Below are 57671 nucleotides of genomic sequence, written 5' to 3' on the forward strand. Positions count from 1 at the left end.
ACCTGGCTGATTGAAACGCTCAACGAGCAGTTCCCCGAGCTGCGCTCGCGGGTCACTCGCCTGGAGAATGGCCCGCCCGTGGGCTATCCGGTGCAGTTTCGCGTGACCGGCGAACACATCGAAGAGGTCCGCGCCCTGGCCCGCAAAGTGGCGGCCAAGGTGCGCGAAAACACCCACGTGGTTAACGTGCATCTGGACTGGGAAGAGCCGAGCAAAATCGTGTATCTGAATATCGACCAGGACCGGGCGCGCGCCCTTGGCGTGAGTACTGCCAACCTGTCGAAATTCCTGCAGAGTTCCCTGACCGGTTCCAGCGTCAGCCAATACCGGGAGGACAACGAATTGATCGAGATCCTCCTGCGCGGTACCGTCCATGAACGCACCGAGTTGTCGCTGCTGCCGAGCCTTGCCGTACCCACTGACAATGGTAAAAGCGTGGCGCTGTCGCAGATCGCCACTCTCGAATACGGTTTCGAAGAAGGCATCATCTGGCACCGCAACCGCCTGCCGACCGTGACCGTGCGTGCCGATATCTACGGCAAGGAACAACCGGCGACCTTGGTGCAGCAGATCCTGCCGACGCTCACAGGTGTGCGTGCCGAACTGCCGGACGGTTACCTGTTGGAAGTGGGTGGCACCGTCGAAGACTCTGCTCGCGGGCAAAACTCGGTGAAGGCCGGCGTGCCGCTGTTCATCGTGGTGGTGCTGACTTTGCTGATGCTGCAATTGCGCAGTTTCTCACGCACGGCGATGGTTTTTCTGACTGCCCCCCTCGGCCTGATCGGTGTGACCTTGTTCCTGCTGGTATTCCGCCAACCCTTTGGCTTCGTCGCCATGCTTGGCACGATCGCGTTGTCGGGAATGATCATGCGTAACTCGGTCATTCTGGTGGACCAGATCGAGCAGGACATCAAGGCCGGACTGGCGCCGTGGCAGGCGATTATCGAAGCGACCGTGCGACGCTTTCGTCCGATTGTGCTGACGGCCCTGGCGGCGGTGCTGGCGATGATCCCACTGTCGCGCAGCGTGTTTTTCGGGCCCATGGCTGTGGCGATCATGGGCGGGTTGATTGTGGCGACGGCGTTGACGCTGTTGTTTTTGCCGGCGTTGTACGCGGCGTGGTTCAGAGTCAGGAAGGAGGTAGCGTAGCGAGGTGTTTGCTGTTTCCCGTACATGTGTTTTTTGCGGGTTTCTCTGCCAGGCCGGTGCCTGGCCATCCCCTGATTCCCACCGGGCAGTATTTACATACCGATGCAAACACGCAGTCGCTCAGATGGAACGCTTGCCCTTGTAACTCCACTCAGGCGATGCCTGACGGACAGGCAGAGGACTTGGCACTGCCATGTGGCGGCCAGGCCTTTTCATTGAGTTCATGGAGTTTTACATGTCGTTCTTTAATGCGATTGCGGCTTTCAAAGGGGCTTTTCTCGGGGCCTTGCTGGGTAATCATGCGCCGCGAAATGATTTCGCGGTTACCCAACCGTATAGACCTCATCATGACAGTTCAGGTCATTACCACCGCCCGCATTTTAGCTATGCCCAACCCACCAGGTATCACAACCCGTCATACCTGCATCAACAACCGGTCAACGGGTATCAATCACCCAGCAGACCTTTGTATCCGCTGTTTCGTTAAACCCGTGACAGGCTTGACCTGAAACAACTGCGCCAAGGCCCGTTACCAGCGGCCTTGGCGCAGTAGGGTCGTAGTGCGGGGTTACAGCGCTCCAAACACCTTCTTTGCCAAACTGGTGGCAGCCGCCGCCGGATTCTTGCGAATCGTCTCTTCCTGCTGCGCAATCATCTTGAACAAACCATCCAGCGCTTGCTCGGTCACGTAGTTTTCGACGTTGGCGCTCTTGGCATCCACGGCGCCGAAGGCCGCGGCCTTGCCGGCCAGGGCGTTGTACTGCTGAGCCACGCCGACCTTGTCGGTAGCGGCCTTGACGATGGGCAGGAACTTGGCGCGGATTTCCTCTCGGCTGCTTTTGTTCAGGTATTGGGTGGCAGAGTCCTGACCACCGCTGAGAATGCCCTTGGCGTCGGTCACGCTCATGTTTTTCACCGCATTGACCAGAATCGGCTGGGCCTGGGTCACGGCGGTTTCAGCCGCTGCGTTCATGCTGGTTTCCAGCTGTGTGACCTGGTCACCCATGCCGAACATTTTCAGCTTGTCGGCGACTTTGCCGAGCTTGCCTGGCAGGCCGATTTTTACTTCCGGGTTGTTGCTGAAACCACCGGGCTTGCCCAGTTGTTTGACGGCAATCTGCGCACCTTGGGTCAAGGCATCCTTCAGGCCGCCGCTGGCGTCGCCCTGGGACAGGCTGCCAAGGTCGAGGGCCATGGCGTTGGCACCGAACAGCAAGCCGGCACACAGGGCAGTGAGGCGAAGAGATTTGCGGAGCATGGGCGCTTCCTTATGACGTGAATTGATCAGTGTGCGACCGCATCAACCCGCAGACGCAGCGGCTGTGGATCCTGGCCATTGAGTTGCACGGCGTGCCGCTCTGTAGTGATAAACAGTAGCTTGCCATCCAATTCGATGCGAGCGCTGACCGAGTAAGTATGGCCTGGCTTGACCTGGGCCGGGTCGTAGCTCAGGTGAAACGGCAACGGCACCTGGCCTTTGGCCGGGCCTTTCTGTTCGGCGAGGGTCACGGCCGGGGCGTCCATGAGGGACACATCTTGCAGGCTGACGCTCAAGGTGGCAGCAGGCGGCAGGGCAATACGTTGCAGATAGAACACTTCGCCGTCGAGGCTGGCTTTTGGGGTTGGGGTCATTGATTGGCAGGCTCCGAGCAGGGCGGTCAGGCCCAGGAGAATGATCTTTTTCATGGTGCAGCTCCTTTTCAACGGCGCCGGAATCCGCCCGGCGCCTCAGTCAATCTAACGGCTTTGTTCAGGTGTGACCGCTTCTGCTTGCGCCAGCGCTTCGGCTGCGCCATCTACGCGGTGCAAGGCCACCTGGCGGATCGACAGGCGAATATCGGCCGGCAGTACGCGTTTGGCGGCGCCTTCAGCCAGTTCGCCGAGCAGGTCGTGATAGCCCAGCTTGCCGGCTTCATCGCGACGCAGCACATCTTGCTCCAGCAACGTCTGAATAAAATGTCGGAAAAGACTCTTGTCGAAGAATTCCGGTGCGTTGAGACCGTGCAGGATTGATAGGCGCTGGGCCATGATCGTGCACAGGTCTTCCAGTTCTTCGGCGCTGATGCTGTTCTGGCCGCTGTTGAGCAGCAGCGATATCGCCATGTAGAACCGTTGCAGGGTCTGGGCGATGCTCTTGGACAACAGCGTCAACAGCACAAATTGTCGCGAACTCGGCGCCGGGCGCAGGTACACAGCGTTTTCGAAGCGCAGCAGGCCTTGTTCGACAAACGCGTCCAGCCACTGGTCGACCACGGTGTCCAACTCTTCCAGCGACCAGCGGATAAACAGCTCCGATTGCAGGTACGGGTAGAGCGCACGGGTGTAGCGCAGGATCTGTTCGCGGCTCATCCGCGAGCTGCTCTGGAAGAAGCTCGCCAGCAACGCCGGCAGGGCGAAGATATGCAGCACGTTGTTGCGGTAGTAGGTCATCAGGACGGCGTTCTGTTCGTCCAGGTAGACAATCTTGCCCAAGGCGTCGCTTTGTTCCGACAGCAGCTTCATGTCCTTGACGTGCTTGATCAGCGCCAGGCCATCGCCCTCCGGCAAGGTCGTGTGGGGCGAGTAGGGAACGCGACGCAGCAGCGCCAGGTACAGGTCGAGCTGGCGCGCCATGGCTTGTTCATCCAGGGCCAGGCGTGTGGTCGACAGCAGGGCCAGGGCCACCAGGTTCACCGGGTTGATCGCCGCGGCTTCGTTCAAGTGCCGCGCCACCTGCTCGCCAAGGCGGTTGGTGGTTTCGTTGAGCCACGCCGGCTTGTAGTTCGGGCCCAGTTCCTGGGCGCGCCAGTCCGGTTGCTCGGCGTCGAGAAATTCGGCCAGCTTGATCGGCTCACCGAAGTTGACCGCGACCTGGCCGAAGCGCTGCTTGAGGGCGCCGACCACTTTGAAAATATCGAAGATCGACTCTTTCTTCTTGCTCGCGCCACGCAATTCGCCGAGGTAGGTGCGGCCTTCGAGCACGCGTTCATAGCCGATATACACCGGCACGAACACGATCGGCATACGCGAGGAGCGCAGGAAGCTGCGCAGGGTAATCGCCAGCATCCCGGTTTTCGGTTGCAGCATACGCCCCGTGCGCGAGCGGCCGCCTTCGACGAAGTACTCCACCGGGAACCCCTTGGTGAACAGGGTGTGCAGGTATTCATTGAACACCGAGGTGTACAGCGGGTTGCCCTTGAAGGTGCGGCGCATGAAGAACGCACCGCCACGGCGCAGCAGGCTGCCGATCACTGGCATGTTGAGGTTGATACCGGCCGCGATGTGCGGCGGGGTCAGGCCGTTCTTGAACAGCAGGTACGACAGCAGCAGGTAGTCGATGTGGCTGCGGTGGCAAGGCACATAGATCACCTCGTAGCCTTGGGCCACCTTCTGCACGCCTTCGATGTTATTGACCTTGATACCGTCGTAGATCTTGTTCCAGAACCAGCTCAGCACCACTTCCAGAAAACGGATCGCGGTGTAGGTGTAGTCCGAGGCAATCTCGTTGCCGTAGCGCAGCGCCAGGGCCTTGGCTTTTTCCGCAGAGATTTTTTCTCGTTCGGCTTCATCAAAAATGGCCTGGCGCACCAGCGGCATATTCACCAGCCCCTTCACCAGGTTACGGCGGTGAGACAGGTCGGGACCGATCACTGCCGTCTTCAGGTTACGAAAGTGCACGCGCAGGATGCGCTGGGCCATGCGCACGGTGCGTTCGTGACCTTTATTGTGCTCGATCAATTCACGCAGGTTGATTGGCGCGGAGAATTGCACGCGGGTCTTGCGCCCCAGGATCAGGATGCTCAGCAACCGGCGCAGACGCCCGGTCACTGCCCAACTGTCGGCAAACAGCAGTTTCCACGGGCTGGACTCGCTTGCAGGAGACTGACCCCAGAACACGCTGACGGGAATGATTTGTGCATTCTCTTCGGCGTGCTCGGTGAGGGTATTGACCAGGCGTGTCAGGGTGGGCGGTGCACCGCGCTTGTCCTGGCGGCCGAGCCAATCCGGATCCGGCGTGAGATAGAAGAACGCCGCGGGCTCCATCAATGGGCCTACCGACACTGGCAGCACCGGGCGCGGCAAGCCGGCCTTGGTGCACTCGGCATCGACCACCGCCAACTCGGTGAGGGAGGGTGATTGCAGGACGTAGAAAACCGGCCGGCTGCGGTCCAGGTTAAGGGTGAGGGACGACTGGTTGATCGTCTCCGAGCGAACCCAGAGGTACAACAGTCGGCGCAAGGTGCCAAACACCAGACGGCGGAACGGGGAGCGGGTCATAGGCGAACTGCTTCAAGTGGAAAAAACCGAGCAGATGCTCGGGCAGGTAGTGTGCCGTATTCACCGAAAATCGGCAAAAAAGCAGCGATGTAAACTTGAGTTGATGGTTTTTGAGCCTGTCTTATACTCGGCAGTTCAATACGTGCGACTCAACAATAAAAAACCAGTGGGAGTGAACAGATGGCAACGCGCGAAACCGGCAATGTGAAGTGGTTCAACGATGCAAAGGGCTACGGCTTTATCCAGCGTGAAGACGGCAAGGACGTGTTTGTGCACTACCGCGCCATTCGCGGTGAAGGCCACCGCTCGTTGGCCGAAGGCCAGCAGGTGGAATACGCCGTGGTCACGGGGGAGAAGGGCTTGCAGGCAGAGGATGTGGTCGGTTTGTAAGTTCAGCACTGAACCAATGTGGGAGGGGGCTTGCTCCCGATGGCAGAGTATCAGTCAATGTATTCAGTGACTGATACTCTGCCATCGGGAGCAAGCCCCCTCCCACACTTTTGATTGGGTTTACAGATCAGGATCAGGTGGTCTTCCAGGTGATCTGCTCTTCACCGTCTACGCTGATGCGAATCCAGGTATCGGCACTTTCCTCGCCTTCTTCCTCAACCCACGTCCCCGGTGCGCAGCGCACTTCAACATTCAATGCGGCAAACGCGGCGCGGGCGCAGGCGATGTCGTCGTCCCACGGGGTCTGGTCGCTTTCCAGGTACAGGCTGTTCCATTTGCCTACAGCCTTGGGTAGCCAGGTAACTGGCACGCTGCCGGCCTTGCACTTGTAGGTCTGGCCTCTCTGGACCCAGTCGGAGCAAGGGCCCAGGGCGGCGCCCAGCCAGGCGGCGATGGCCTTGTGATCGACGTCGGCGTCTTTCAGGTAAATCTCGATATCGGGTTGGCGCATGGATGTTCCTCGTTGCGGGATTCGAAAATCCATTCGCGGATATTTGTAAAGTCAGCTATTGAAGCACGAAATAATCGTAGCGCATCGACACCGTGACCTGCAGCGGCTCGGCCGCCTCGATCACTTCGGCGCGGCGCTCGGCACTGGCCCGCCAGCCATGAGGCGTCATGGCCAGCAGGTTGGCGCGGTCTGCAGGCTCGGCCAGGCTCAGGGTGAACTCAAGGGTTTCACTGTGCGCCAGGCTCATGCCCTCCGGCACCAGGGCCAGGTGTTTATCATCGGTGTACTCGCGCACTTCGTCGTACAGGCGCTCGCGCAGTTCCATCAAGTGGCCGCTGGTCGGGCCGACCTTCATCAAGCCGCCGCCGGGGCTGAGCAGGCGCTTGGCTTCTTGCCAGTCCAACGGGCTGAACACGCTCGCGAGGAACTGGCAGCTGGCATCGGCCAAGGGTACTCGGGCCATGCTGGCGATCAACCAGGTCAGCGCCGGGTTGCGTTTGCACGCGCGCTTGACCGCTTCCTTGGATATATCCAGGGCATAGCCATCGGCGTCGGGCAGCGCCTCGGCGATTTGCGCGGTGTAGTAACCCTCGCCACAGCCGATGTCGACCCAGCGCTGCGGTGCGCGCTCGGCGGCCAGCTCGGCCAGGCGCTTGGCCACCGGGGCGTAGTGCCCGGCGTTGAGGAAGTCACGGCGTGCCTCGACCATGGCCAGGTTGTCGCCCGGGTCGCGGCTGTTCTTGTGCTGCACCGGCAACAGGTTCAGGTAGCCCTGGCGCGCACGGTCGAAACGGTGCCCGACCGGGCACGCCACGCCATTGTCCACCGCGTTGAGCGGTGCGCTGCAAATGGGGCAGGCAAGCATCAGGCGAGCAACTTGATCAGGGTCTGGTAATAGATTTCGGTCAGCACATCGAGGTCGCTGGCCAGGATGCGCTCGTTGACCTGGTGGATGGTCGCGTTGACCGGGCCCAGCTCGACCACCTGGGTGCCCAGCGTGGCGATAAAGCGCCCATCGGAAGTACCGCCGCTGGTGGACGCCTTGGTCTCACGCCCGGTGATCGCCTTGATACTGGCAGATACTGCATCCAGCAGCGCACCCGGCTCGGTGAGGAACGGCAGGCCCGACAGCGCCCAATCCACATGCCAGTCCAGGCCATGTTTATCCAGGATGGCCGCGACCCGCTGTTGCAGGCCCTCGACGGTGGATTCGGTCGAGAAGCGGAAGTTGAACACCGCCGTCAGGTCGCCGGGGATCACGTTGGTGGCGCCGGTGCCGGAGTTGAGGTTGGAAATCTGGAAGCTGGTCGGCGGGAAGAAGGCGTTGCCGTCATCCCAATGCTCGGCAGCCAACTCGGCCAGAGCCGCTGCAGCCAGGTGGATCGGGTTCTTCGCCAGGTGCGGGTAAGCCACGTGGCCCTGTACGCCGCGTACGGTCAAGGTGGCACCGAGGGAGCCACGACGGCCGTTCTTGACCACATCGCCCACCAGAGTGGTGCTCGACGGTTCGCCGACGATGCACCAGTCCAGGCGTTCCTTGCGTGCAGCCAGGCGTTCGATTACGGCCTTGGTGCCGTGATGCGCCGGGCCTTCTTCGTCGCTGGTGATCAGGAAGGCGACCGAGCCCTTGTGGTCCGGGTAGTCGGTGACAAAGCGTTCCGCCGCCACCAGCATCGCCGCCAGGCTGCCTTTCATGTCTGCCGCGCCACGGCCGCAAAGCATGCCGTTTTCATCGATCAAGGCGTCGAATGGGTCGTTCTGCCAGGCCTGCACCGGGCCGGTCGGCACCACGTCGGTATGGCCGGCGAAGCACAGCACCGGGCCTTCGTGCTTGCCGTGGGTGGCCCAGAAATTGTCTACGTCTTCGATACGCATCGGTTCAAGCGCAAAACCGGCGTCGCCCAGGCGCTGCATCATCAGCTTCTGGCAATCGGCATCGATCGGCGTGACCGAGGGGCGACGGATCAGGTCGATGGCCAGTTGAAGGGTCGGCGAAAGGTCGGCATGGGCCGTCATGGGGAAACTCCGGAAAGCGTGTGATGGGCGCAGGACGAATGTGGAAATATCGAGCCTGGAGCGACGCAATTCCAATGTGGGAGCTGGCTTGCCTGCGATAGCATCACTGCGGTGTGCCTGTCAGACCGCGGCGTCTGCATCGCAGGCAAGCCAGCCCCCACATAGAATTGGGCCAGGCCAAGTCTCACAAAAGGGCCGTTATCTTATAGCAAAACGGCGGCCAGAGGCCGCCGTTTAGTGCATTGCGCAAGTTTTTACACAGCCGTGGCGGGCTCAGCCTTCGGCGCCGGTTTCGGCAGCGACGACAAGAACGCCATGATCAGCGCAGCCACGTAGGGCAGCGACTGCACCAGCAACATCACGACCCAGAAGCGAATGTCATTGCTTGGCAGGCCCTGCACCAGGTAGATCCCCAGCGCGGCGCCCCACAGCAGCAGCATGATGAACATTTCTTCGCGGGCTTCAGAGATCGCTACCCAGAAGCCATGGTTGTCCGCGTTTTTCGGCGTGCGAAAGAACGGAATGCTGGTGGTGAAGAAGCCATACAACACCGCCTTGGCGATGGTATGGGACAACGCCAACCCGGCCAGGGCCGCGCAGAACGCATCTTTCAAGTTCACCCCTACGGCACGACGGTAGAGGAAGATGATCTTGCCGACCTTGAACACGAACAACGCCAACGGCGGGATTGCGAAAATCAGCAACGGCGGGTCGACCCGTGTCGGCACGATGATCATCGCCGCCGACCACAACAGCGCGCCGACGGTAAAGAAGATGTTCATGCCATCCGCTACCCACGGCAACCAGCCCGCGAGGAAGTGGTAGCGCTGGCCGCGAGTCAATTCGGTGTCTTTGCCACGTATCAGGCTGGCGGTGTGACGCTTGATAATCTGGATCGCGCCGTAGGCCCAGCGGAAACGCTGTTTCTTGAAGTCGATAAAGGTATCCGGCATCAGGCCCTTGCCGTAGCTGTCGTGGTAGTACGCTGCCGACAAGCCTTTCTCGAACACGCGCAGGCCCAGTTCGGCGTCTTCACAGATGCACCAGTCGGCCCAGCCCAGTTCCTCAAGCACCGAGCGACGGGTCATGGTCATGGTGCCGTGCTGGATGATCGCGTCACGGTCGTTGCGGGTAACCATGCCGATATGGAAGAAGCCTTTGTATTCGGCGTAGCAGAGCTTCTTGAAGGTGCTTTCGTTCTGGTCGCGGTAATCCTGGGGCGACTGCACCACGGCGATTTTCGGATCGGCGAAGTGCGGCACCATGTGCTTGAGCCAGTTGGGTGACACGCAGTAGTCCGAGTCGATCACCGCGATCACTTCGGCATCCTTGGCGGTGTGCGGGATCAGATAATTCAACGCGCCCCCCTTGAAACCAGCCAGGGGTGCGACGTGGAAAAACTTGAAGCGCGGGCCCAGGGTTTCGCAGTAGTCGCGCACCGGTTCCCATACCGCCGGGTCCTTGGTGTTGTTGTCGATGATCAGGACTTCGTAGTCCGGATAGTCGAGGGCAGCCAGGGCGTCGAGGGTCTGTTTGACCATCTCTGGTGGCTCGTTGTAGCACGGCACGTGGATCGACACTTTCGGACGGTAGTCCGAATCGCCTTCTACCGGCAGGAATTCACGCCGGCGCTTGTGGGTCCATACCGCTTCCGCCAGTTCGTGGGCTTCGGTCAGCAACACGATAAATACGCCGAGAGCACCGAGGGCCAGCAACACGCCGACTATCAGGCTGAACCAGGTGCTGTATTGCTGGCTGTAGTCGTAGCCGATCCATACCAGTACCGACCCGCACAGAAACGCAATAAAGGTCAGGAAGGTCCGGCCCCGCTGGCGCAGCGCCGAGCCGTCGATCATCAACAGGGTCAGGGACAGCAGTGCAAGCACCACCGAGCCGATGGCCAGCACCCGCCATTGCGGGATAGCAACGACCGGGCCTTCAAAATTGAATTTCTGCTGGCGCGCGGCGTTGAACACGCCCCAGTAAGCACCTGCCGAGCCTTCGTCACTGACTTTCCACGGCTGATCGAAGGCCTCGATCACGAAGTAGTTGTAACCCTGGCGGTTAAGCTTGTTTACCAGGGTGCGCAGGTAAATGGCCTGGTCAGCCGGCGACGATTCATTACCACCGCGCATACGGCCGTTACTCGGCCAGCCAACTTCCGACAGCAGCAGCGGCTTTTTCGGGAAGGCTTTCTTCAGATCCTTGGCACGGTCGAGTACGTACTGGCCGGCCTTGTCCATCGGGATGTACTCCCAGAACGGCAGGATGTGCGCGGCGATCAGGTCGACGTGCTTGGCCAGTTGCGGGTTCTTTTCCCAGATGTGCCATTGTTCGGAAGTGGTCACCGGCACTTTCACGGCAGCGCGCACGCGGTCCAGCAACACAATCAGCGCTTCAGGGGTGATTTCGTCACGGAACAAGGCTTCGTTGCCGACCACCACGCGCACGACACTGCGCGAGTTATTGGCGATCTCGATGGCACGCTGGATTTCACGCTCGTTGCGTTCAAGGTCCGGGCTGATCCAGATCCCCAGGGTCACGCGCAGTCCGAACTCTTCGGCCAGCTTGGGGATTTCGCCCAGGGAGCCATCGACCGAGTAGGTACGGATGTTGTCTGTCAGCTTGCTCATGATCGCAAGGTCCTGACGCATCTGCTCTTCAGTCGGAAACTGATTCTTCTGCGGGTACTGGCCTTGCTGGAACGGCGAGTAGGAAAACCCGGAGATCTGTTCAGGCCAGTTGGGAGCGGTGACTGGGCGGTTGATCAGCGCCCAGAAACCGGTGAACAGCGCGGCGATGGCCAGCACGATCACCAGGTTGAGTCCAAATTTACGCGATGCCATGGTTATGTCGGGTTCCAAAAGGTGCGGAACGAAAAGAGGTGTCGGCCTACGCCGAACGGCGCGCATCCTACACCGGCCTTTCCCTGAGCGTATAGCAGACAGAGAAAAGCCGGACGTTAGTCTGCGAAAGTCCACCTAAGTTCTTTACTTGTAGCTGGAAGCTTCGAACTTGTCGCGCTGTAGTCCATAATGCGCGCCGGTTTTTGGGGTAATGATCATGAGTACAGAAGATCCGCGGTTTGCAGGCGTCGCCCGCTTGTACGGCATCGAAGGGCTGGAACGCTTGAAAGCGGCCCATGTGGCGATTGTCGGCGTCGGCGGCGTGGGCTCCTGGGCGGCGGAAGCGATCGCCCGTTGCGGGGTGGGCGAGATTTCGCTGTTTGACCTGGACGATGTCTGCGTGAGTAACAGCAACCGCCAGTTGCACGCCCTGGACAGCACCGTGGGCAAGCCCAAGGTCGAAGTGATGGCCGAGCGCCTGCGAGGCATCAACCCGGATTGCACCGTGCATGCCGTGGCGGATTTCGTCACCCGCGACACCATGGCGGAGTACATCACCCCGAATATCGACTGCGTGATCGACTGCATCGACGCCGTCAACGCCAAGGCGGCGCTGATTGCCTGGTGCAAGCGCCGCAAGATCCAGATCATCACCACCGGCGGCGCTGGCGGGCAGATTGACCCGACGCTGATCCAGGTGTGCGACCTGAACCGCACCTTCAATGACCCGCTGGCCTCGAAGGTGCGCTCCACCCTGCGCCGCGACTACGGTTTCTCGCGCACCGTCACCCGTCATTACAGCGTGCCGTGCGTGTTTTCCACCGAGCAACTGCGCTATCCGAAGCCGGACGGCAGCATCTGTTTGCAGAAGAGTTTTGTTGGCGACGGCGTAAAGTTGGACTGCGCGGGCGGGTTTGGCGCGGTGATGATGGTCACGGCTACCTTCGGGATGGTGGCGGCGACCAAGGCGGTGGACAAGATTGTGGCTGGGGTGCGCAGACCTTCGGAGCGGGTCAAGCCCCTCTGAGTCTCAGAGTTTCACACCGTTCAAAATGTGGGAGGGGGCTTGCTCCCGATGGCGGCCTCAGGGCCGACCAGGATGTTGGATTAGACCGAGTACATATCCGTTATTTAGGTAACGGCCGCTATTGGTTCCGCTTTTACAGCGGGTCACTTTTGGAAAAGAGCCCGGAATGCCGGCCCAGCCAAAAGTAACCAAAAGGGCTCTTGCCCCACCACTCGGCACCTCGCTTAGGCTCGGTGTGCCCGCAATCCGCCATGGATTTGGGCCAGCGTGGTTTAACGGGGCGCCTAAGATCGAGATCAAGAGCGGCTCGCTTCGCATCGTGGTTACCGTCGGTTGCTATCAAGTTGGAGTGTCAGATTGATAGATCTGGTGGCTGATACGCCGCCATCGGGAGCAAGCCCCCTCCCACATTCAGTTGTGTGTATGGCTTAGTTCGCGCATACGTTGCAGGACTGCATTCAAGCCGTTGGTGCGCGATGGTGACAGCTGCCGGGACAGGCCCAGTTGTGCAAACCAACCCGGCAAATCCACCGCTTGCAGTTCATCAGCCGACAACCCATTGACCCGCGCCAGCAACAGCGCCACCAACCCGCGAATCATTCGCGCCTCGCTGCTGGCAGCAAACTGCCAATGGCCGTCCTGCAAATGCCCCACCAACCACACCAGGCTTTCACAGCCTTGCACCAGGTTGGCGTCGACCTTTTCATCATCCGCCAACGCGGGCAGTCGCTCGCCCCATTGCATCAGCATCCGCGCGCGCTGCTCCCAACCGCCGACAGCCTGGAATGCCTGCAGCGCAGCCATCGCGTCCACTGGCAAGCTCATCGCAACATATCCAGCGCCTGGTCCAACGCTTCAAAGAAGCGCTCCAGGTCATCGGAGTCGTTGTACAGCGCCAGGGACACTCGAATGGCGCCGGATAAGTGCAAGGCCTTGAGCAGTGGCATTGCACAGTGATGCCCGGCGCGCACGGCGATGCCTTGCTCGGTCAACAGGTGAGCCAGGTCGGCGTTATGCACACCGTCCACCACAAAGCTCACCAGCGCTGCTTGCGGTGATCCCAGTACGCGCACGCCATTGCGTGCTTTCAGCCCGCGCAGCAAATAGTCGTGCAGTGCCGCTTCATGGGCGGTCACGGCGTGCTGATCCAGTGAGCTCAGGTAATCCAGGGTGGCACCCAGGCCGATCACGCCGGCAATGGGCGGCGTGCCGGCTTCGAACCCCAGTGGGGCAGGGCGGAAGCTGGCGCCTTGATAATCTGCCTGCTGCACCATCTCGCCGCCAAACTGCCAGTGGCGCAGGTGATGCAGGGCAGCGTTGCGACCGAACAGCACGCCGACGCCGTCCGGGCCGTAGAGCTTGTGGCTGGAAAATACGTAGAAATCGCAGCCCAGGGCCTGTACGTCGTGGCGACCATGCACGATGCCTTGGGCGCCATCCACAACAGTCAGGGCACCGTTTGCCTGGGCCAGTGTCAGTAGCGCTTCCAGCGGCTGCCAGGTGCCCAGCACGTTGGACAACTGGCTCACCGCCAGCAGGCGCGTGCGCGGGCCGATCAATGATGCGGCGGCTTGCAGATCGATCACGCCGTCATCGTCCAGGGGCAATACCACCAGCGTCAGCGCACGCCGTTTGGCCAATTGCTGCCAGGGCAACAGGTTGGCGTGGTGTTCCAGGGCACTGATGGCTATCTCATCGCCCGCATTGAATAGGTGCTCAAGGCCATAGGCCAAGAGGTTCAGCGCAGAGGTTGCGCCGTGGGTGAATACGACCTGCCCGCTGTCGCCTGCATTCAACCACTGCGCGACCTTGCTGCGACTGTCCTCAAAGGCTTGGGTCGCATGGGCCCCCGGCAAATGCTGGGCGCGGTGCACATTGGCTGCGCCATTGGCGTAGTAATGGCTGATGGCATCCAGCAGGGCCTGGGGTTTTTGGGCGGTGGCGGCGCTGTCCAGATAGGTCTGGTCTTGCCTTTGCAGGGTGGCGATCGCCGGGAAATCGGCGCGCCAGGGGGAGGGCACAAGCATGGTGATCAAGACTCGTATAAGCGGGCCGCACCCGAAGGTGCGGCCCGCTAGTGGCATCGAGTGGCTGCTTAGTTGTGAGCGTGCAGCGCTTCGTTCAGTTCGATGGCCGATTTGTGGGTTTTGCACTCCACGGCACCGGTCTCGGAATTGCGGCGGAACAGCAGGTCCGGTTGACCGGCCAACTCGCGCGCCTTGACCACCTTGACCAACTGGTTCTGCTCGTCAAGCAGCGCAACCTTGGTGCCGGCGGTGATGTACAGGCCCGACTCCACGGTGTTGCGGTCGCCCAACGGGATACCGGTGCCGGCGTTGGCGCCAATCAGGCAGCCTTCGCCCACCTTGATCACGATATTGCCGCCGCCCGACAGGGTGCCCATGGTAGAGCAGCCGCCGCCCAGGTCCGAACCCTTGCCGACGAACACGCCTGCCGATACACGGCCTTCGATCATGCCTGGGCCTTCGGTGCCGGCGTTGAAGTTGACGAAGCCTTCGTGCATCACGGTAGTGCCTTCGCCCACGTAGGCGCCCAGGCGGATACGCGCAGCGTCAGCGATGCGCACGCCGGCCGGTACCACGTAGTCGGTCATTTTCGGGAACTTGTCCACCGAGAACACTTCCAGCAGCTCGCCACGCAGACGCGCTTCGAGCTGGCGCTCGGCAAGTTCGGCGATGTCGATGGCGCCCTGGCTGGTCCAGGCCACGTTCGGCAACTGCGGGAACACGCCTGCCAGGTTCAGGCCGTGAGGCTTGACCAGGCGATGGGACAGCAAGTGCAGCTTGAGGTAGGCCTCTGGCGTGGAGGTCAGCGCGGCGTCTTCGGCCAGCAGTGTGGCAACCAGTGGGGTGTGGCTTTCAGCCAGGCGATTCAGCAGCGCGGCTTGAGTGGCGTCGACGTTCTTGAGTGCATCTGCCAGTTGCAGCGCTTGGCTGATGGTGAACGTGATCGCCTGGTTGCCCTCGGTGTAACCCAGGATCGGCGCAATGGCGGCAACGATCTCGGCCGACGGGTTGAGCAACGGTTGTGCGTAAAACACTTCCAGCCAAGCGCCTTGGCGGTTCTGAGTGCCGACGCCGAAGCCCAGGCTGAACAGGGAATTGGACATGCTGTTACCTCTACAAAAATGGAAGGCTGGCCTACTTGAGGGCCGCCGAATAACTATCTGGCTTGAAGCCAATCAGGGTTCTGTCACCGAGATCGAGCACTGGGCGCTTGATCATCGAGGGTTGTGCGAGCATCAATTCAATGGCTTTCGACTGATCGAGATCGGCTTTGCGTTCGTCTTCGAGTTTGCGAAAGGTGGTGCCCGCACGGTTCAAAACCACCTGCCAACCGTGCTCGTTGCACCATTGGGTCAAGTGTTCACGGTCGATACCGGCCGTTTTGTAGTCATGGAACTCGTAGCTCAGCGCGTGCTCATCGAGCCAGGTGCGCGCCTTTTTCATGGTGTCGCAGGCTTTGATGCCGAAAAGGTGCAGGGTTTTGCTTGAAGCGGTCAAGGAATTGCCCCCCTTTGGACCAATGAAAAATGAAAGATCACGGATTATGCCACGACCAGCCGGTTTCGGCGCCGCTCGTCAGCATCCTGCGACTTTTGTGCAAAAGCCGGTGCGCGGCTTAGGCGAGTAACATAGCGGGGTAATATGGCACTTCAACGGCCAGTTGTTGCCTGATGTGTCGTTGCAAGTCGATTGTCCGGGAAACCCGCGTTATGCAAACCGCCTACACCGTTCTTATCCTGCTGATGCTGGTCAGCTTTTCGCGTCTGGTCGGACGCATCATCCCGCTACCGTTGCCCTTGCTACAGATTGCCGCCGGCGCCTTGCTGGCCTGGCCCACATTGGGGCTGCATGTGGCGTTGGACCCGGAGCTGTTCCTGTTTCTGTTCCTGCCGCCGCTGTTGTTTTCCGATGGCTGGCGCATGCCCAAGCGCGAATTGTGGCGCCTGCGTGGCCCGATTCTGACATTGGCGGTGGGCCTGGTGCTGTTTACCGTGGTCGGCGCCGGCTACTTCATTCATTGGTTGCTGCCCTCGATCCCCTTGCCGGTGGCCTTTGCCCTTGCGGCGGTTTTATCCCCGACGGATGCCGTGGCGGTGTCGGCCATTTCTCAGAATCGCTTGCCTAAACCGCTGATGCACATGCTTCAAGGCGAGGCGCTGATGAATGACGCGTCAGGCCTGGTGACCTTCAAGTTTGCCCTGGCGGCGGCGTTGACCGGGGTGTTTTCCCTGGCGGATGCCAGCCTGACCTTTGTATTGGTCGCCGTGGGCGGCTTGGCGGTCGGGGTGGCGTTGAGCTGGCTGGTCGGCCGTCTGCGCGCGTGGATGATTGCACGGGGCTGGGATGACCCCGCGACCCATGTGGTGTTCATGCTGTTGTTGCCCTTTGCTGCCTACGTGTTGGCTGAGCGTCTGGGCGCTTCGGGCATTTTGTCGGCGGTGGCGGCGGGCATGATGCAGAGCTGGCTCGACCTGCTGCCGCGCCAGACCAGTACGCGGTTGCTCAACCGCAGCGTCTGGTCGCTGCTGGAGTTTGCCTTCAATGGCCTGATTTTCCTGCTGCTCGGCCTGCAACTGCCGGACATCATCAAGGCTGTGGTCAGCCACGAAACCACCCTGTGGCCCACCCTGTTGTACCGCTGCCTGGACGTGGTGGCGATCTTTCTGGTGCTGGTGGTGCTGCGGTTTATCTGGGTGCAGAGCATCTGGCGGCTGTCGGGGTTGCTGCGCAGGCTGCGTGGCAAAAGCGCGCTGACCCTGGTGCCGACGGCGCGCTCCTGCTGGTTGCTGACCGTCGGCGGTGTCCGCGGTGCGGTGACGTTGGCGGGTGTCATGTCGGTGCCCTTGCTGCTGGCGCCGGGCCAGGATTTCCCTGAGCGTGACCTGCTGATCTTTATCGCCGCCGGGGTCATCCTGCTATCGCTGGTCGCCGCTTGCATTGCCCTGCCGTTGCTGTTGCGTGGCGTGGAGAAAAGTCCGGATGAGAAGCGCCACAACGAAGTGCGCGAGGCCTGGAAAAAGACCGCCGTGGCGGCGATCCATGCGTTGGAGGTCGAAGAACCCGTCGAAGCCGAAACGCCGGATGCCGCTCAGGCTGCATTGGCCACCGAGCTCAAGGCGCGGCTGATGGCGGAGTATCGTCATCAGTTGGACGTATTCAATGACTCGGCCGAGGCTCAGGCACTGGCGCTGCAAATGGATCAACTGGAGCGCAGGCTGAGGCTCAAGGCGCTACGTGCGCAGCGCCTGGAGCTCTACCGTTTGAGTCGCCAGCATCAGATTGGCGACGATGTACTGCGCGAGGTATTGGCGGATCTGGATATGAGTGAAGCGAACTTGGGAAGTGTTAAGTAGGGCTGGAACTGATCATTGCCCGGATGCTTGAATTGAGCAGTTTGCCCAAGAGAGTTTTATCTTCTGGATAGAGCGACTGCATGAACTTTTTATCGTCTTCAGACAGTTTGAAGTTGCGCGGGATGGGGGGACCACTGTTGAGTCTTGAAGCAGGAAAGCCATAGTGCATGATGGATTTGTCATCATAGTTTGCAGAGGCTGTTACCTGGGGGCGTGAAAAAGTCCTGATGATATTGTTATCGGCCTCATAGCTGAATTGCCTACGCGACTCGTACTCGTCATAGATATTCTGTCTATTCAGGTCCAGTGTGCGATCCGGATGCTGGTGCTCATGCTTCAAACCCAGGGCGTGGCCGAATTCGTGTTGAACCGTCGCGGCAATGCTGTCCGGTGAATCTTTGAAGCCAATACTCATGGTCGGTTTGGAGAGGGGGACGTTTTTTGCATCGGTTCCCACGCTTGACCATCCGGCGTGACTGTTATTGTCTGCAGTAATGCGTATGTCACCGTTAGGGCTGTCAATAAATTTCAAGTAGAGGTTAGTGTGCGGCGCCCATTTATTGATGTTGTGCTGTACCAGATCCTTTTGTTCCTGTGTCATGTTCAGTCGCGAGATGGTCAGCACTGAATGTTGAGGCCATAGTTTGTCCGGCATGGCGACGCCGCGTTTGGCTCTACTGTGAGGTGCGCTCACGGAGTGAGGAGAAACGGGACGGGTTGGGATGGTGGGGGGCATGTCGTTCACCTGAGCGTGTGTACCAGATGAACGTGGGTGGAGCATTTAACAGGCTTTGTTCCCATTGATGGGTTGCAAGATACATCGGTAATGGCCGCTCCCACGGTGTGGGAGCGGCTTGAAACTCAAACGCGGCGCTGTATGAAATCGCGAATCCGCTCAGCCGCTTCGACACATTCGGCCAATGGCGCAACCAATGCCAGGCGCACACGCCCTGCGCCTGGGTTGAAACCGTCGACTTCGCGGGACAGGTAAGAGCCCGGTACTACCGTCACATGTTCTTCCACAAACAGATCGCGGCAGAAGTCCGCGTCGTCACCGTTCACCTTCGGCCACAGATAGAAGCCGCCGTCCGGGCTTTGTACATCCAGCACCGGTTTGAGGATCGCCAGCACCGCATCGAACTTTTCGCGGTACAGGTCACGGTTGGCCAGTACATGGGCCTCGTCCTGCCAGGCAGCGATGCTGGCTAGCTGGGTTTGCACCGGCATCGCGCAACCATGGTAGGTGCGGTACAGCAAAAAGGCCTTGAGGATGTCGGCGTCGCCGGCCACGAAGCCCGAACGCAGGCCCGGCAGATTGGAACGCTTGGACAGGCTGTGGAATACCACGCAACGCTTGAAGTCCTGGCGCCCCAGCTCGACGCAGGCACTGAGCAGGCCCGGCGGCGGGGTTTGTTCGTCGAAGTACAGCTCGCTGTAGCATTCGTCGGCGGCGATCACGAAGTCGTATTCGTCGGCCAGGGCGATGAGTTTTTTCAGTGTGTCGACGGGAATCAGCGCGCCGGTCGGGTTGCCTGGGGAGCACAGGAACAGGATTTGGCAACGTTTCCAGATGTCGGGGGAGACGGCGTCGAAGTCCGGGTTGAAGCCATTGCTATCCAGGCACGGCAGGTAATGCGGCTTGGCCCCGGCCAGGAACGCGGCGCCTTCGTAGATTTGGTAAAACGGGTTGGGGCTAACCACCAGCGCATCGTCGCCACGGTTAACCACGGTCTGGGTGAAGGCGAACAGGGCTTCACGGGTGCCGTTGACCGGCAGGATGTTACGCGCCGGGTCCAACCAGCCCTTGGGCACATTGAAGCGGCGTTCGCACCAGGCGCCGATGGCTTCACGCAGGGCAGGGGTGCCCAGCGTGGTGGGGTACACCGCCATCTGGTCGAGGTTGTTGCTCAGCGCCTCGGCGACAAAGGTCGGGGACTTGTGCTTGGGTTCGCCGATGGACAGTGCAATCGGGCGTTTGTCTGGGTTCGGCGTCACGCTGCCGAGCAGGGCGCGCAGTTTCTCGAAAGGGTAGGGCTGCAACTGGTTAAGGGCGTTGTTCATATAAGCCTCTATCACGGTGAGCGCGGCCCCTGTGGGAGCTGGCTTGCCTGCGATGGCATCACTGCGGTCGACCTGACGGACCGAGGTGTCTGCATCGCAGGCAAGCCAGCTCCCACATGACTCGTGTTCACAAAGTTAAGAATTCAAATAGTCAGTCGGGTCAGCTCAACGCCGGGTTCCTGGGTCACGCTCAATTGTTCCACGATCGCATCCTGCAGGCGGCGACACAGCTCAGGGTCGGACAGCGGCTGGTTATCAGCGTCGGTGATGAAGAACACGTCTTCCACCCGTTCGCCGAGGGTCGCAATCTTGGCGTTCTGCAACGACAGGTCGAACTCCAGGAAAATCCCGCCGATGCGCGCCAGCAGGCCCGGGCGATCCGGCGCGCTGAGTTCCAGCACCGTCACCGGTCGCTGCGCGTCGTTGGAGATGGTCACCTGGGGCGCAAAGGCAAAATGCTTGAGCTGGCGTGGTACCCGGCGTTGGATGATGGTTGGGTAATCGTCCGGGTTGCGCAGGGCTTCGGTGAGGCCTTCGCGGATCTTTTTCACCCGCGCCGGGTTATCGCCAATAGAGTCGCCGTCGGTGTCGAGCACGATGTAGGTGTCGAGGGTGAACTGGCTGCTGGAGGTGATGACCCGAGCGTCATGGATGTTCAGGTTGAGCTGGTCCATGGCGGCCACGGTCACGGCGAAAAAGTCGTGCTGGTCCGGCGCGTAGATGAAGATCTGCGTGCCGCCTTCGAATTCGCGCTGGGTGGTTTCCTTGATCAATACCAGCGGGCCACCGTCGGCCGGCTGCTGCAGGATCGCATCGCTGTGCCAGGCCACGTCGCCGGCGGTGTGGCGCAGGAAATAGTCGTCGCCCAGTTGCGACCAGAGCTGTTCGACGTCGTCCGGGTCGTTACCACCGCGTACCAGAATATCCAGGGCCGCACTTTGGGTGCGGCGGATCTGCTCTTCGCGGTCCACCGGGTTCTCCAGGCCGCGGCGCAGGGCGCGCTTGGTCTCGGTGTACAGCTGGCGCAACAGGCTGGCGCGCCAGGAGTTCCACAACGTGGGGTTGGTGGCGTTGATGTCGGAGACGGTCAGCACATAAAGATAGTCGAGACGGGTTTCATCGCCGACGATTCCTGCGAAATCGTGGATTACCTGTGGATCGGACAAATCCTTGCGCTGGGCAGTGGTCGACATCACCAGATGGTTTTGCACCAGCCAGACGATCAGACGGCTGTCCCACAGGGGTAACTGGTGACGCTGGCAGAAGGCTTCGGCGTCCACTGCACCGATTTCCGAGTGATCGCCATGGCGACCCTTGCCGATGTCGTGATACAGGCCCGCCAGGTAGATCAGCTCAGGCTTGGGCAGCTTGGCCATCAGTTTACTGGCCAGTGGGAATTTCTCTGACACCTGGGTGTACTGCAACTTACGCAGGTGCTTGATCAGGTTCAGGGTGTGGGCATCGACGGTGTAGATGTGGAACAGGTCGTGCTGCATTTGCCCGACGATAAAGCCGAACTCCGGCAGGTAGCGCCCGAGAATGCCGTAGCGGTTCATGCGCCGCAGGTTGCGGTGGATGCCGATGCGGCACTTGAACAGTTCGATAAACAGGCTGGTATTGCGGATGTCGTTGCGAAATTCGTCGTCGATCAGGTGACGGTTTTCCCGCAGCAAACGGATAGTATCGGCGCGCACGCCTTTGATGTCCGGCTGCTGGGCCATCAGCACGAAGATTTCCAGCATGGCGAACGGGGTGCGGCGGAACACGTTGTCGTTACGTGCTTCGATATAACCGTCATGCAGTTGGAAGCGCGCATTGATCGGCTGCGGCGGCGCTTCGTCTTCGGGGGCCAGGATCACCTCCTCGAAGTGCTGGATGATCAGGTCGCTGAGCTGGGCAATGCTCATGACCACCCGGTAGTACTGTTGCATGAAGCTTTCGATGCTGGTCTTCGCGTCTTCGCCCTCAAAGCCCAGCAGGGTGGCGATGGAGCGTTGGTGATCGAACAGCAGGCGGTCCTCGGAGCGCCCGGCGAGCATGTGCAGGGCGTAGCGCACCTTCCACAGGAACTCCTGGGACGAGGCCAGCAGGGTGTTTTCGCTCTCCACCAGGAAGCCTTCGCCAGCCAGGGCGCGCAGGTTCAGCGTGCCGTATTGGCGGCGCGCCACCCACAAAATCGTCTGGATATCCCGCAGCCCGCCCGGGGACCCTTTGACGTTGGGTTCCAGGTTGTATTCGGTGTCGTTGTACTTGTGGTGCCGCGCCTTCTGTTCGGCGCGCTTGGCCAGGAAGAAATCCTTGCTCGGCCACATGTGTGCGGTGCTGGTGACTTCGAGCATGCGCTGGCGCAGGCGCTCGGGGCCGCAGATGGTGCGGCTTTCCATCAGGTTGGTGACCACCGTCAAGTCAGCACGGGCCTCTTCGGCGCATTCATCCACCGAGCGCACGCTCTGGCCGACTTCCAGGCCGATGTCCCACAGCAATGTCAGAAAACGCTCGATGGAATCACGAAAGGTTTCGTGGTCGGCGCTGTCCAGCAGGATCAACAGGTCGATGTCGGAGTAGGGGTGCAGTTCGCCGCGACCGTAGCCGCCGACCGCCACCAGGGCGATATCGGCGTCTGCACTCCAGCTGAACTGTTCCCAGGCTTTCTGCAGGATGTTATCGACGAACCAGGCGCGGTCCTCGATCAGTCGTCTGATGTCCCGACCACTGCGAAAACGCGCGTCGAGCACCTCGCGCGCCTGGCGGATGGCTTTCTTGAAGGCGGCGATGGGGCTCGCCTTCAATGCCAGCTCGGCCTGGAACTGGCCACGGTCGAAGAGTTCGGGATCCACCTGGGGCATCGGTCGGCTTTCCTATCTATCTATTGAGTCAGTCACACGGTTGAAGCTGGAAAACCGAAGCAACCCTCACGCCGAAACGCGAGGAATGGTGTCGTCTGCGCGCAACGTGAAGATCTCGTAGCCGGTTTCGGTGACCAGCAGCGTGTGTTCCCACTGGGCCGAGAGCTTGCGGTCCTTGGTGATAGCGGTCCAGCCGTCGCCCAGCACCTTGGTATCGGCCTTGCCTTGGTTGATCATCGGCTCGATGGTAAAGGTCATGCCTGCCTTGAGTTCCATGCCGGTGCCGGCGCGGCCGTAGTGCAGGATCTGTGGTTCTTCGTGGAACACGGTGCCGATGCCGTGGCCGCAGAATTCGCGCACCACCGAGAAGCCGTTCTTTTCGGCGTGCTTCTGGATCACTTCACCGATGTCACCCAGGCGGCAGCCTGGCTTGACGATTTCGATGGCCTTGTACATGCATTCCTGGGTCACCTGGGACAGGCGCTCGGCCCAGACCGGCACGTTGCCGACGTGGAACATGCGACTGGTGTCGCCGAAGTAGCGGTCCTTGATCACGGTGACGTCGATGTTCAGGGTGTCGCCGTCCTTCAACGGCTTGTCACCGGGAATGCCGTGGCACACCACGTGGTTGACCGAGGTGCAGATCGACTTGGGGAAGCCTTTGTAGTTCAGCGGCGCAGGGATGGCCTTTTGCACATTGACGATATAGTCGTGGCAGATCTGGTTCAGGGTTTCGGTGGTGACGCCCGGCTTTACATGCTCTGCAATCATTTCCAGCACGTCGGCGGCCAGTTTGCCGGCGATGCGCATGCCGGCGATGTCTTCGGCGGTTTTCAAACTAACGGTCATACAGGCTCTCTCTAGCGCGACGCGCTGAAATCAATACGGTTTACGGGCGTGCGACAAAAGGTTGCTGAATTCGCACAAGCCACAAAAAACGCGATTCTAACAGACGCGGGCGGTAAACCATGAGCCCCTGACGATCGCTTCTATCTATAGGGTGGGGGTAAATCCGCTCTATTCAACGGCTTGCGCACAGATCGCTGCGGTCAGGTGTGATTGCGGGTTTCGTTTTCGCCCTTGCTGTGGTATAAAATGCGCCGCTTTCCGGGGATACCCCGAAAAGCTTAAATCCACACACGTGTCGACACGATGACCTGGGTGCCGGAGGCCTTGATGCCGCTGGTTGGTCATTGGGATACGTGGAGGCCAAACCCGACTTATTAAGGAACTATCATGTCCCAAGTCAACATGCGCGATATGCTGAAGGCCGGTGTGCACTTCGGTCACCAGACCCGTTACTGGAACCCGAAAATGGGTAAATACATTTTCGGCGCGCGTAACAAGATTCACATTATCAACCTTGAAAAAACCCTGCCAATGTTCAACGAAGCTCTGACTTTCGTAGAGCGTCTGGCCCAGGGCAAAAACAAGATCCTGTTCGTCGGCACCAAGCGTTCCGCTGGCAAGATCGTTGCTGAAGAAGCAGCACGTTGCGGTTCGCCGTACGTCGATCACCGCTGGTTGGGCGGCATGCTGACCAACTTCAAAACCATCCGTGCTTCCATCAAGCGTCTGCGTGACCTTGAAGTGCAAGCCGAAGACGGTACTTTCGCCAAGCTGACCAAGAAAGAAGCGCTGATGCGCTCCCGTGACCTGGAAAAGCTCGATCGTTCCCTGGGTGGTATCAAGGACATGGGCGGTCTGCCTGACGCACTGTTCGTTATCGACGTTGATCACGAGCGCATCGCGATCACCGAAGCCAACAAGCTGGGCATCCCGGTTATCGGCGTAGTCGATACCAACAGCAGCCCGGAAGGCGTTGACTACATCATCCCAGGCAACGATGACGCAATCCGCGCTATCCAGCTGTACATGGGTTCGATGGCTGACGCTGTAATCCGTGGTCGCAACCACGTTGCTGGCGGTACCGAGCAGTTCGTTGAAGAAGCTCCGGTAGCTGCCGCTGAGTAACTGACGCCCTGGCGTTGACTCAGTAAGCAAAAAGGGGGCTTGGCCCCCTTTTTGCCACCTCGAAAACCATTTGTCGGCAGCGCAGCTACATCATTTGTAACGTGCAGCGGCCTACAACGGAAATTCGGGAAGAATTGATCGCCCGTTTGATCGGGTGGAATGGTTGAAAACCTATCCAAGAGGATTTTGAAATGGCAGAGATTACTGCAGCGTTGGTTAAAGAACTGCGTGAGCGTACCGGCGAAGGCATGATGGATTGCAAAAAGGCCTTGACCAAGGCCGGCGGCGACATCGAAAAAGCCATTGATGACATGCGTGCTTCCGGCGCCATCAAGGCTGCCAAGAAAGCAGGCAACGTCGCTGCTGAAGGCGCTATCGCCCTGAAAGAAGACGGCAAATCCGCCGTTCTGCTGGAAGTCAACTCGCAGACCGACTTCCTGGCTCTGCAGGATGACTTCAAGGCATTCGTTGCTGCCAGCGTCGAAAAAGCCTTCGCTGACAAGCTGACCACTGTTGAGCCTCTGATCGAAGCTCAAGAAGCAGCTCGTCTGGTACTGGTCGGCAAGGTTGGCGAAAACGTCAACATCCGTCGCCTGGTTCGCGTTGAAGGTGATGTTGTTGGTGGTTACCTGCACGGCAACAAAATCGGTGTAGCAGTTGTTCTGAAAGGCGGCGACGTTGAGCTGGCCAAAGACATCGCTATGCACGTTGCTGCGAGCAACCCTGAGTTCCTGCTGCCTTCGGAAGTGTCTGCCGAAGCGATCGAGCGCGAAAAAGCTGTGTTCCTGCAGCTGAACGAAGAAAAAATCAAAGGCAAGCCAGAAAACATTGTTGAGAACATGGTCAAAGGCCGTATCAGCAAGTTCCTGGCCGAAGCAAGCCTGGTTGAGCAGGCGTTCGTCAAGAACCCTGAAATCAAGGTTGGCGAACTGGCCAAGAAAGCCGGTGCTGAAATCGTTTCCTTCACTTACTTCAAAGTAGGCGAAGGCATCGAGAAGCCGGTCGACAACTTCGCTGAAGAAGTTGCTGCCCAGCTGGCTGCCGCCAAGCAATAAGACAGTCCCAAACTGTCGCCGAAAGAGGCTGCCCGCTCACGCGCGCAGCCTCTTTTCAAATGGGAAGGCCAATTTTATTTGGTTTCCTCTCGGAACTGGCTTACAAAGCCGTGTTCCGATGGCGCTGTGACAGCGTCCAGCTAGAGTGAACGCAAGCCGTAAACGGCTCGCCAAGAATTTTTAAAAAATACGCCGCAGGAGAGATTCGCAATGGCTCAGCAGGGCAGTGGTTATCAGGCTCGCTATAAACGCATTCTACTCAAGCTCAGCGGCGAGGCCCTGATGGGCTCGGAAGAGTTCGGGATCGACCCCAAGGTGCTTGACCGCATGGCGCTGGAAGTCGGCCAATTGGTCGGTATCGGTGTGCAGGTCGGCCTGGTGATCGGCGGCGGCAATCTGTTCCGCGGCGCGGCACTGAGTGCGGCCGGTATGGATCGGGTCACTGGCGACCACATGGGCATGCTGGCCACTGTGATGAACGCCCTGGCCATGCGCGACGCCCTGGAGCGTGCCAATATCTCGGCCATCGTGATGTCGGCTATCTCCATGGTTGGCGTGACCGATCACTACGATCGCCGCAAAGCCATGCGCCACCTGAACTCCAAGGAAGTGGTGATCTTTGCCGCTGGCACAGGCAACCCGTTCTTCACCACGGATTCGGCGGCGTGCCTGCGCGCTATCGAAATCGATGCCGACGTGGTGCTCAAAGCCACCAAGGTAGATGGCGTATACACTGCAGACCCATTCAAAGACCCGCATGCCGAGAAGTTCGATCATCTGACCTACGATGAAGTGCTGGATCGCAAGCTGGGTGTGATGGACCTGACTGCTATCTGCCTGTGCCGCGACCACAAGATGCCGCTGCGCGTATTTAACATGAACAAGCCTGGCGCCCTGCTGAATATCGTACACGGCGGCGCGGAAGGAACTCTGATCGAGGAAGGCCAACAATGATCAATGAAATCAAGAAAGACGCCCAGGCGCGTATGCAGAAATCCCTGGAATCCCTGAGCCATGCATTTGGTCAGATCCGTACCGGCAAGGCGCACCCGAGCATCCTGGGCAGCGTGATGGTGCCTTACTACGGTTCCGACACCCCGCTCAGCGGCGTGGCCAACGTGACCGTGAAGGACTCGCGCACCCTGCAAGTCGTGGCCTTCGAGCGCAACATGCTCGCGGCAGTCGACAAGGCGATCCAGAGCGCCGGTCTGAACCTCAACCCGACCAACCTCGGCGAGTTGTTGTTGATCTCCATGCCAGCCCTGACCGAAGAAACCCGCAAGGGCTTCACCAAGCAGGCGCGCAGTGCCGCTGAAGATGCGCGCGTTGCCGTGCGTAACATCCGTCGCGATGCGTTGGGTGACCTGAAGAAGCTGGTCAAGGACAAGGAAATCAGCGAAGACGAAGAGCGTCGTGCCGTTGCTGATATCGACAAGTTGACCAAGGACGCCGAAGCCAAGATCACCCAGGCTACCGAAGAAAAAGAAAAGGACCTGATGGCCGTATAAGGGGTCAGGACGCCTTTATGGAAAAGACCAAGCAGACTGTGCCCTCCGTGGTGCCGCGCCATGTCGCGATCATCATGGATGGGAATAATCGCTGGGCGAAAAAACGCTTTATGCCGGGTGTTGCCGGGCATAAAGCGGGTGTTGACGCGGTAAGGGCGGTGATTGAGGTGTGCGCCGAGGCCAAGGTCGAAGTGTTGACCTTGTTCGCCTTTTCCAGTGAGAACTGGCAGCGGCCCGCCGACGAAGTCAGTGCCTTGATGGACCTGTTTTTCAAGGCGCTGCGTCGTGAGGCCAAGCGCCTCAATGACAACAACATCAGTCTGCGCATCATTGGTGATCGCTCGCGGTTCCACCCGGAACTGCAAGTGGCCATGCGCGAAGCCGAGGCTATCACCGCAGGCAGTAATCGTTTTGTGCTGCAGATCGCAGCCAATTACGGCGGCCAGTGGGATATCGCCCAGGCTGCGCAACGGCTTGCCCGCGAAGTGCAGGCCGGCCATCTGCGCCCCGACGACATCACGCCCGAACTGTTGCAAACCTGCCTGGTGACCGGCGACCTGCCGTTGCCGGACTTGTGTATCCGTACCGGTGGCGAGCATCGCATCAGCAATTTCCTGTTGTGGCAGCTAGCCTATACCGAGTTGTACTTCTCCGACCTGTTCTGGCCGGACTTCAAACACGATGCCATGCGCAATGCGCTGGCCGATTTCGCTTCCCGTCAGCGTCGTTTCGGTAAAACGAGCGAGCAGATCGAAGCTGGAGCCCGGGTTTAAATGCTTAAACAACGAATCATCACGGCGCTGATCCTGCTGCCGATTGCCTTGTGCGGTTTTTTCCTGCTTGAAGGCTCCGGCTTTGCGCTGTTCATCGGCCTGGTCGTGAGCCTGGGTGCCTGGGAATGGGCGCGCCTGGCAGGCTTCGGCAACCAGTTGCCGCGCGTGGCGTACGCCGCAGTGGTCGCGGTGTTGTTGTTCCTGATGTACATCCTGCCGGACATCGCACCCTGGGTATTGGGGGCGGCGGTGCTGTGGTGGGCGTTGGCAACATTCCTGGTGCTGACTTACCCACGCACCAGCGGTCAATGGTCCAGCGTGGCCTGCAAGCTGGTGATCGGCTTGCTGATCCTGCTGCCGGCCTGGCAAGGGCTGGTGGAAATCAAGCGCTACCCCATCGGTAATGAATTGATCCTGGCCGTGATGGTGCTGGTATGGGGGGCCGATATCGGCGCCTACTTCTCTGGTCGCGCATTTGGCAAGCGCAAGTTGGCTCCGGCCGTCAGCCCGGGCAAGAGCTGGGAAGGCGTATACGGTGGCCTGGCCTTGACGCTGCTGATCACGCTGGTGGTCGGTTTGGTGCGTGACTGGTCGGTGAAAGAGGTTCTACTGGCCTTGCTGGGCACCGCTATCGTCGTGTTTATCTCGGTGGTGGGTGACCTCACCGAGAGCATGTTCAAGCGCCAGGCCGGGATCAAGGACAGCAGTAACCTGCTGCCGGGTCATGGTGGCGTGCTGGATCGCATCGACAGCCTCACTGCCGCGCTGCCGATCTTCGCGGTGTTGCTGTGGATGATCGCTTCGTGAACGGCCTGCAGCAGGTTACCGTACTGGGCGCGACCGGCTCCGTGGGGCTGAGTACCCTGGATGTCATCGCTCGTCACCCGGATCGTTACCAGGTTTTCGCCCTGACCGGCTTCACGCGTTTGCGCGAATTACTGGCCTTGTGCGTGCGCCACTCACCGCGCTTTGCCGTAGTGCCTGAGGCCGCGGCGGCCCGTGGGCTGCAGGATGATCTGCGGGCTGCGGGGTTGACCACCCAGGTGCTGGTCGGGGAGGCGGGGTTGTGCCAGGTGGCGGCCGACGCCGATGTGGATACCGTGGTGGCGGCGATTGTCGGCGCGGCGGGGTTGCGTCCTACCCTGGCGGCAGTCGATGCCGGCAAGAAAATTCTGTTGGCCAATAAAGAAGCCCTGGTCATGTCTGGCGCACTCTTCATGCAAGCCGTGCGCAAGAGTGGGGCGGTCCTGCTGCCGCTGGACAGCGAGCACAACGCAATCTTCCAGTGCATGCCCGGGGATTTCGCCCGCGGCTTGAGCCAGGTCGGTGTGCGTCGGATTCTGCTGACGGCGTCCGGTGGTCCCTTCCGGCAGACTCCGCTGGCTGAGCTTGAGCATGTGTCTCCCGATCAGGCCTGCGCTCATCCGAACTGGTCCATGGGGCGCAAGATTTCCGTGGATTCGGCGAGCATGATGAACAAAGGCCTGGAGCTGATCGAGGCGTGCTGGTTGTTCGATGCACGGCCTGATCAGGTCGAGGTGGTGATTCACCCGCAAAGCGTGATCCACTCCCTGGTCGATTACGTGGACGGTTCGGTGTTGGCGCAGTTGGGCAACCCGGATATGCGCACGCCGATCGCCAATGCCTTGGCCTGGCCGGAGCGGATCGATTCCGGCGTGGCGCCCCTGGATCTGTTTGCGATTGCGCGCCTGGACTTCGAAGCCCCGGACGAGCAGCGTTTTCCGTGCCTGCGCCTGGCGCGGCAAGCGGCCGAGGCGGGTAACAGCGCGCCGGCCATGCTCAATGCGGCCAATGAAGTGGCCGTGGCGGCGTTTCTCGAACGGCGCATCCGCTTTCCACAGATCGCGAGTATCATCGAGGACGTCCTGAATCTTGAGCCAGTCGTGGCTGTAAATGACCTGGGAGCGGTATTTGAGGCTGATACCAAGGCCCGAGCCTTGGCCCAGCAATGGCTGGATCGCGACACACGTTAGGGTGGGCGCGTTTGAGCCTTCAGGCATCGGATTGAAATGCGGAGAAATTAGATGAGTGCGCTCTACATGATTGTCGGCACCCTGGTTGCTCTGGGTGTGCTGGTTACCTTCCACGAATTCGGCCACTTCTGGGTGGCGCGTCGTTGCGGCGTCAAGGTATTGCGCTTTTCCGTTGGTTTCGGCATGCCATTGTTGCGCTGGCATGATCGTCGTGGCACCGAGTTCGTGATTGCCGCTATCCCGTTGGGTGGCTACGTCAAGATGCTCGATGAGCGCGAAGGTGAAGTGCCGGCTGATCAATTGGATCAGTCTTTCAATCGCAAGACCGTTCGTCAGCGTATCGCAATTGTTGCAGCGGGTCCGATCGCCAACTTCCTGTTGGCAATGGTGTTCTTCTGGGTTCTGGCCATGATGGGCAGCCAGCAGGTGCGCCCGGTCATCGGTGCAGTCGAGGCGGACAGCATCGCGTCCAGGGCCGGCTTGGTGGCAGGGCAGGAAATTGTTTCCATTGATGGCGAGCCGACCACCGGTTGGGGCGCGGTCAATTTGCAGTTGGTGCGCCGCCTGGGTGAAAGTGGCACCGTCAATGTGGTGGTGCGTGACCAGGATTCCAGTGCCGAAACCCCGCGGGTGTTGGCTCTGGACCACTGGCTCAAGGGCGCCGATGAGCCTGATCCGATCAAATCCCTGGGGATTCGTCCTTGGCGTCCGGCCTTGCCGCCGGTACTGGCTGAGCTGGATCCGAAAGGTCCGGCCCAGGCCGCAGGCCTGAAAACCGGTGATCGCCTGCTGGCCCTCGATGGCCAGGCGCTGGGTGACTGGCAGCAAGTGGTCGACCTGGTACGTGTGCGTCCTGATACCAGAATTGTGCTGAAAGTTGAGCGCGAGGGTGCTCAAATCGACGTTCCCGTGACCTTGTCGGTTCGCGGGGAGGCCAAGGCGGCCGGGGGTTACCTGGGTGCCGGGGTCAAAGGTGTCGAATGGCCGCCATCGATGGTTCGAGAGGTCAGCTTCGGGCCTTTGGCCGCGATTGGCGAGGGTGCGAAACGCACCTGGACCATGAGCGTACTGACCCTCGAATCCCTCAAGAAAATGTTGTTCGGTGAGCTCTCGGTAAAAAACTTGAGTGGACCGATAACCATTGCTAAAGTGGCGGGCGCTTCTGCCCAGTCGGGTGTCGCGGATTTCCTGAATTTCCTGGCTTATCTGAGTATTAGCCTTGGGGTTCTGAATTTGCTGCCCATTCCAGTATTGGATGGGGGGCATCTGCTGTTTTATCTGGTCGAGTGGGTGCGTGGTCGCCCCTTGTCGGATCGGGTGCAGGGTTGGGGGATACAGATCGGTATCAGTTTGGTGGTCGGGGTGATGTTGTTAGCTCTGGTCAACGATCTGGGACGACTGTAACGCTTCGCTGAATTGCGAATCTGCCGCATTTTGCGGCAGTTTGTTTATTGCCAGTTGGAATAAGAAAGGACTTCATGAAACGTCTGCTGCTAACTGCGGTTCTCACCGTATTGATGATCGCCGAAGTTCACGCCGAGTCCTTCACCATCTCCGATATTCGCGTCAACGGCCTCCAGCGGGTTTCCGCGGGTAGCGTCTTTGGTGCCTTGCCGTTGAACGTCGGGGAACAGGCGGATGATCGTCGCCTGGTGGAATCCACTCGTGCGCTGTTCAAAACCGGGTTCTTTCAAGATATCCAACTGGGTCGCGAAGGCAACGTCCTGGTCATCACGGTCGTCGAACGACCTTCCGTTGCGAGTATCGCGATCGAAGGTAACAAGGCCATCTCCACTGAAGACCTGATGAAGGGTCTGAAGCAATCCGGCCTGGCCGAAGGCGAGATCTTCCAGCGCGCGACCCTTGAGGGTGTGCGTAACGAACTGCAACGCCAGTACGTTGCCCAGGGCCGCTACTCCGCGACCGTGGAAACCGAAGTGATCCCGCAGCCTCGTAACCGTGTGGGCCTCAAGGTCAACATCAACGAAGGTACCGTCGCGGCCATTCAGCACATCAACGTGGTGGGCAACACCAAATTCGCTGATGACGACCTGATCGACCTGTTCGAGCTCAAGACCACCAACTGGCTGTCGTTCTTCAAGAACGATGACAAATACGCCCGTGAAAAACTTTCCGGTGACCTTGAACGCCTGCGCTCCTACTACCTGGACCGTGGCTACATCAACATGGACATCGCTTCGACCCAGGTGTCCATCACCCCGGACAAGAAGCACGTCTATATCACCGTGAACGTCAACGAAGGCGAGAAGTACAAGGTTCGTGACGTCAAGCTCAGCGGCGACCTGAAAGTCCCTGAGGACCAGGTCAAGTCCCTGCTGCTGGTGCAGAAGGATCAGGTGTTCTCGCGCAAGCTGATGACCACTACCTCCGAACTGATCACCCGCCGCCTGGGTAACGAAGGCTATACCTTCGCCAACGTCAACGGCGTGCCGACCCCGAATGATGAAGATCACACGGTAGACATCACCTTCGTCGTCGATCCTGGCAAGCGCGCCTACGTAAACCGCATCAACTTCCGTGGCAACACCAAGTCTGCGGACGAAGTGCTGCGTCGTGAAATGCGTCAGATGGAAGGTGGCTGGGCTTCGACCTACCTGATCGACCAGTCCAAGACCCGTCTTGAGCGTCTGGGCTTCTTCAAGGAAGTCAACGTCGAAACCCCGGCCGTACCGGGTGTGGATGACCAGGTTGACGTGAACTACGCCGTTGAAGAGCAAGCTTCGGGCTCGATCACCGCCAGCGTCGGTTTCGCACAGAGCGCCGGCCTGATCCTGGGTGGCTCGATCACCCAGAACAACTTCCTCGGTACCGGTAACAAGGTTTCCATCGGCCTGACCCGAAGCGAATACCAGAGCCGCTATAACTTCGGTTATGTCGACCCCTACTGGACAGCTGACGGTGTGAGCCTGGGCTATAACGCCTTCTACCGCACCACCGACTACAAAGACCTCGACGTCGACGTTGCAAGCTATGCGATCGACAGCCTGGGTGTGGGCGCAAACATCGGTTACCCGATCAGCGAAACCTCGCGCCTGACCTTTGGCATCACTGCGCAACAGGATGAGATCAAGACCGGTGTGTACACTGTGGACGAGATCTTTGACTTCACCCGTCGTGAAGGCGACAAGTTCCTGAACTTCAAGGCGTCTGCCGGCTGGTCCGAGTCGACCCTGAACAAAGGTGTGCTGGCAACCCGTGGTCATTCCCAGAGCCTGACTGCGGAAGTCACCACGCCGGGCAGCGACCTGTCGTTCTTCAAACTCGATTACCGCGGCCAGTTGTTCCAGCCGTTGAGCGATAACTACACCATGCGCCTGCACACAGAGCTGGGTTATGGCGACGGTTATGGTTCCACTGATGGCTTGCCGTTCTATGAGAACTACTACGCCGGTGGTTTCAACTCGGTACGTGGCTTCAAGGACAGTACTTTGGGGCCGCGTGGTACGCCAAGCCGTGGTTTTGCTGACACCGGTAACGTCGGAACTCGACGTGACGACGACAACGACCCGCTGCCATTCGGTGGTAACGTGCTGATCCAGGGTGGTGCAGAGATCCTGTTCCCGCTGCCATTCGTCAAGGACCAGCGTTCGCTGCGCACCTCAGTCTTCTGGGACGTGGGTAACGTGTTCGACTCCAAGTGTGAACAAGTCACCAACCCGAACGGTTCGCGGTCCAACACCCAATGCAACGACGTGAGCCTCAGCAACCTGGCGAGCTCCGTGGGTGTGGGTGTGACCTGGGTGACTGCGCTGGGCCCGTTGAGCTTTGCTCTGGCCATGCCGATCAAGAAACCGGATAACGCTGAAACCCAGATTTTCCAATTCTCCCTCGGCCAGACGTTCTAAGCGTCTGACCCAAGATAACGACAACGGATTCTGTAGGAGTACATCGTGCGTAAGTTGACTCAATTGGTCCTGCTGGCCACTGTGCTGGTAACCACCCCGGCCTTCGCCGAAATGAAAATCGCCGTCCTGAACTATCAGATGGCTCTGCTGGAATCCGACGCGGCCAAGAAGTACGCCGTGGATGCCGAGAAGAAATTCGGTCCGCAACTGACCAAGCTCAAAACCTTGGAAAGCAGCGCCAAGGGCATCCAGGATCGTCTGGTAGCCGGTGGCGACAAGATGCAGCAAGGCGAGCGCGAGCGTCTGGAGCTTGAATTCAAGCAAAAGGCTCGTGACTACCAGTTCCAGTCCAAGGAGCTGAACGAAGCCAAGGCTGTTGCCGACCGTGAAATGCTCAAGCAGCTCAAGCCCAAGCTCGACAGCGCCGTGGAAGAAGTCATCAAGAAGGGTGCCTTCGACCTGGTGTTCGAGCGCGGCGCCGTGATTGACGTCAAGCCTCAATACGACATCACCCGTCAGGTGATCGAGCGCATGAACCAGCTGAAGTAAGCCATGACTGCGACTATCAAACTCGGCGAGTTGGCCGAGTTCCTGGGAGCCACCTTGCGTGGCTCCCCGGAGAAAGAAATCACTGGGCTAGCCACCTTGCAGGAGGCTGGCCCAGCTCAGTTGAGCTTCCTCGCAAATCCCCAATACCGTAAATACCTGGTTGATTGCCAGGCCGCAGCCGTGTTGCTGAAGGCCGCTGACGCTGAAGGGTTTATCGGGGATGCGCTGGTGGTGGCCGACCCGTACCTGTCGTACGCCAAGGCGTCACACCTGTTCGATCCCAAGCCGAAAGCGGCCGGTGGCATTCACCCATCGGCGGTAATTGCCGATGATGCCCAGGTTGACCCTGCGGCCAGCATCGGTGCGTTTGCAGTGATCGAGAGCGGGGCGCGTATTGGTGCAGGTGTCACCGTGGGCGCCCACTGCTTTATCGGCGCACGCTGTGAAATCGGTGCCAATGGTTGGCTGGCCCCACGTGTAACCCTCTACCACGATGTGCGTATTGGTCAGCGTGTGGTCATTCAGTCCGGCGCTGTTATCGGCGGCGAAGGCTTTGGCTTTGCCAACGCCAAAGGTGTCTGGCACAAGATTGCCCAGGTCGGCGGCGTATTGATCGGCGACGATGTGGAGATCGGTGTAAACACTGCGGTGGATCGCGGGGCTTTGGCCGATACGGTGATCGGTAACGGCGTGAAGCTCGACAACCAGATCCAGATCGCCCACAACGTGCAGATTGGCGATCACACCGCCATGGCGGCCTGCGTGGGTATCTCCGGCAGTACCAGGATCGGCAAGCATTGCATGCTCGCCGGCGGCGTCGGGCTGGTGGGGCATATCGATATTTGCGACAACGTCTTCATCACCGGCATGACCATGGTGACTCACTCGATTACCGAGCCGGGGGCCTATTCTTCCGGTACCGCCATGCAACCTGCGGCTGAATGGCGCAAGAGCGCGGCGCGTTTGAGGAAGATCGACGACATGGCACGACGTATCAAACAGCTGGAAAAGCGTGTTGGGGACGTGACCCCTGGCGGTAATGCTTCATCTGAAGGCTGATACCATTTCCATATCAAGTGTGCACAGCCGCTAGACTGCCTCCTTGATTTGCTAGCGGGGCGTGCGATTAGTTCGCCCGCCCCCAATCTTTATTACAGGCTTCCCCCCGAAATGATGGACATCAACGAGATTCGCGAATACCTGCCTCACCGTTACCCGTTCCTGCTGGTGGACCGCGTAGTGGACCTCAATGTCGAGGAAAAGCGCATTCGTGCCTACAAGAATGTCAGCATCAACGAACCATTCTTCAACGGTCACTTCCCAGCGCATCCCATCATGCCGGGCGTGTTGATCATCGAAGCGATGGCCCAGGCTGCCGGTATCCTTGGTTTCAAAATGCTCGACCTCAAGCCTGCCGACGGCACGCTTTACTATTTCGTGGGCTCCGACAAGCTGCGTTTTCGCAACCCGGTCACCCCGGGTGACCAGTTGATCCTGGAAGCCAGGTTCATCAGCTGCAAGCGCCAGATCTGGAAGTTCGAATGCCAGGCCTCGGTAGATGGCAAGCCGGTATGCTCTGCCGAGATCATCTGTGCGGAACGCAAACTATGAGTTTGATTGACCCTCGCGCAATCATCGATCCGTCGGCCGTACTGGCCGCCGACGTTGAGGTTGGCCCCTGGTCGATCGTCGGCGCAGGTGTGGAAATCGGCGAGGGGACTGTCATCGGGCCACACGTGATCCTTAAAGGTCCGACCCGTATTGGCAAACACAATCGTATCTACCAGTTTTCCTCGGTAGGCGAAGACACCCCGGACATGAAGTACAAGGGTGAAGAAACACGCCTGGTAATCGGTGACCACAACATCATCCGTGAAGGCGTCACCATTCACCGCGGCACCGTACAGGATCGCGCTGAAACCACTTTGGGTGATCACAACCTGGTCATGGCCTATGCGCACATCGGCCATGACAGCGTGATCGGCAACCATTGCATCCTGGTCAACAACACTGCGTTGGCAGGCCATGTGCACGTTGACGACTGGGCGATCCTGTCCGGTTTCACCCTGGTGCATCAGTACTGCCATATCGGCGCCCACAGCTTTTCCGGCATGGGTACCGCCATTGGCAAGGATGTCCCTGCATTCGTGACGGTGTTCGGCAACCCTGCCGAGGCTCGCAGCATGAACTTCGAAGGCATGCGCCGCCGCGGTTTCAGCGAAGAGGCGATCCACGCTCTGCGCCGTGCCTACAAGACGGTTTACCGTCAGGGGCTGACGGTTGAGAAGGCGCTGACCGAACTGACCGAGCCGGCAAGCCTGTTTCCGGAAGTCGCGGTGTTCCGTGACTCGATCCAGGCGTCGACTCGCGGCATCACACGCTGATCATGGCCAATTTGCGTATTGCGCTGGTGGCCGGTGAAGCGTCCGGCGATATTCTGGGTGCTGGCCTGATGCGAGCCCTCAAGGCCCAGCATCCTGCGGTGGAGTTTATCGGCGTGGGTGGGCCGCTGATGCAGGCCGAAGGGCTTGCCTCCTACTTCCCCATGGAGCGGCTGTCGGTCATGGGGTTGGTGGAGGTGTTGGGACGCCTGCGTGAGCTGCTCGCTCGCCGCAAGCTGTTGATCAAGACGCTGATCGATGAAAAGCCTGACGTCTTTATCGGCATCGATGCACCGGATTTCACGCTCAATATCGAACTCAAATTGCGTCAGGCCGGGATCAAGACCGTGCACTACGTCAGCCCATCCGTATGGGCGTGGCGGCAGAAGCGCGTGTTGAAGATCCGCGAAGGCTGCGACCTGATGTTGACCCTGTTGCCGTTCGAAGCCAGGTTCTACGAAGAGAAGGGCGTACCGGTGCGGTTTGTCGGCCATACCCTGGCCGATGCCATTCCGTTGCAAGCCGATCGTGCTGCCGCGCGTGCCGAACTGGGCTTGCCCGACGGCCCCTTGGTGGCGTTGATGCCGGGCAGTCGTGGCGGTGAGGTAGGGCGCCTGGGGGCGCTGTTTTTTGATGCTGCCGAACGTCTGCAGGCACAAAAACCGGGGGTTCGCTTCGTGCTGCCGTGTGCCAGCCCGCAACGCCGCGCACAGATCGAGACCCTGCTGGAAGGTCGCAACCTGCCGCTGACCCTGCTTGACGGCCAGTCCCATCTGGCTCTGGCAGCCTGCGATGCGGTGTTGATTGCGTCGGGCACTGCCACCCTTGAAGCCTTGCTGTACAAGCGGCCAATGGTTGTAGCCTATCGCCTGGCGCCGCTGACCTTCTGGATTCTCAAGCGCATGGTCAAGAGCCCTTATATCTCCCTGCCCAACCTGCTGGCCCAGCGCCTGCTGGTGCCAGAGTTGTTGCAGGACGATGCAACGCCTGAAGCGCTTGCGCAAACCTTACTGCCCTTGATTGACGGCGGCGAAGAGCAGACCCGTGGTTTCGACGACATTCATCGCACGTTGCGTCGTGATGCCTCGAACCAGGCGGCCGACGCCGTGCTGACCTTGATCGGCCATAAACAGGAAGCCTTATGACCACGCAAATGGGCCTGGATTTCAGCCTGGTTGCCCAAGCTCACGAACTGGTGGCCGGTGTTGACGAAGTAGGACGCGGCCCGCTGTGTGGCGCAGTGGTCACGGCGGCGGTAATCCTTGATCCGAACCGCCCGATCCTGGGCCTCAATGATTCGAAAAAGCTTACCGAGGCGCGCCGCGAAAAGCTCTATGACGAGATCTGTGAAAAGGCCCTGAGTTGGCATATCGCTCGCGCTGAAGTCGAGGAAATCGACAAACTTAATATCCTCCATGCAACCATGTTAGCCATGCAGCGTGCTGTTGAAGGGCTGCATATCACCCCGAAAATGGCGATGATCGATGGCAACCGTTGCCCGAAGCTTGCGATGCCGTCGGAAGCGGTGGTCAAGGGCGATAGCAAGGTTCCAGCCATTGCCGCCGCCTCGATCCTCGCCAAGGTCAGCCGTGACCGTGAAATGGCTGCGTTCGAACTGATCTACCCCGGCTACGGGATTGGCGGCCATAAAGGCTACCCGACGCCCGTTCATCTGGAAGCTCTGGCTCGGCTGGGCCCGACCCCGATCCATCGCCGCTCGTTTGCCCCGGTACGCCTGGCTTATGAGGCCCGCGAAAGTCTGATCGAGGTTTAGCAGCAAGGCTGATGTTTTTACCAAGGCCCGGTACAATCCGGGCCTTGTTGTTTTCATGTATCAAGACAGGATCACTATGCCGGCTTCATTCGTTCACCTGCGCCTGCACACTGAGTACTCCCTGGTCGACGGCCTGGTACGGATCAAACCACTGGTCAAAACCCTGGTGGGCATGAATATGCCTGCGGTGGCGGTAACCGATCAGAACAACATGTGTTCCCTGGTCAAGTTCTACAAGAACGCCATGGGCGCCGGCATCAAGCCGATCTGTGGCGCCGACCTGTGGCTGTCCAACAAGGACCCGGATAACCCACTGAGCCGCATCAGCCTGCTGGCGATGAACGGCGTGGGTTATCGCAACCTCACTGAACTGATTTCCCGCGGCTTTATCGACGGCCAGCGCAACGGCTCGATCATCATCGAGCGCGAGTGGGTGGCCGAAGCCAGCGAAGGCCTGATCATGCTCTCGGCGGCTAAAGAGGGCGAGATCGGTATCGCGTTGCTGGGCGGTAATCCCCAGGAAGCCGAGGTGCTGGCACGTGAGTGGATGCAGGTATTCCCGGACCGTTTCTACCTGGAAGTCCAGCGTACCAACCGCCCCAACGATGAAGAACATCTGCATGCTGCCGTAGCCCTGGCCGATAAGCTGGGGGCGCCGCTGGTGGCGACCAACGATGTGCGGTTTATCAAGAAAGAAGATTTCGAGGCCCATGAAACCCGCGTGTGCATCGGCGAAGGCCGGGCCCTGGATGACCCGCGCCGCTCGAAGAATTACAGCGAAGAGCAATACCTCAAAAGCGCCGATGAAATGGCGCAACTGTTCAGCGATTTGCCCGAGGCCCTGGAAAACTCCGTCGAGATCGCCAAGCGCTGCAACATCGAAGTGAAACTGGGCAAGCACTTCCTGCCCAACTTCCCGATACCCGATGGCATGACCATCGACGAATACTTTCGCAAAGTGTCGTTCGATGGCCTGGAAGAACGCCTTAGCGTTCTGCTGCCCAAGGACACCACTGAAGACTACGAAGCCAAGCGCCAGGTGTATGTCGACCGGTTGAATTTCGAGCTGGATATCATCATCCAGATGGGATTCCCCGGCTACTTCCTGATCGTAATGGACTTTATCCAGTGGGCCAAAAACAACGGCGTACCGGTAGGTCCCGGCCGGGGGTCAGGTGCTGGCTCGCTGGTGGCCTATGTTCAGAAGATTACCGACCTTGACCCACTGGAATATGACCTGCTGTTCGAACGGTTCCTGAACCCGGAACGGGTGTCGATGCCCGACTTCGACGTCGACTTCTGCATGGATGGTCGTGACCGCGTGATTGAATACGTGGCCGAGAAATACGGCCGCAACGCGGTAAGTCAGATCATCACCTTCGGTTCCATGGCGGCGAAAGCGGTAATTCGCGACGTGGCGCGGGTGCAGGGCAAGTCCTACGGCCTGGCCGACCGCCTGTCGAAGATGATCCCGTTCGAAGTCGGCATGACCCTGGAAAAAGCCTACGAGCAGGAAGAAATCCTGCGCGACTTTATCAAGGTCGATGAAGAAGCCGCCGAAATCTGGGACATGGCGCGCAAGCTCGAAGGCGTGGTGCGTAACGTCGGTAAACACGCCGGTGGTGTGGTCATCGCGCCGACCAAGCTCACCGACTTTTCACCGATCTACTGCGATGAAGAAGGCGACGGCCTGGTCACCCAGTTCGACAAGGATGACGTGGAGGCGGCCGGCCTGGTGAAGTTCGACTTCCTCGGCCTGCGTACCCTGACGATCATCGACTGGGCACTCAAGACCATCAACCGCGACCGCGCCAAGGTCGGCGAAGAACCGCTGGATATCGCGTTTATCCCGCTGGACGACAAACCGACCTACAGCCTGCTGCAAAAGGCCGAAACCACGGCGGTGTTCCAGCTTGAATCCCGGGGCATGAAAGAGCTGATCAAAAAGCTCAAGCCCGACTGCCTGGAAGACTTGATCGCACTGGTGGCGCTGTTCCGTCCGGGCCCGCTGCAATCGGGCATGGTGGATGACTTCATCAACCGCAAGCACGGTCGCGCCGAGCTGGCTTACCCGCACTCCGACTATCAATACGAGGGCCTCAAGCCTGTATTGGCGCCGACGTACGGCATCATCCTGTATCAGGAACAGGTGATGCAGATCGCCCAGGTAATGGCCGGCTACACCCTCGGTGGTGCGGACATGCTGCGTCGCGCAATGGGTAAAAAGAAACCCGAGGAAATGGCCAAGCAGCGCGGCGGTTTCATTGAAGGTTGCGCCACCAACAACATCGACGCCGACCTGGCCGGTAACATCTTCGACCTGGTAGAAAAATTCGCCGGTTATGGTTTCAACAAATCCCACTCCGCCGCCTATGGCCTGGTGTCGTACCAGACCGCCTGGCTGAAAGCCCACTACCCGGCGCCGTTCATGGCTGCGGTACTGTCGGCCGATATGCACAACACCGACAAGGTCGTGACCTTGATCGAGGAAGTGCGCACCATGAAGCTGCGCCTGGATGCGCCGGACGTGAACGCCTCTGAGTTCAAGTTCACGGTGAATGACGAAGGTCGCATCATCTATGGCCTCGGCGCGATCAAGGGCGTGGGCGAAGGCCCGGTGGAGGCCATCACCGAAGCGCGTCAGGATGGGCCATTCAAGGACCTGTTCGACTTCTGCGCGCGTGTTGACCTCAAACGCATCAACAAGCGTACCCTTGATGGCTTGATCCGCAGCGGCGCGCTCGACCGTCTCGGCCCGTATTTCCATGATGAGCCGAAGGCTTACCAGGCCAATATCGACCGTAACCGTGCGGTGCTGCTCACCGCCATGGAAGAGGCGATCAAGGCTGCCGAACAGACTGCCCGCACCCATGACAGCGGCCACGCCGACCTGTTTGGCGGGCTGTTCGTCGAAGAGGATGCGGATGTCTACGCCAATCATCGCAAGGCCAAGGAGCTGACCCTCAAGGAACGCCTCAAAGGTGAGAAAGACACCTTGGGCCTGTACCTCACCGGCCACCCGATTGACGAGTACGAAGGCGAAATCCGCCGTTTCGCCCGCCAGCGCATTATCGACCTCAAGCCCGCGCGGGATACCCAGACCGTCGCCGGCATGATCATCGCCCTGCGGGTGATGAAAAATAAAAAGGGCGACAAAATGGGTTTCATCACCCTGGATGACCGCTCGGGCCGGATCGAAGCGTCACTGTTTGCCGACGCGTTCCACTCCGCCCAGTCACTTTTGCAGACCGACGCCATGGTGGTGGTGGAAGGGGAGGTCAGCAATGATGACTTCTCCGGTGGCCTGCGCCTGCGTATCAAACGGGTGATGAGCATGGAAGATGCGCGCACCAACCTGGCCGAAAGCCTGCGCTTGAAGGTCAAGACCGAAGCGCTCAAGGGCGATCAGCTACGCTGGTTGGGTGACCTGCTCAAGCGCCACCGCGGCGCGTGCCCGGTAACCATGGAGTACACCGGCAGCGACGCCAAGGCCATGTTGCAGTTTGGTGAGACGTGGCGGATTGATCCGGCTGATGGCTTGATTCAAGCTTTGCGTGACCAGTTCGGGCGAGACAACGTCTTCCTCCAATACCGTTGACGGTCAGTACCCCTGACCTCGGCTGAACATTTAATCTCGACCTAAACGCGCCTCTCCCTTAAGGTAGGGCGCGAATAGACAACCGGCTGGCCAGGCACTCCTTGGCCGTCGACCCAAGACGGACGCTTATGAACCCGAATTTTCTTGATTTCGAACAGCCGATCGCTGACCTGCAAGCCAAGATCGAAGAGCTGCGCCTGGTCGGCAATGACAATTCGCTGAATATCGGCGACGAAATCGCTCGCCTGCAAGACAAAAGCAGCACGCTCACCGAAGACATCTTCGGCAAGCTGACCAGTTGGCAGATCGCGCGCCTGGCTCGCCACCCGCGCCGTCCGTACACCCTGGACTACATCGAACACATCTTCACCGAGTTCGATGAGCTGCACGGCGACCGCCACTTCTCCGACGACGCGGCCATTGTGGGCGGTATCGCTCGCCTGGACGACCAGCCGGTAATGGTGATCGGCCATCAGAAAGGTCGTGAAGTGCGCGAGAAAGTCCGTCGCAACTTCGGTATGCCGCGTCCGGAAGGCTACCGCAAGGCTTGCCGCCTGATGGAAATGGCCGAGCGCTTCAAGATGCCGATCCTGACCTTCATCGACACTCCGGGCGCATACCCGGGTATCGACGCCGAAGAGCGCAACCAGAGTGAAGCGATTGCCTGGAACCTGCGCGTCATGGCTCGCCTGAAAACCCCGATCATCGCCACCGTGATCGGTGAAGGTGGTTCCGGCGGTGCGCTGGCCATTGGCGTGTGCGACCAGTTGAACATGCTGCAATATTCGACCTACGCGGTGATTTCGCCGGAAGGTTGCGCCTCGATCCTGTGGAAAACCGCAGAGAAGGCGCCGGATGCGGCTGAAGCCATGGGCATCACCGCCGATCGCCTCAAGGGCCTGGGTATCGTCGACAAAGTGATCGCCGAGCCACTGGGCGGTGCCCACCGTGACCCGGCCGCGGCTGCCGCGACCATCCGTGCTGAACTGGGCTCGCAACTGGCGATGCTCAAGAAGCTGGATAACGAAGCGCTGCTGGCCCGTCGTTACGAGCGCCTTATGAGCTACGGTCTCTAAAGTCGACGCCGTAACTCAATGTGGGAGGGGGCTTGCTCCCGATAGCGGTGGATCAGTCACCAGATGCAGTGACTGACACTCAGCAATCGGGAGCAAGCCCCCTCCCACATTTGCTTTGTGTATGCTCGGCTTATGTATTCCAGATTTGCGGCGGGGACATCTGATGAAACCGGCTCTACCCGCCAGACTCCTGAAAACCCTGGCCCCCTGGCGCAATGCTCCGGCCTGGCGCATTGCATTCTCCGGTGGCCTCGACTCCACCGTCCTGCTGCACCTTCTGGCTTCCCTGGCAAACACCGAAACCCTGCCGCCCATCAGCGCTGTGCATGTCCATCATGGGCTGCAAGCGGCCGCTGACGCCTGGCCCAGTCATTGCCAAGCGTTATGTGACAGCCTGGGCATACCTTTGCAGGTCTTGCGTGTGCAGGTGCAACCCGGTGCCAGCCTGGAGCGTGCCGCGCGTAACGCACGTTACCAGGCGTTTACCGAGGTGATCGGGGCAGGGGAGGTGCTGCTCACCGCCCAGCATCGCGACGATCAAGCCGAGACCCTGCTGTTCCGCCTGTTACGCGGAGCCGGAGTGCGTGGGTTGGCGGCAATGCCCGAGCGTCGCCCGTTGGCGACGGGGCACTTGGTGCGGCCATTGCTGGCGGTTTCCCGGGGAGCATTGGAAGCCTACGCCCACGAACACCAATTGAAGTGGATTGAAGACCCTTCGAACGCCGATCCACGGTTCTCTCGCAATTACCTGCGTCGCCAAGTCTTTCCAGCGCTGACTCAACGCTGGCCCCAGGCAGTCTTGAGCCTGGCCCGCACTGCCGAGCACCTGAGTGAAGCCCAGGGCCTGCTCGACGAACTGGCGCACATGGATCTGACCGCCGCCGATCGGCCTTCAGCGTTTCCCTGGTTGCCTTTGCCTTCCTTGGTCCTTGCTCCGTTGCGCGATCTTTCCGATGCGCGCCAGCGCAATGCCTTGCGTCATTGGCTGAATCCCCTGACTCGTCTGCCCGACAGTGACCACTGGGCCAGTTGGTACGCCCTGCGCGATGCCAAGGGGGACGCACAGCCGTTATGGCGCCTGGCTGACGGTCAGCTTCATCGTTGCGGCGAGCGCATTTGGTGGCTGCCTTCCACGTGGTCGGAATTTTCCGACGTGTCGGTGAGCTGGCCCGATCCGCGAAATCCACTAGAGTTACCCGGGAACGGCCAACTGATGTTTGCCGGCAAGGCTCCCGAGGGACCCTTGTCGATTCGTTATCGCCAGGGTGGCGAAATCGTCGAAGTGCCAGGTCGAGGCCGGCGTGATCTCAAGCGCCTGTTGAATGAAAGTGGTATGCCGGGCTTCGTCCGTGGCAGATTGCCGCTGGTCTATCGGGGCGAGCAATTGCTGGCTGTACCAACGCTTGCGGGGCTGAGGGCCAGTCCGCTGGATGACTGGCAATTACATTGGTTGCCACAGACCTGCGATCAAGGTTTGAGCTGATAGCGCCTTTCCGGTAGACTACGCTCCCTTCTTGATACAACTTCTGTGGATTCGACTGAATCGCAGCAGTTGCCGATTACCAAGCAGTCTTTGCTGGGCGATTCCAAAAAATGTGTAGCGATCAACGTACCGGTGTTTCCTTGCTGGTCTGTCACAACGCGGCGGTTTTTTTGAAAGGTGCACTGTGATTAATGCAGGTGATCGGGGGCTTCGGCCTTCCTTCGCTTTCCCCGGCGGCTCGGACCGCTTTAACGCAGACTTCTAGGGTTTTTCATGACGCGCTACATATTCGTCACGGGCGGTGTTGTTTCTTCATTGGGGAAAGGCATTGCCTCCGCTTCATTGGCGGCCATCCTGGAGGCGCGGGGGCTTAAAGTCACCATGCTCAAGCTGGACCCGTACATCAACGTCGACCCGGGCACCATGAGCCCGTTCCAGCACGGTGAAGTGTTCGTCACTCACGACGGCGCCGAGACCGACCTGGACCTGGGCCACTACGAGCGGTTCATCCGCACGACCATGACCCAGAACAACAACTTCACCACTGGCCGTGTCTACGAGCACGTGCTGCGCAAAGAGCGCCGTGGTGACTACCTGGGTGCAACCATCCAGGTGATCCCGCACATCACCGACGAAATCAAGCGCCGCATCATCAAGGGTGCAGGCGATGCCGACGTGGCGATGGTCGAGATCGGTGGCACCGTGGGCGACATCGAATCCCAACCGTTCCTTGAAGCCATCCGCCAGCTGCGTTTCGAAGTCGGCGCCAAGCGCGCGATGCTGATGCACCTGACACTGGTGCCGTACATCGCCACCGCCGGCGAAACCAAAACCAAGCCTACCCAGCACTCGGTCAAGGAGCTGCGTTCCATCGGCCTGCAACCGGACGTACTGGTTTGCCGTTCCGATCACCCGATCGACATTTCCTCGCGCCGCAAGATCGCGCAATTCACCAACGTTGAAGAGCGTGCGGTGATCGCGCTGGAAGACGCCGACACCATCTACAAGATCCCGGGCATCCTGCATTCGCAGGGGCTGGATGATTTTGTGGTCGAGCGTTTCGGCCTGCAGTGCAATGGCGCGGACCTGTCCGAGTGGGAAGCCGTGGTCGACGCCAAGCTCAACCCTGAGCATGAAGTCACCATCGCCATGGTCGGCAAGTACATGGAGCTGCTGGACGCGTACAAGTCGCTGATTGAAGCGATGAGCCACGCCGGCATCAGCAACCGTACCAAGGTCAACCTGCGCTACATCGATTCCGAAGATATCGAGAACCAGGGCACTGCGCTGCTCGAAGGCGTTGACGCGATTCTCGTGCCGGGCGGTTTCGGCCTGCGTGGCGTGGAAGGCAAGATCACCGCGGTGCAATACGCTCGCGAGAACAAGGTGCCCTACCTGGGTATCTGCCTGGGCATGCAAGTGGCCGTTATCGAGTTCGCCCGTAACGTGCTGGGCTGGAAAGACGCCAACTCCACCGAGTTCGATCACAGCAGCGGCCACCCGGTCGTCGGCCTGATCACCGAGTGGGAAGACGCCACCGGCGCCGTTGAAACCCGTACCGAAACGTCCGACCTGGGCGGCACCATGCGCCTTGGTGCGCAGGACTGCTTGCTGGAAGCCGGCTCGCTGGTACACGACTGCTACGGCAAGGACGTAATCGTCGAGCGTCACCGTCACCGCTATGAAGTGAACAACAATCTGCTGCCGCAGATCAAAGAGGCTGGCCTGAAGATTTCCGGTCGCTCCGGTGACGGCAAGCTGGTTGAAGTGGTCGAAGCGCCGGATCATCCGTGGTTCGTGGCCTGCCAGTTCCACCCGGAGTTCACCTCGACGCCGCGCGACGGTCACCCGTTGTTCAGCGGTTTCGTCAAAGCAGCACTGACGCAACATCAGAAGAAGGCGTAACCCTGATGGCCCAGAAGATCATTCGCGTAGGCGATATCGAGATTGCCAACGACAAGCCCATGGTGCTGTTCGGCGGCATGAACGTGCTGGAAAGCCGCGACATGGCGATGCAGGTCTGTGAAGAATACGTGCGGGTTACCCAGAAGCTGGGCATCCCATACGTGTTCAAGGCCAGTTTCGACAAGGCCAACCGTTCTTCCGTGACCTCCTATCGCGGCCCGGGCCTTGAAGAAGGCATGCGGATCTTCCAGGACATCAAGCAAGCCTTCGGCGTGCCGATCATCACCGACGTCCACGAGCCTGAGCAGGCTGCCGTGGTCGCCGAGGTGTGCGACATCATCCAGTTGCCGGCCTTCCTGTCGCGCCAGACCGACCTCGTGGTCGCCATGGCCAAGACCGGCGCTGTGATCAACATCAAGAAAGCCCAGTTCCTCGCCCCTCAGGAGATGAAACACATCCTGAGCAAGTGCGTGGAAGCGGGTAACGACCAGTTGATCCTCTGCGAGCGTGGTTCGAGCTTCGGCTACAACAACCTCGTGGTGGACATGCTCGGTTTCGGCATCATGAAACAGTTCGAATACCCGGTGTTCTTCGACGTGACCCACGCGCTGCAAATGCCCGGTGGTCGCTCGGACTCCGCCGGCGGTCGCCGTGCCCAGGTCACCGACCTGGCCAAGGCGGGCATGAGCCAGTCCCTGGCAGGCCTGTTCCTTGAAGCCCACCCAGACCCGGACAACGCCAAATGTGATGGCCCATGCGCCCTGCGCCTGGACAAGCTGGAGCCATTCCTGGCCCAACTCAAGCAGTTGGACGAGCTGGTCAAGAGTTTTCCGACGGTAGAGACCGCGTAACTGCCATTTCTCCGGTAGAATTTCCCACGCTAAATGCTCAGGCCCTTGGGCCTGAGCCTTGTCGTCTGCAAGCCTGCCCCGTTGTTCCACCCTTGCGGTCGGTCAAAAGATTTCCTTCAGCTGCGTCGTTTTCGTCAACTTTGGAGTGTTTACAACAATGGCAAAAATCGTCGACATCAAAGGTCGTGAAGTTCTCGACTCCCGTGGCAACCCCACCGTCGAAGCCGACGTGCTTCTCGATAACGGCATCATCGGCAGCGCCTGCGCGCCGTCCGGTGCTTCCACCGGTTCGCGCGAAGCGCTGGAACTGCGTGATGGCGACAAGAGCCGTTACCTGGGCAAGGGTGTACTCAAGGCTGTAGCCAACATCAACGGTCCGATTCGTGACCTGTTGCTGGGCAAGGACCCGCTGGACCAGAAAGCCCTGGACCACGCGATGATCAAGCTCGACGGCACTGAAAACAAAGGCAGCCTCGGCGCCAATGCAATCCTCGCCGTTTCCCTGGCTGCCGCCAAGGCAGCAGCTCAGGACCAGGACCTGCCGTTGTACGCGCACATCGCCAACCTGAACGGCACCCCGGGCGTCTACTCGATGCCGGTACCGATGATGAACATCATCAACGGTGGCGAGCACGCGGATAACAACGTCGACATCCAGGAATTCATGGTGCAGCCGGTGGGCGCCAAGTCCTTCTCCGAAGGCCTGCGCATGGGCACCGAGATTTTCCATCACCTCAAGGCTGTACTGAAGGCCCGTGGCCTGAGCACCGCTGTGGGTGACGAAGGTGGTTTCGCACCGAACCTGGCCTCCAACGAAGATGCACTGAAAGTGATCTCCGAAGCCGTGGCCAACGCCGGCTACAAACTGGGCACCGACGTGACCCTGGCCCTGGACTGTGCGGCCAGCGAATTCTTTGAGGATGGCAAGTACAACCTGTCCGGCGAAGGCCAGGTGTTCAACTCAGAAGGTTTCGCTGAATACCTGAAGGGCCTGACCCAGCGCTACCCGATCATCTCGATCGAAGACGGCCTGGACGAGTCCGATTGGGATGGCTGGAAAATCCTCACCGACAAGATCGGCGAGAAAATCCAGCTGGTGGGCGACGACTTGTTCGTGACCAACACCAAGATCCTTAAAGAAGGCATCGACAAGAAGATCGCCAACTCGATCCTGATCAAGTTCAACCAGATCGGCACCTTGACCGAAACCCTGGAAGCCATCCAGATGGCCAAGGCTGCGGGCTACACCGCCGTGATCTCCCACCGCTCCGGCGAAACCGAAGATTCCACCATTGCCGACCTGGCCGTGGGCACTTCGGCGGGCCAGATCAAGACCGGCTCCCTGTGCCGTTCCGATCGCGTTTCCAAGTACAACCAATTGCTGCGCATCGAAGAGCAATTGGCAGGTAAAGCCAAGTACAACGGTCGCGGCGAGTTTCGCGGCTAAGCAGTAAATGGTAAAAAGTCGGCGGGTTGCGTCAGAAATTTCACGAAAGTGTGAATTTCGGCGCTAATCTGCTGACTGACAAGCGCAAGCCTGGTTTTTCCAGGCTTTGTGCTATCAGTTGCTGCAAAAGGTTTGCATGACTGTCTTTTTTCACTGGATATCCGGATTTCGATGCGCAGTCCCAATTGGTTGTTCCTCGTCTTGCTCTTGTTGCTGGCTGGCCTGCAGTACCGCCTATGGGTCGGTAATGGCAGCTTTGCGCAGGTGGAAGAGCTGACCCAGCAAATTGCCGACCAGCGTGCCGAAAACGAACGCCTGCTGGAGCGCAACCGTGTCCTGGACGCCGAAGTGCTTGAGCTGAAAAAAGGTACGGAGACCGTTGAAGAGCGGGCTCGTCATGAGTTGGGCATGGTCAAGGAGGGCGAGACCCTCTACCAGTTGGCCCAATGAATAACGATCTACCGGCCTTCTGGGCCGTGATTCCTGCCGCGGGCGTCGGTGCCCGTATGGCCGCGGACCGTCCCAAGCAATACCTGCAATTGGGCGGGCGCACTATTCTCGAACACAGCCTCGGCTGTTTTCTCGACCACCCCTCGCTCAAGGGCCTGGTGGTCAGTCTTGCTGTTGATGATCCTTATTGGCCCACCCTGGCGTGCGCCACAGACCCGCGCATCCAGCGTGCGGACGGTGGCTCGGAACGCTCGGGCTCGGTGCTTAATGCACTGCTGCACCTTAATGCCCTGGGTGCCAGCGATGACGACTGGGTGCTGGTGCATGACGCGGCGCGGCCTAACTTGAGCCGTGATGACCTCGACAAACTCTTGGCTGAACTGGCGGATGACCCGGTGGGCGGTCTGCTGGCGGTGCCGGCTCGCGACACGCTCAAGCGCGTCGACAAGCATGGCCGCGTGGTGGAAACCGTTGACCGCAGCCTGATCTGGCAGGCTTATACGCCGCAGATGTTCCGCCTGGGGGCCTTGCACCGCGCCTTGGCCGACAGCCTGGTGGCGGACGCCGTGATCACCGACGAAGCGTCGGCCATGGAATGGTCCGGCCAGGCGCCGCGGCTGGTCGAAGGGCGTGCAGACAATATAAAGGTCACCCGTCCCGAAGACCTTGAATGGCTGCGTCAGCGCCGGGCTTATCAGGCGTCCTGACCCTCAGCCGTAGACTTGCTCCAACCCGGGCAGGGTTTTCAGCTCGCTCACCAATGCCTCAATGCTGTCGAATGGCTTCTCATCAATAGGCCAGCCGACCACGTTGATGGAGTTCCGGCCTTCCTGGCTGTTGATCCTGAAACTGCGCAGGTCCCCGCGTCGGGACCGATAGTCAATGTGGGTGGCCTCGGTGAGCATGAATTGGCCTGGCCGTGTCAGCAGCGCCTGGGCCGACTTCACCACTCGACTGTGCGAAGGGCCGGGCTGTGATTCCATTGAGTGCTGCAACGCGGCAGGATCAACGCGCAAGACCAGGTTGGCTTTGACCGTGCCTTCCCCTTTGTTCAGGCCCAGGCTGGCGGTGCGCCCCGGATCGACTTCGATGCCCAACGGGTGGGTGCCCATCCTATCTTCTATCCGCAGGCCGATGCTGCCGGTGAGTTCGGCCAGCCCAGGGATGTCCTTGAACGTATTGGTATGGGTATCGCCCACCAGTGCGACCCATTTACCGGGTTGGCGCTTGGAGGTCTGGATCCACTGAATCACCTCGGTAGCGTAATAGTTCATCATCCGCTGGCGCAGGGTTCCCGCACTGTCGCGCATATCGCGAAGTATGTAGCTCACGGTGCAGTCGATCGGCTGGATCTTGATTCCGGCCTCTCGGGCTTTGGTCACGACGTTTGTGAATGAGTAATAGTGGTTTCGGGGCAATGGGTAGATCCCGTTCAGGAAGTTTGTCAGCGCCTCGGCCATAGGGGCGTTCTTCGACCGGTAAAAAGCCTTCAGCATCGGAATATGCACATCCGTCAGCAGATGTTCGAAGTAGATGCGTTTGACACCTTGGCTGGCGAGTATCTGCATGTTGTCGATCAGAAAGGCTTTGCTCGATTCGGCGCTGTGGCTTTCGCCGATCACGAGGCCGTCACTGGCACGTAGCAGTTTCTCGATAATGCTTTGCTGTGATTCGTTCAAGCTCAAGCGGGGGAGGACCGGCTGCAGGGGCGAGTAGGGCAGGTGGTGAAAGAAGATCGCCGAATCCTGGTTTAATTGGCTCCTTTTCTCAAAGAACAGTCTCCGGGCGTTGCTGATCGACTGTGCATCCATTCCGAAGGGTTCGAAATCTTCCGAAAATGAGCTGGTGTCGGTGAGCATCTGCACGACGGTCTCGCGCACGGGCGCTGGCATCTGGTAGGCGCTGAAGAAACTCAACTGCTGGGTGCTATCGAACAGTTTGTAAACCCGTTGCCAGGCATTGCGAAATGCCCCCCCTCCGGTCAATCCGGCACGTCGCCATTGCAGGTCGGAGCTCTGAATAGCGTAGAGACCCGTGGCTTGAATCTTCTCGGGGGCTTCTGGATTATTCACGAACAGCTCAAAAGAACCCCAGTCATTCGGGCTTTTGTAGGTCAGGAAGGTCTCGCCCTGAATCTTGACGGTCTGCAAGCCGCTGGGAGATGTTGCAGCGACCAGGGGGCGAGTCTCGGTTTGGGCGGAGGCCTGAGTGATCACCTTGACGCTGATCTGGCCCTCCTCTGCCCGGGTAGCCGGGCCAAGCACGGGGCGTAACGCCTCGAGACTGCTCGCGCCTTTGCTGATGCCGTGGATAACCACCGGGAGCGCGTTCAGGGCGCCGAACACCATGCGCTCAACGGCGTGGGGTTTGTCCTTGAGCACGTCATCGGCGCCGATCGCCATGCCAGTCAAACCTGAGGTAATGAAACAAAACTCTGCCAGCAACGCGGTGCCCATGGTCAGCGCCACGGGGATCGCCAGCAGGCAGGCTTTATCCAAGGCGTCGAGGGTGTCGGCTTTGAATGTGTCCAAGGGCGAGACAAAGGTTTTGGCTGCCAATTTTGCAATCCGACTGCGGATCTGTCGTGCGATAAACGCAAATGGGTTGCTTCTGAGCGCCGGATACATTGGGTTATTAATGTATTGCTCGGGGTCCCAATAACCGTTGCGCAACAAGCTATTGAAAAAACCGGGGGGGCTGGAAGATTCCGGGTACATCGCCATACCGATCAATGCTTCCTCGACACCACAGTAGATCAGGCCGGAGTCAATCGAGTCGGGTTCAAAGTGGTTGGTCAGCGCTTTGCGCTGGGTCGGGTCCTTGGCCACTTTTACCAGCGCATTGCGCATGTCCGTTGGGCTGTTGAAACCATGGATGGGGGAGGAGTTGCCGGGGACGTACAGCAGGGTGATCTGGCTCTGGGTGTCGGTAATCGTAAGAATGTCGGTGGCGTCGAACTGATGAATGCGCAGCACGCGCACGGATAAGTTTTTATCCGGTGAGTAGGGCGCCTGAAAATCTTCAAGGGTCAGGTTGCTGGCGTCCCTGTCGACGCCGATACCTGCCGCTCGTGCGGCCAGTTGCCGTTCTGCTTCGGTGAGCGTGAATTCTTCGTACTGATTGAGGTAAGCCTTGGCGAAGGCAATGCGCATCAGGGTGGTGTAATTGTCCCGATGCTCCCCCCAGAATTGGGTGATGGCCTTGTCATAGGTTTGTTCAAAGTTGCTTGAGTCAATCACCTTTCTGAGAACGGCTGGCGCGATCTCCAGTTGGGTGGTCGGGTCGTAGACCTGAGGTTCGCTTTGCCGGTAAAGCGCCTCATACCGTCTGGGCGGGATCCAGCCGGAAGTGATGAACTCTTCGTTGAACATTTGCGGTATGCGGTTATCCATCAGGCGCGGCAGTTCATCGACGATATTGAAGTACGGCGCGATAGTGGAAAAGCCCGTGTTGTTGATCATGCCGCCAGGGGCATGGGGCGCATTGCAGATCATGGCCTCGGTCAGGCTCATGGATTGGACGATCACTGCAGTGTAGGGTGCATTGGGATTGTCGAGGTTGTATTCCAGAGTGGTCAGGAACGTAGTATCCGGGTCCAGTTGTTCCTGAGTGAATGGTTGTAGATGCTCGCAAAGCAATTGGGCTGCGATTGCGCTGGGCACCGGAAAGTCGGCCAGAACCTTTCGGACAAAATGATTGATATGCTGGAGTTGCCGAGTGTTGGACGTCATGGGCTTGCCTGGTTTTCTAATGAAAGCGGTTATTAACCGGTGTCCAGGCAATGCACGAACGGTAGCTGTTTATGTTCGATAGACCGAATTGTCACCCAAGCCTTCTTTGAGAAAGTCCACCAGCTTCCTGACCTTCGGCGACAAATGCCGCTGCTGCGGGTACAGCGCCCACACCGCCGTATTCGGTGGCTGATGCGCCTCCAGCAATGACACCAGCGCACCACTGTGCAAATGCTCCAGCACGTAATAATCCGGCAACTGACACAGCCCTACACCTTGCAGCGCCGCATCCAGCACCGCCTGCCCACTGTTACAGCGCCAGTTTCCCTGAACCCTTTGGGAAAATTCCCGCCCGTCCTGGGCCAGTTGCCAGATATCCGAGCTGCCGATCAGGCAGTTATGCCGACTCAATTCCGACAAGCTATGGGGCCGACCATAGCGTTCCAGGTAGGAAGGGGAGGCGCACAGGTACATGCGTCGCGGTGCCAGGCGGCTGGCGACCATGCGCGAGTCTTGCAGGCGACCCAGGCGGATGGCCAAATCCAGGCCCTCGTGCACCAGATCCAATTGACGGTTGCTCAGTTCGATATCCACCCGCAGTTGCGGATAGAGCGCCATGAACCGGGTCACCAGTGGCACGATAAAGCGCTCGCCATAGGCCACTGCGCAGGTCATGCGCAACATGCCCTTGGGTTCGCTGGTGAGGTCGCCTACTGCCCGCAGGGCTTCTTCGCGACCATCCTGCAAACGCTGGCAATGTTGCAGAAACGTCTGACCCGCTTCGGTCAGCGTCACCTTGCGTGTACTGCGATACAACAGGCGCGTTTGCAACCGCTCCTCCAGGCGTGCCACCTGGCGGCTTATATGGGACGACGATACTCCCAGGCGCTCTGCCGCCGCCGTGAATTGGCTGCACTCGGCCACTGCGACGAATTCGTCGATGCCTTCCCAGCGGTTTTCCAGCATGGTCATTATCCCTGTACAGCAATAAAGTTTTGCTTTCGCCTGGATTATTAATCAGGCAGCCATGTTTTACACTGCTGCAATCAATTTTTAACCCCCTGGAGAAACCCGGATGATCAAGTCCCGCGCCGCCGTAGCCTTCGAAGCCAAGAAGCCCCTTGAGATCGTGGAAGTGGACGTCGCCATGCCCAAGGCTGGCGAGGTGCTGTTGCGGGTGGTTGCCTCCGGCGTGTGCCACACCGATGCCTATACGTTGTCGGGTGCGGACCCGGAAGGCATTTTTCCGTCGATCCTGGGTCACGAAGGCGGCGCAGTGGTCGAAGCCATCGGCGAGGGCGTGACTTCGGTCGCTGTCGGTGATCATGTGATCCCGCTGTACACCCCGGAATGCGGCAAGTGCAAATTCTGCCTGTCGGGCAAGACCAACCTGTGCCAGGCCATCCGTTCTACCCAAGGCAAAGGCCTGATGCCGGATGGCACTACGCGCTTTTCCTACAAGGGCCAGCCGATTTTCCACTACATGGGCACGTCGACGTTCTCCGAGTACACCGTGTTGCCGGAAATCTCCGTGGCCAAGATTCCTAAGGAAGCGCCGCTGGAAAAAGTCTGCCTGCTTGGTTGCGGCGTCACCACAGGCATCGGCGCGGTGCTCAACACCGCCAAGGTCAAAACGGGTGACACCGTGGCTATCTTCGGGCTGGGCGGTATCGGCCTGTCGGCCGTGATCGGCGCGGTCAAGGCCAAGGCCGGTCGCATCATTGCCATCGACATCAACCCGGCCAAGTTCGAAATCGCCAAGCAACTGGGGGCTACCGACTGCATTAACCCGAAAGATTACGACCGCCCAATCCAGGACGTGATTGTCGATTTGACCGACGGCGGCGTGGACTTTTCCTTTGAGTGCATCGGCAATGTGCAACTGATGCGTGCGGCGCTTGAGTGCTGCCATAAAGGCTGGGGCGAGTCGGTGATCATCGGCGTGGCCGGTGCCGGCCAGGAAATCGCTACGCGTCCGTTCCAACTGGTCACCGGGCGCGTCTGGCGCGGTTCGGCATTCGGTGGCGTGCGTGGGCGCACAGAGCTGCCAAGCTACGTGGAAATGGCCCAGACCGGTGAGATCCCGCTGGACACCTTCATCACCCACACCATGGGCCTTGAAGATATCAACAAAGCGTTTGACCTGATGCATGAAGGCAAGAGCATTCGTACCGTCATTCACTTCTGAGGTCGGCCATGAGTCTGGAAAACCTGTCATGCCAGAAGAGCTTCGGCGGCTGGCATAAACGCTACAAGCATCATTCCGATGTGCTCGGTTGCGACATGACCTTCGCCGTCTATCTGCCGCCGCAAGCAGAGCAGGGCGGTAAGTTGCCGGTACTGTACTGGCTGTCCGGCTTGACCTGCACCGATGAGAACTTCATGCAGAAGGCTGGCGCCCAGCGCATGGCCGCCGAGCTGGGTTTGATTATCGTCGCACCGGACACCAGCCCGCGCGGCCCCGGTGTGCCGGACGATCCGGACAACGCCTGGGACTTCGGCCTCGGCGCTGGTTTCTATCTGAACGCCACGCAGGAGCCCTGGGCCCAGCACTATCGGATGCATGACTACGTAGTGCAGGAGTTGCCGGCCTTGGTGGAGGCGCATTTCCCGGCGTCAGCTAAACGCGGCATCAGCGGTCACTCTATGGGCGGACATGGCGCATTGGTATGCGCGCTGCGTAACCCGGGACGCTACCAATCGGTGTCGGCGTTTTCGCCAATCAACAATCCGATGGACTGCCCCTGGGGTCAGAAAGCTTTTTCCCGTTACCTGGGCGAAGAGCGTTCCAAGTGGCGTGAATGGGATGCCTGCGTGCTGATCAGCGAAGCCTCGGAAAAACTGCCGCTACTGGTGGACCAGGGCGATCGTGACGATTTCCTTGCGGTTCAGCTCAAGCCCGAGGCCCTGCAGCAAGCGGCGAAGGCGGCCAACCATCCGTTGGAACTGCGCCTGCAACCTGGCTACGACCACAGCTACTTTTTCATCGCCAGCTTCATCGAAGACCATTTGCGCCATCATGGTCGTGCTTTGCTCGGTTAATGTGAGGCAAAAGTAGGTAGAATCACGCCCTGAATTAAATCGGGGCGTTTTTTTATGCGTATTGGCCACGGCTACGATGTGCACCGTTTCGCTGAGGGCGATTTCATCACCTTGGGCGGCGTGCGCATCGCACACCACCATGGGTTGCTGGCTCATTCCGACGGCGACGTTGTCTTGCATGCCTTGAGCGATGCCTTGCTCGGCGCGGCGGCATTGGGCGATATCGGCAAGCACTTTCCGGACACCGATCCGACCTTCAAAGGTGCGGACAGTCGTGTGTTGCTACGCCATGTGGTCGGGTTGATCCGTGCCAAGGGCTGGAAGGTCGGCAACGTCGACAACACCATCGTGGCCCAGGCGCCCAAGATGGCCCCCCATATCGAAGCGATGCGTGCGCTGATTGCCGCAGACCTGCAAATTGAATTGGATCAAGTCAACGTGAAAGCCACCACCACCGAAAAGCTCGGATTTACCGGTCGTGAAGAGGGCATCGCCGTGCACTCCGTTGCCTTGTTGCTGCGCGCATGAACGATTTGCAACTGCTGGGCCCGCGGGCCTACGGCGAGGCCTTGGGCAGCGCGGTGCTGAAGGCGACGGCAGAAGACTTCCAGGTTGATGAGGTGCTGGACATTCCGTTGACTGGTGACGGTGAGCACCTGTGGCTGTGGGTGGAAAAGCGTGGCTTGAATACTGAAGAGGCCGCACGGCGTATCGCCAAGGCCGCCGGTGTGCCGCTGCGCACCGTCAGCTATGCCGGGCTCAAGGACCGTCAGGCCCTGACCCGCCAGTGGTTCAGCGTGCAGTTGCCCGGCAAGGCCGACCCGGACCTGAGCGGTGCGGAAAACGACACCCTCAAGATCCTGAAAACCACCCGCCACAAGCGCAAGTTGCAACGTGGTGCGCATTCGGCCAACGGCTTTACCTTGCGCCTGACTCAACTGGCCGGCGACATCGCCGCCATCGACGCGCGTTTGCAGTTGATTGCCCGGCATGGCATTCCCAATTATTTCGGCGCCCAGCGCTTTGGCCACAACGGTGGCAACGTGGTGGATGCCCGTGAATGGGCTGCTCGCAAGGCCCTGCCGGAGCAACGCAACGTGCGTTCGCGGTTGCTGTCCACCGCTCGTAGCTACTTGTTCAACAAAGTGCTGGCAGCGCGTGTCGCCGACGGTTCCTGGCAGCGCGCCCAGGTGGGTGACCTGCTGGCCTTTACCGACAGTCGCAGCTTTTTCCCTGCCGGGGAGGCTGAATGCAGCGACCCGCGCCTGGCGATCCTGGACTTGCACCCGACTGGCCCACAATGGGGCGAAGGCGACTCGCCGGCGAAAGGTCTTACGCATGATCTGGAACAATCTGTCGCTGCCAGCGAATCCGACCTACGTGATTGGCTGGTGAATGCAGGAATGAGCCAGGAACGTCGCATTCTGCGACTGCCCATTGGCGGGTTGACGTGGCATTATCCCGGGCCTGACATTCTGCAATTGGAATTCGTCCTGCCGGCCGGATGCTTCGCCACTGTCTTGGTGCGCGAGCTTGTTGATCTGGTGCCGGTGGGGCAGACGGACAGCCCATGCGTATTCTGATATCAAACGATGACGGTGCCACCGCACCCGGTCTTGCCGCGCTCTATGCTGCGCTGCAGGATTACGCCGAGTGCGTGGTGGTTGCCCCCGACCAGGACAAGAGCGGCGCCAGCAGTTCGCTGACGCTCGACCGTCCGCTGCACCCGCA

The 57671-nt window shown here is 59.6% G+C and carries 49 protein-coding genes (2 of these 49 only partly in view); 32 read left to right on the plus strand and 17 right to left on the minus strand.

What is annotated here, in order from left to right; genetic code table 11:
* Window positions 1–1149: the final stretch of an efflux RND transporter permease subunit gene (locus J1G33_RS02885; protein WP_223017665.1), read on the plus strand. 1917 nt of this gene lie to the left of the window's left edge; 1149 of the gene's 3066 nt are visible here — the last part of the coding sequence; its start codon lies off the left edge, out of view; its stop codon occupies window positions 1147–1149.
* Window positions 1150–1717: 568 nt separating this feature from the next.
* Here the strand turns inward: J1G33_RS02885 and J1G33_RS02890 are convergent.
* Genes J1G33_RS02890 through plsB form a run of 3 tightly spaced genes read right to left on the minus strand, consistent with a single transcriptional unit; the run spans window position 1718 to window position 5406 of the window.
* Window positions 1718–2407 carry a DUF4197 domain-containing protein gene (locus tag J1G33_RS02890; protein ID WP_005785540.1) on the minus strand — a complete coding sequence of 230 codons (690 nt, stop codon included), beginning with the start codon at window positions 2405–2407 and terminating at the stop codon, window positions 1718–1720.
* Between the two features lie 26 nt (window positions 2408–2433).
* Complete coding sequence (locus tag J1G33_RS02895; protein ID WP_223017666.1) at window positions 2434–2835, minus strand: YbaY family lipoprotein; 402 nt, start codon at window positions 2833–2835, stop codon at window positions 2434–2436.
* A gap of 51 nt (window positions 2836–2886) precedes the next feature.
* On the minus strand, window positions 2887–5406 hold the full coding sequence (gene plsB, locus J1G33_RS02900) for a glycerol-3-phosphate 1-O-acyltransferase PlsB (protein ID WP_032877465.1): 2520 nt from the start codon (window positions 5404–5406) through the stop codon (window positions 2887–2889).
* A gap of 180 nt (window positions 5407–5586) precedes the next feature.
* Between plsB and J1G33_RS02905 the strand changes: the two genes are divergently transcribed.
* Window positions 5587–5796, plus strand: coding sequence for a cold-shock protein (locus tag J1G33_RS02905; RefSeq protein WP_003219353.1), 210 nt, complete (start codon window positions 5587–5589; stop codon window positions 5794–5796).
* A 133-nt stretch (window positions 5797–5929) separates the two neighbouring features.
* Here J1G33_RS02905 and J1G33_RS02910 read toward each other — a convergent pair whose 3' ends face one another.
* From J1G33_RS02910 to J1G33_RS02925, 4 genes are all read right to left on the minus strand, one after another.
* On the minus strand, window positions 5930–6307 hold the full coding sequence (locus J1G33_RS02910) for a hypothetical protein (RefSeq protein ID WP_032877463.1): 378 nt from the start codon (window positions 6305–6307) through the stop codon (window positions 5930–5932).
* 55 nt (window positions 6308–6362) lie between these two features.
* The gene (locus J1G33_RS02915) at window positions 6363–7172 is read right to left on the minus strand and encodes a putative RNA methyltransferase (RefSeq protein ID WP_032877462.1); all 810 of its coding nucleotides are present in this window, start codon (window positions 7170–7172) and stop codon (window positions 6363–6365) included.
* Entirely contained in the window at window positions 7172–8323 is a 1152-nt protein-coding gene (dapE, locus tag J1G33_RS02920; RefSeq protein WP_005785553.1) for a succinyl-diaminopimelate desuccinylase, read from the minus strand. The genes J1G33_RS02915 and dapE overlap by 1 nt, the downstream gene beginning before the upstream one ends.
* A gap of 254 nt (window positions 8324–8577) precedes the next feature.
* Complete coding sequence (locus J1G33_RS02925; protein WP_005785555.1) at window positions 8578–11169, minus strand: glycosyltransferase; 2592 nt, start codon at window positions 11167–11169, stop codon at window positions 8578–8580.
* 211 nt (window positions 11170–11380) lie between these two features.
* Here J1G33_RS02925 and tcdA point away from each other — a divergent pair, with 211 nt between their 5' ends.
* Complete coding sequence (gene tcdA, locus J1G33_RS02930) at window positions 11381–12196, plus strand: tRNA cyclic N6-threonylcarbamoyladenosine(37) synthase TcdA (RefSeq protein ID WP_032877460.1); 816 nt, start codon at window positions 11381–11383, stop codon at window positions 12194–12196.
* A 411-nt stretch (window positions 12197–12607) separates the two neighbouring features.
* Here the strand turns inward: tcdA and J1G33_RS02935 are convergent, their stop codons facing one another.
* From J1G33_RS02935 to J1G33_RS02950, 4 genes are all read right to left on the minus strand, one after another.
* Window positions 12608–13021: a SufE family protein gene (locus J1G33_RS02935; RefSeq protein WP_103733446.1), complete on the minus strand. Its 414-nt coding sequence runs from the start codon at window positions 13019–13021 to the stop codon at window positions 12608–12610.
* Window positions 13018–14223, minus strand: coding sequence for a cysteine desulfurase (locus tag J1G33_RS02940; protein WP_223017667.1), 1206 nt, complete (start codon window positions 14221–14223; stop codon window positions 13018–13020). The genes J1G33_RS02935 and J1G33_RS02940 overlap by 4 nt, the downstream gene beginning before the upstream one ends.
* A 68-nt stretch (window positions 14224–14291) precedes the next feature.
* Complete coding sequence (gene dapD / locus J1G33_RS02945; protein ID WP_032877456.1) at window positions 14292–15326, minus strand: 2,3,4,5-tetrahydropyridine-2,6-dicarboxylate N-succinyltransferase; 1035 nt, start codon at window positions 15324–15326, stop codon at window positions 14292–14294.
* Window positions 15327–15357: 31 nt separating this feature from the next.
* Window positions 15358–15666, minus strand: coding sequence for an arsenate reductase (locus J1G33_RS02950; protein WP_241092152.1), 309 nt, complete (start codon window positions 15664–15666; stop codon window positions 15358–15360).
* 266 nt (window positions 15667–15932) lie between these two features.
* Here J1G33_RS02950 and J1G33_RS02955 point away from each other — a divergent pair, with 266 nt between their 5' ends.
* Entirely contained in the window at window positions 15933–17576 is a 1644-nt protein-coding gene (locus J1G33_RS02955; protein WP_032877381.1) for a Na+/H+ antiporter, read from the plus strand.
* On the opposite strand, the gene J1G33_RS02960 is transcribed toward J1G33_RS02955, so the two are convergent.
* The 4 genes from J1G33_RS02960 to map form a co-directional block, all read right to left on the minus strand.
* The gene (locus tag J1G33_RS02960; protein ID WP_164699506.1) at window positions 17569–18312 is read right to left on the minus strand and encodes a M12 family metallopeptidase; all 744 of its coding nucleotides are present in this window, start codon (window positions 18310–18312) and stop codon (window positions 17569–17571) included. The genes J1G33_RS02955 and J1G33_RS02960 overlap by 8 nt on opposite strands.
* 125 nt (window positions 18313–18437) lie before the next feature.
* On the minus strand, window positions 18438–19637 hold the full coding sequence (gene dapC / locus J1G33_RS02965; protein WP_103733451.1) for a succinyldiaminopimelate transaminase: 1200 nt from the start codon (window positions 19635–19637) through the stop codon (window positions 18438–18440).
* Window positions 19638–19780: 143 nt separating this feature from the next.
* A complete protein-coding gene (locus J1G33_RS02970; protein ID WP_032877378.1) occupies window positions 19781–22483 on the minus strand; it encodes a [protein-PII] uridylyltransferase in 2703 nt (900 codons plus the stop codon).
* A gap of 66 nt (window positions 22484–22549) precedes the next feature.
* Window positions 22550–23332, minus strand: coding sequence for a type I methionyl aminopeptidase (map, locus tag J1G33_RS02975; RefSeq protein ID WP_032877377.1), 783 nt, complete (start codon window positions 23330–23332; stop codon window positions 22550–22552).
* Between the two features lie 387 nt (window positions 23333–23719).
* Between map and rpsB the strand changes: the two genes are divergently transcribed.
* From rpsB to ispD, 23 genes are all read left to right on the plus strand, one after another.
* The gene (rpsB, locus tag J1G33_RS02980; protein ID WP_003189158.1) at window positions 23720–24457 is read left to right on the plus strand and encodes a 30S ribosomal protein S2; all 738 of its coding nucleotides are present in this window, start codon (window positions 23720–23722) and stop codon (window positions 24455–24457) included.
* A gap of 191 nt (window positions 24458–24648) precedes the next feature.
* Window positions 24649–25512, plus strand: coding sequence for a translation elongation factor Ts (gene tsf / locus J1G33_RS02985; protein WP_005785711.1), 864 nt, complete (start codon window positions 24649–24651; stop codon window positions 25510–25512).
* Window positions 25513–25722: 210 nt separating this feature from the next.
* Window positions 25723–26466 (plus strand): UMP kinase, encoded by a 744-nt coding sequence (pyrH, locus tag J1G33_RS02990; protein ID WP_003189161.1) that lies wholly within the window; start codon window positions 25723–25725, stop codon window positions 26464–26466.
* Window positions 26463–27020 carry a ribosome recycling factor gene (frr, locus tag J1G33_RS02995; RefSeq protein ID WP_032877376.1) on the plus strand — a complete coding sequence of 186 codons (558 nt, stop codon included), beginning with the start codon at window positions 26463–26465 and terminating at the stop codon, window positions 27018–27020. Before pyrH ends, frr begins: the two co-directional genes overlap by 4 nt.
* A 17-nt stretch (window positions 27021–27037) precedes the next feature.
* Window positions 27038–27793, plus strand: coding sequence for a polyprenyl diphosphate synthase (gene uppS / locus J1G33_RS03000; RefSeq protein ID WP_032877375.1), 756 nt, complete (start codon window positions 27038–27040; stop codon window positions 27791–27793).
* A complete protein-coding gene (locus tag J1G33_RS03005) occupies window positions 27794–28600 on the plus strand; it encodes a phosphatidate cytidylyltransferase (RefSeq protein ID WP_032877374.1) in 807 nt (268 codons plus the stop codon).
* Window positions 28597–29787 (plus strand): 1-deoxy-D-xylulose-5-phosphate reductoisomerase, encoded by a 1191-nt coding sequence (gene ispC / locus J1G33_RS03010; protein ID WP_216092227.1) that lies wholly within the window; start codon window positions 28597–28599, stop codon window positions 29785–29787. The genes J1G33_RS03005 and ispC overlap by 4 nt, the downstream gene beginning before the upstream one ends.
* A gap of 51 nt (window positions 29788–29838) precedes the next feature.
* The gene (rseP, locus tag J1G33_RS03015) at window positions 29839–31191 is read left to right on the plus strand and encodes a sigma E protease regulator RseP (RefSeq protein WP_223017668.1); all 1353 of its coding nucleotides are present in this window, start codon (window positions 29839–29841) and stop codon (window positions 31189–31191) included.
* Between the two features lie 74 nt (window positions 31192–31265).
* Window positions 31266–33653: an outer membrane protein assembly factor BamA gene (bamA, locus tag J1G33_RS03020; RefSeq protein WP_032877372.1), complete on the plus strand. Its 2388-nt coding sequence runs from the start codon at window positions 31266–31268 to the stop codon at window positions 33651–33653.
* Between the two features lie 45 nt (window positions 33654–33698).
* Complete coding sequence (locus J1G33_RS03025) at window positions 33699–34202, plus strand: OmpH family outer membrane protein (protein ID WP_003172279.1); 504 nt, start codon at window positions 33699–33701, stop codon at window positions 34200–34202.
* A 3-nt stretch (window positions 34203–34205) separates the two neighbouring features.
* Window positions 34206–35261: a UDP-3-O-(3-hydroxymyristoyl)glucosamine N-acyltransferase gene (gene lpxD / locus J1G33_RS03030; protein ID WP_148852421.1), complete on the plus strand. Its 1056-nt coding sequence runs from the start codon at window positions 34206–34208 to the stop codon at window positions 35259–35261.
* A gap of 111 nt (window positions 35262–35372) precedes the next feature.
* Complete coding sequence (gene fabZ / locus J1G33_RS03035; protein WP_005785726.1) at window positions 35373–35813, plus strand: 3-hydroxyacyl-ACP dehydratase FabZ; 441 nt, start codon at window positions 35373–35375, stop codon at window positions 35811–35813.
* The gene (lpxA, locus tag J1G33_RS03040) at window positions 35810–36586 is read left to right on the plus strand and encodes an acyl-ACP--UDP-N-acetylglucosamine O-acyltransferase (protein WP_223017669.1); all 777 of its coding nucleotides are present in this window, start codon (window positions 35810–35812) and stop codon (window positions 36584–36586) included. Before fabZ ends, lpxA begins: the two co-directional genes overlap by 4 nt.
* Window positions 36587–36588: 2 nt before the next feature.
* Window positions 36589–37728 carry a lipid-A-disaccharide synthase gene (lpxB, locus tag J1G33_RS03045; protein ID WP_032877371.1) on the plus strand — a complete coding sequence of 380 codons (1140 nt, stop codon included), beginning with the start codon at window positions 36589–36591 and terminating at the stop codon, window positions 37726–37728.
* Entirely contained in the window at window positions 37725–38357 is a 633-nt protein-coding gene (rnhB, locus tag J1G33_RS03050; protein ID WP_032877370.1) for a ribonuclease HII, read from the plus strand. The genes lpxB and rnhB overlap by 4 nt, the downstream gene beginning before the upstream one ends.
* 76 nt (window positions 38358–38433) lie before the next feature.
* Window positions 38434–41955, plus strand: a complete 3522-nt coding sequence (gene dnaE / locus J1G33_RS03055) for a DNA polymerase III subunit alpha (protein ID WP_032877369.1) — start codon at window positions 38434–38436, stop codon at window positions 41953–41955.
* Window positions 41956–42083: 128 nt separating this feature from the next.
* Window positions 42084–43031, plus strand: coding sequence for an acetyl-CoA carboxylase carboxyltransferase subunit alpha (locus tag J1G33_RS03060; RefSeq protein ID WP_003189182.1), 948 nt, complete (start codon window positions 42084–42086; stop codon window positions 43029–43031).
* A gap of 163 nt (window positions 43032–43194) precedes the next feature.
* Window positions 43195–44514, plus strand: a complete 1320-nt coding sequence (gene tilS / locus J1G33_RS03065) for a tRNA lysidine(34) synthetase TilS (protein WP_223017670.1) — start codon at window positions 43195–43197, stop codon at window positions 44512–44514.
* A 273-nt stretch (window positions 44515–44787) separates the two neighbouring features.
* Window positions 44788–46419 carry a CTP synthase gene (locus tag J1G33_RS03070; RefSeq protein ID WP_005785740.1) on the plus strand — a complete coding sequence of 544 codons (1632 nt, stop codon included), beginning with the start codon at window positions 44788–44790 and terminating at the stop codon, window positions 46417–46419.
* Between the two features lie 5 nt (window positions 46420–46424).
* The gene (gene kdsA / locus J1G33_RS03075) at window positions 46425–47270 is read left to right on the plus strand and encodes a 3-deoxy-8-phosphooctulonate synthase (RefSeq protein WP_003189190.1); all 846 of its coding nucleotides are present in this window, start codon (window positions 46425–46427) and stop codon (window positions 47268–47270) included.
* A 157-nt stretch (window positions 47271–47427) separates the two neighbouring features.
* Complete coding sequence (gene eno / locus J1G33_RS03080) at window positions 47428–48717, plus strand: phosphopyruvate hydratase (protein ID WP_032877366.1); 1290 nt, start codon at window positions 47428–47430, stop codon at window positions 48715–48717.
* Between the two features lie 171 nt (window positions 48718–48888).
* Window positions 48889–49167 (plus strand): cell division protein FtsB, encoded by a 279-nt coding sequence (gene ftsB / locus J1G33_RS03085; RefSeq protein ID WP_003189195.1) that lies wholly within the window; start codon window positions 48889–48891, stop codon window positions 49165–49167.
* Window positions 49164–49874, plus strand: coding sequence for a 2-C-methyl-D-erythritol 4-phosphate cytidylyltransferase (gene ispD, locus J1G33_RS03090; protein WP_005785745.1), 711 nt, complete (start codon window positions 49164–49166; stop codon window positions 49872–49874). The genes ftsB and ispD overlap by 4 nt, the downstream gene beginning before the upstream one ends.
* A gap of 3 nt (window positions 49875–49877) precedes the next feature.
* Here the strand turns inward: ispD and J1G33_RS03095 are convergent, their stop codons facing one another.
* On the minus strand, window positions 49878–52898 hold the full coding sequence (locus J1G33_RS03095) for a membrane-targeted effector domain-containing toxin (protein ID WP_223017671.1): 3021 nt from the start codon (window positions 52896–52898) through the stop codon (window positions 49878–49880).
* A gap of 69 nt (window positions 52899–52967) precedes the next feature.
* The gene (locus J1G33_RS03100) at window positions 52968–53864 is read right to left on the minus strand and encodes a LysR substrate-binding domain-containing protein (protein ID WP_005785749.1); all 897 of its coding nucleotides are present in this window, start codon (window positions 53862–53864) and stop codon (window positions 52968–52970) included.
* A 109-nt stretch (window positions 53865–53973) separates the two neighbouring features.
* Here J1G33_RS03100 and J1G33_RS03105 point away from each other — a divergent pair, with 109 nt between their 5' ends.
* The 5 genes in view from J1G33_RS03105 to surE are tightly spaced (at most 54 nt apart) and all read left to right on the plus strand, a layout consistent with a single transcriptional unit that may run on beyond the window.
* Window positions 53974–55086, plus strand: a complete 1113-nt coding sequence (locus J1G33_RS03105; protein WP_223017672.1) for an S-(hydroxymethyl)glutathione dehydrogenase/class III alcohol dehydrogenase — start codon at window positions 53974–53976, stop codon at window positions 55084–55086.
* Between the two features lie 8 nt (window positions 55087–55094).
* Entirely contained in the window at window positions 55095–55940 is an 846-nt protein-coding gene (gene fghA, locus J1G33_RS03110; protein ID WP_032877364.1) for an S-formylglutathione hydrolase, read from the plus strand.
* A 54-nt stretch (window positions 55941–55994) separates the two neighbouring features.
* Window positions 55995–56468, plus strand: a complete 474-nt coding sequence (ispF, locus tag J1G33_RS03115; protein WP_223017673.1) for a 2-C-methyl-D-erythritol 2,4-cyclodiphosphate synthase — start codon at window positions 55995–55997, stop codon at window positions 56466–56468.
* Window positions 56465–57523: a tRNA pseudouridine(13) synthase TruD gene (gene truD / locus J1G33_RS03120; RefSeq protein WP_148852417.1), complete on the plus strand. Its 1059-nt coding sequence runs from the start codon at window positions 56465–56467 to the stop codon at window positions 57521–57523. The genes ispF and truD overlap by 4 nt, the downstream gene beginning before the upstream one ends.
* On the plus strand, window positions 57511–57671 hold the 5' end (the start) of the coding sequence (surE, locus tag J1G33_RS03125; RefSeq protein ID WP_005785760.1) for a 5'/3'-nucleotidase SurE. 589 nt of this gene lie beyond the right edge of the window; the window shows 161 of its 750 coding nt (coding positions 1–161); it begins with the start codon at window positions 57511–57513; its stop codon lies off the right edge, out of view. Before truD ends, surE begins: the two co-directional genes overlap by 13 nt.

The sequence above is a fragment of the Pseudomonas sp. P867 genome (assembly GCF_019891455.1).
GTDB classification, from domain to species: domain Bacteria; phylum Pseudomonadota; class Gammaproteobacteria; order Pseudomonadales; family Pseudomonadaceae; genus Aquipseudomonas; species Aquipseudomonas synxantha_A.

Bases quoted from the DNA above. Each gene is read 5' to 3' on its own strand.
- J1G33_RS02925 (WP_005785555.1), bottom strand. From the start codon at position 11,169: ATGGCATCGCGTAAATTTGGACTCAACCTGGTGATCGTGCTGGCCATC.
- pyrH (WP_003189161.1), top strand. From the start codon at position 25,723: ATGGCTCAGCAGGGCAGTGGTTATCAGGCTCGCTATAAACGCATTCTA.
- tsf (WP_005785711.1), top strand. From the start codon at position 24,649: ATGGCAGAGATTACTGCAGCGTTGGTTAAAGAACTGCGTGAGCGTACC.
- kdsA (WP_003189190.1), top strand. From the start codon at position 46,425: ATGGCCCAGAAGATCATTCGCGTAGGCGATATCGAGATTGCCAACGAC.
- plsB (WP_032877465.1), bottom strand. From the start codon at position 5,406: ATGACCCGCTCCCCGTTCCGCCGTCTGGTGTTTGGCACCTTGCGCCGA.
- J1G33_RS02935 (WP_103733446.1), bottom strand. From the start codon at position 13,021: ATGAGCTTGCCAGTGGACGCGATGGCTGCGCTGCAGGCATTCCAGGCT.
- J1G33_RS02955 (WP_032877381.1), top strand. From the start codon at position 15,933: ATGCAAACCGCCTACACCGTTCTTATCCTGCTGATGCTGGTCAGCTTT.
- J1G33_RS03095 (WP_223017671.1), bottom strand. From the start codon at position 52,898: ATGACGTCCAACACTCGGCAACTCCAGCATATCAATCATTTTGTCCGA.
- lpxD (WP_148852421.1), top strand. From the start codon at position 34,206: ATGACTGCGACTATCAAACTCGGCGAGTTGGCCGAGTTCCTGGGAGCC.
- truD (WP_148852417.1), top strand. From the start codon at position 56,465: ATGAACGATTTGCAACTGCTGGGCCCGCGGGCCTACGGCGAGGCCTTG.
- J1G33_RS02905 (WP_003219353.1), top strand. From the start codon at position 5,587: ATGGCAACGCGCGAAACCGGCAATGTGAAGTGGTTCAACGATGCAAAG.
- J1G33_RS03100 (WP_005785749.1), bottom strand. From the start codon at position 53,864: ATGCTGGAAAACCGCTGGGAAGGCATCGACGAATTCGTCGCAGTGGCC.
- J1G33_RS02940 (WP_223017667.1), bottom strand. From the start codon at position 14,223: ATGCTTGTGCCCTCCCCCTGGCGCGCCGATTTCCCGGCGATCGCCACC.
- J1G33_RS02950 (WP_241092152.1), bottom strand. From the start codon at position 15,666: ATGAAAAAGGCGCGCACCTGGCTCGATGAGCACGCGCTGAGCTACGAG.
- ftsB (WP_003189195.1), top strand. From the start codon at position 48,889: ATGCGCAGTCCCAATTGGTTGTTCCTCGTCTTGCTCTTGTTGCTGGCT.
- tcdA (WP_032877460.1), top strand. From the start codon at position 11,381: ATGATCATGAGTACAGAAGATCCGCGGTTTGCAGGCGTCGCCCGCTTG.
- uppS (WP_032877375.1), top strand. From the start codon at position 27,038: ATGGAAAAGACCAAGCAGACTGTGCCCTCCGTGGTGCCGCGCCATGTC.
- dapD (WP_032877456.1), bottom strand. From the start codon at position 15,326: ATGTCCAATTCCCTGTTCAGCCTGGGCTTCGGCGTCGGCACTCAGAAC.
- eno (WP_032877366.1), top strand. From the start codon at position 47,428: ATGGCAAAAATCGTCGACATCAAAGGTCGTGAAGTTCTCGACTCCCGT.
- J1G33_RS02890 (WP_005785540.1), bottom strand. From the start codon at position 2,407: ATGCTCCGCAAATCTCTTCGCCTCACTGCCCTGTGTGCCGGCTTGCTG.
- J1G33_RS02910 (WP_032877463.1), bottom strand. From the start codon at position 6,307: ATGCGCCAACCCGATATCGAGATTTACCTGAAAGACGCCGACGTCGAT.
- fghA (WP_032877364.1), top strand. From the start codon at position 55,095: ATGAGTCTGGAAAACCTGTCATGCCAGAAGAGCTTCGGCGGCTGGCAT.
- ispD (WP_005785745.1), top strand. From the start codon at position 49,164: ATGAATAACGATCTACCGGCCTTCTGGGCCGTGATTCCTGCCGCGGGC.
- J1G33_RS03005 (WP_032877374.1), top strand. From the start codon at position 27,794: ATGCTTAAACAACGAATCATCACGGCGCTGATCCTGCTGCCGATTGCC.
- fabZ (WP_005785726.1), top strand. From the start codon at position 35,373: ATGATGGACATCAACGAGATTCGCGAATACCTGCCTCACCGTTACCCG.
- ispF (WP_223017673.1), top strand. From the start codon at position 55,995: ATGCGTATTGGCCACGGCTACGATGTGCACCGTTTCGCTGAGGGCGAT.
- rpsB (WP_003189158.1), top strand. From the start codon at position 23,720: ATGTCCCAAGTCAACATGCGCGATATGCTGAAGGCCGGTGTGCACTTC.
- J1G33_RS03060 (WP_003189182.1), top strand. From the start codon at position 42,084: ATGAACCCGAATTTTCTTGATTTCGAACAGCCGATCGCTGACCTGCAA.
- tilS (WP_223017670.1), top strand. From the start codon at position 43,195: ATGAAACCGGCTCTACCCGCCAGACTCCTGAAAACCCTGGCCCCCTGG.
- J1G33_RS02915 (WP_032877462.1), bottom strand. From the start codon at position 7,172: ATGCTTGCCTGCCCCATTTGCAGCGCACCGCTCAACGCGGTGGACAAT.
- dapC (WP_103733451.1), bottom strand. From the start codon at position 19,637: ATGAACAACGCCCTTAACCAGTTGCAGCCCTACCCTTTCGAGAAACTG.
- J1G33_RS03105 (WP_223017672.1), top strand. From the start codon at position 53,974: ATGATCAAGTCCCGCGCCGCCGTAGCCTTCGAAGCCAAGAAGCCCCTT.
- dapE (WP_005785553.1), bottom strand. From the start codon at position 8,323: ATGACGGCCCATGCCGACCTTTCGCCGACCCTTCAACTGGCCATCGAC.
- J1G33_RS02895 (WP_223017666.1), bottom strand. From the start codon at position 2,835: ATGAAAAAGATCATTCTCCTGGGCCTGACCGCCCTGCTCGGAGCCTGC.
- rnhB (WP_032877370.1), top strand. From the start codon at position 37,725: ATGACCACGCAAATGGGCCTGGATTTCAGCCTGGTTGCCCAAGCTCAC.
- lpxB (WP_032877371.1), top strand. From the start codon at position 36,589: ATGGCCAATTTGCGTATTGCGCTGGTGGCCGGTGAAGCGTCCGGCGAT.
- frr (WP_032877376.1), top strand. From the start codon at position 26,463: ATGATCAATGAAATCAAGAAAGACGCCCAGGCGCGTATGCAGAAATCC.
- rseP (WP_223017668.1), top strand. From the start codon at position 29,839: ATGAGTGCGCTCTACATGATTGTCGGCACCCTGGTTGCTCTGGGTGTG.
- J1G33_RS02960 (WP_164699506.1), bottom strand. From the start codon at position 18,312: ATGCCCCCCACCATCCCAACCCGTCCCGTTTCTCCTCACTCCGTGAGC.
- lpxA (WP_223017669.1), top strand. From the start codon at position 35,810: ATGAGTTTGATTGACCCTCGCGCAATCATCGATCCGTCGGCCGTACTG.
- bamA (WP_032877372.1), top strand. From the start codon at position 31,266: ATGAAACGTCTGCTGCTAACTGCGGTTCTCACCGTATTGATGATCGCC.
- J1G33_RS03070 (WP_005785740.1), top strand. From the start codon at position 44,788: ATGACGCGCTACATATTCGTCACGGGCGGTGTTGTTTCTTCATTGGGG.
- J1G33_RS02970 (WP_032877378.1), bottom strand. From the start codon at position 22,483: ATGCCCCAGGTGGATCCCGAACTCTTCGACCGTGGCCAGTTCCAGGCC.
- dnaE (WP_032877369.1), top strand. From the start codon at position 38,434: ATGCCGGCTTCATTCGTTCACCTGCGCCTGCACACTGAGTACTCCCTG.
- map (WP_032877377.1), bottom strand. From the start codon at position 23,332: ATGACCGTTAGTTTGAAAACCGCCGAAGACATCGCCGGCATGCGCATC.